The following is a 57180-nucleotide window of genomic DNA, read 5'->3' on the forward strand; positions in this document are numbered from 1 at the left end:
CCCAGTTCGACGTTGCGGGTCAGCACCGGCTGCAGCGCGCTCAGGCTGGCGACGCTGGTGCCGGGCGTATTGATCGAGCGCAGCACGCGGCCCACGTCGGGCATGCCGAAACCTTCGGAATAGCTGGCGAAGACATTGAAACGCTCGCTCGGCGCCAGCACCGCGCCGGCGTTGTACAGCGTCTCGGCGAAGGACAGGCTGCCACCCTGCACCTGCACCCGGTTGTAGCGCGCCAGGGTCTGGTAGCTGTCGATGGTCAGCTTCGCGTCTTCGTGGCGCACGCCGCCATGCACGGTCAGCTGCGGCAGCAGCCGGTATTCGCCCTGCACGAAGGCGGCCAGGTCGCGGAACTCCGACTCGGGCACATAGGTGCGGCCGGTGCCGTACAGATCCTGCTTGCCGCTGTCCCACAGGATATCGACGCCGCCGGTGAGCTTGAGCCGGCCATCGAGCAGGTCGTCCTTGCCGAGGCTGGTCTTGGAACCCCACTTGGACGCGACCGAGCGCGACTGGTCGTACAGCGTGCCGTTGGGCGCGATGCGCGGGTCCTGGAAGGTGGCCGAGTTGTCGGCGCCGAACAGGCCCTCGAACTCCTGGTTGAACACCATCGCCTTCAGTTCCATGCCCGCCAGATCGTGATGGGCATAGGACAGGCCGGTGGTCCACACGTCGTTCCAGGGCGGCGTGCCCTGCGGCCGGCCGCGCACCGAGGTGGTCGGGATGCCGAGATCGCGATCGCCGGCCACGCCGAGGTACTCGGCCTTGGACTTGATCCGGTAGCGGTTGGAACTGAACTGCAGCTCCTGCCGGTCGTCGATCCAGTAGCCCAGCTTGGCGTGCACGTCGTAGGCGCGCGTAGCCATCAGATCGCCCTGGGTCACGTCGGTGCCGATCGCGCGTCCGTCGCCGTCCAGGTACAGGCCCTGGTCCTCGTAGCCGACGGCGAGCAGATAGTCGAGCTTGTCGCGGCGCCCGTCGATGCGGTAGCTGGTCTTGTAGCTCGCGGTCTCGGCATCGACGTCGGTGGTCGGCACGCTGGCCTGCACCTCGACGTGCTGGTTGAGCACGCCCGGCTGCGGGCGGCGCGTGACCAGATTGATGGTGCCGCCGGTGGCGCCCAGGCCGTTCATCGCGTTGGCGCCCTGGATCACTTCGATGCGCTCGACCATCGCATAGTCGATCGTGTGCGCTTCGCGCCCGGTCGGACGCAGCGGATTGGACTGCGGAATGCCATCGACCAGGATCAGTGGCGTGCGTCCGCGCAAGGTCTCGCCGCTGCCGTTCATCTTGCCGCGGCTCGGCGTATACGACGGCAGCAGGCTGGACAGCAGATCCGACGAATTGCTGCTGATGCTGAGCTGCTGGGCGATCTCCTGCTGGTCGATCACCACCACGGTCTGTGGCGCCGTGTCCGCGGGTTGATCGGTCCGCGATGCGCTGACGACCACGGCGTCCAGCGTTTGCGTGGAGGGCGACTGCGCGCGGGCATCGGGAATGGCGGCCGTCGCCGGCAGCATCGCGGCGAACAGGGAAAGCGGCAAACGCATCAATGGGTCCTTGGGACGAGACGGCGCCACCCAGGCGCCGTCGACTAACGAGAATGATTATTATACGCACACGTGCGATTCGACCGCCGCTTCCCGCACCCGCGACTCCGCATTCGCGCTGGTCCGGCATGGCGCCAGCGGCACAACCGCGTCACCATGTTTTTCCGCCCAGGACCGATCTCCATGTCCAACCTTATTGATCTGCGCAGCGTCAGGGAACGCGAGCAACGCCTCTACGACGCCGCGTTGGACGCGGCCGAACAGTGCATCGCCGACAAGGGTGTCGGCGCGACCACCTTCGAACTGATCGCCCAGACCAGCGACGTCTCCTGCAGCACATTGCGCCGGCGCTTCGGCGACAGGCGCGGATTGGTGCGGGCGCTGATGGAACGCAGCTATGAGAGGTCGCTGCGCGCGATGTGGACGACCGAACGGCCGCCGCACCTGGACGCGACCGACTTCATCGCCGGCGCGCTGGAGGAATGGCTGCTGTCCGAGGTCGACGAGCGGCGGTTGAGGTTCAACCTGGAAATGGACCTGGCCGCCGCGCGCGACCCCGAGCTGACCGCGTATGCGCGGCGCCTGGCCGTCTCCCTGGTCGAACACCTCGGCGACATGCTCAAGCGCCTGTTGCGCGGACACGGCAGCTGGAACGGCAGCGACCAGGAATTCCAGGCGCGGGTCTACGCGGTCGCGGCGATGTGCGCCGGCCTGCAACTGATGATGATGGGCGTGGAACTCAAGCGCATGCACCTGCAATTGATCCTCAGCGAAAGCCTGGCCGGGATGCTCAGCAGCGCGCCCGCCTCCGCGTAGCGGCCACCGGGCCAGCGCTTCGCGTGCCGCTGGCCTACCGCGACCGGCCGCGTGCCGCTGCAGTACCTCGCATTGCCGCCGAGCGCGTCAGCCGAGCGGCCGCAACAGCAGCAACAGGCACAGCGCCAGCATGAACACCGCGATGCACGCATCCAGCACCCGCCATGCGTTGGGCTTGCGGAACACCGGCTGCAGCAATCGCGCGCCATAGCCCAGGCTGCAGAACCACGCCACGCTCGCCAGGCACGCGCCGAACGCGAACGCCCAGCGCAGCGTTCCCGGATAGCGGGTGGACAGGCTGCCGAGCAGCACCATCGTGTCGAGATACACGTGCGGATTGAGGAAGGTAAAGGCCAGGCAGGTCAGCAGCACGCGGCGCCAACTCGCCGGCTCCTCGCCCTGCGCCTTCAATGCGCCGGCACCACGCCATGCACGCTGCGCCGCCATCAGGCCATAGACGCCAAGGAAGGCCGCGCCTGCGTAGCGCAGCACCTGCAGCAGTGCCGGCCATTGCTGCACCAGCGCGCCGATGCCGGCGACCCCGAGCACGATCAGCGCGATATCCCCGAAGGCGCAGACCGCCACCACCACGCCCACATGCTGCCGCTGCAACCCCTGGCGCAGGACGAAGGCGTTCTGCGCGCCGATCGCGATGATCAAGCCGGCGCTGGCGACGAAGCCGGCAAGCGATGCTTCGAGCAACGTGCGGATGTCCAGGACTGCGGAAGGCGCATGCTGGCCCTGGCCATAGCATTAGCCAAGCTAAATATTCTGTAGCCTATGAAGAAATTCTAATCGGCCAGGCGCATGGACCTGCTGCATCCACAACTGTCGGCCTTCGCCGCCGTGCTCGACGAAGGCAGCTTCGAGGCGGCCGCGCGCCGGCTTTCGCTAACCCCTTCGGCGATCTCGCAACGGATCAAGGCGCTCGAGGACCGCCTGGGGCAGGTGCTGGTGGTGCGCCAGGCGCCGTGCCGGCCGACGCCTGCGGGAGAAGCGCTGCTGCGCCGGGTGCGGCCGATGCAGGCGCTGGAGGCCGAGGCGCTGGCCGACTTCGTGCCGAGCGCGGCCACCGCCGGACCCGCGCGCAGCATCGCGATCGCGGTCAACGACGACTCGCTGCAGACCTGGTTCCTCGCCGCACTGTCAGCCCTGCACGATACGCACGGTTTTCTGTTCGACGTGCACGTGGACGACCAAGACCACACCCTGGAACTGCTGCGCAACGGCACTGTGCTCGGCGCGGTCACCTCCGCGAGCAAGCCGCTGCAGGGCTGCAACGTCCATCCCCTGGGCGCCATGCGCTACTACGCGATCGCCTCGCCGGCATTCGTCGCCCGCCACTTCGCGGCAGGATTCGGCGCGGCGGCGCTGGCGCAGGCGCCGATGATGGTGTTCAACCGCAAGGACGCACTGCAGGCCCGCTTCGTGCGGCGCATCACCCGCACCCGCCTCGCCCCTCCCATCCACTACCTGCCGACCTCCACCGGCTTCGTCGAAGCCGCCGCACGCGGTCTCGGATGGTGCCTCGCCCCCGAGCAGATGCTCGCGTCCGGATTGCGCGAGAAGCAGATCGTGATCATCGATCCGCAGCGCTGGCTCGACGTCCCGCTCTACTGGCAGCACGCGGCGGTGCGCTCGAGCGTGCTGCAGCAGATCGGCCAGGCGCTGCGCACGGCGGCGTCGAGCATGCAGGGCGGCCGGCAACGCGCTTGAGCGGGGCGTGCTCAGTTGCTGCGCTTGTCGCGACGGAAGCCGCTCTCTTTGACTTGCGATCAGGTGCACGGCGGCAGAAGCTACAGTCCCGACAGCCGCGTGCAGGTTTGTTCGACGCGTAACCAGCGACGCAGTTCCCGCGGCAACCGCAACGATGCGTGCTCGCCCGCACCGCCAGATTTTCTGGCGTGATTTCAGCAAGCGGTGACGAGACCAGCGAAGGCGACGCTCGGATCGCTGATCGAAGTGGTGGGCCGTGATGGATTCGAACCATCGACCAAAAGATTAAAAGTCTTCTGCTCTACCGACTGAGCTAACGGCCCAAAACAATGCCCCGGCGTTGCGCCGGGGTGCGTATTCTACCCCAGCCCCGGGTCAACGCGAAATCAGGCGTAGCGGGTCGGGTCGGCCACGCCGGCGTCGGCGAAGCCGGCGGCGCGCAGGCGACAGGCGTCGCAGTGGCCGCAGGCGCGGCCGGCGGCATCGGCGCGGTAGCAGGACACGGTCAGGCCGAAGTCCACGCCCAGGCGCACGCCTTCGCGCACGATGTCGGCCTTGCTCATGCGCTGCAGCGGCGCGTGCACGCGCAGGCCCGCGCCTTCCACGCCGGCCTTGGTCGCCAGGTTGGCCAGGGTCTGAAAGGCGTCGATGAACTCGGGGCGGCAGTCCGGGTAGCCGGAATAGTCCACGGCGTTGACGCCGCAGAAGATGTCCGCCGCGCCCAGCACCTCGGCCCAGCCCAGCGCCACCGACAGCATGATGGTGTTGCGCGCCGGCACGTAGGTGACCGGGATGCCCTCGCCGCCCGCCTCCGGCACCTCGATGTCGTCGGTCAGCGCGGAGCCGCCGATGCTGCGCAGGTCAACGTTGACGGTCTTGTGCGCCACCGCGCCGAGCGCGTCGGCCACGCGCGTGGCCGCGTCCAGTTCGGAGGTATGCCGCTGCCCATAGCTCACGCTCAGCGCATGCACGGCATAGCCCTGCTCGCGGGCGATGGCGACGACGACGGCGGAATCCATGCCACCGGAGAGTAGGACGACGGCGTTTTTCATTGTGGGGCCGGGATTTGGGATTGGAGATTGGGGATTCGCAAAAGCTACAGCACGCGATCGGACATCGGAGGGGAGCTTCTACGAATCCCCAATCCCGAATGCCCAATTCCGGCTTCTCACCGGCCCGGCTCGTCGTTCCACAGCAGCTTATGCAGCTGCATCTGGAAGCGGACCGGCAGGCGGTCGGCGACGATCCAGTCGGCCAGGTCGCGCGGGGCCAGTTCGCTCTTGCTCGGCGAGAACCACACGGTGCAACGTTCGTGCAGGCGGTGTTCGGCGACGATCGCGCGCGCCCAGTCGTAATCGGCGCGGCCGCACAGCACGAACTTGATCTGGTCGCGCGCGGTCAGCAGCGGCAGGTTGTCCCAGCGGTTGCGATGCGCCTCCTGCGAGGCCGGGGTCTTGATGTCGAGCACCCGCGACACGCGCGGGTCCACCTCGGCGATGTCGAGCGCGCCCGAGGTTTCCAGCGACACGTCGTAACCGGCGTCGCACAGTTGCTGCAGCAGGCCCAGGCAGCGCTTCTGCGCCAGCGGCTCGCCGCCGGTCACGCAGACATGGCGCACGCCGTGCCGCGCCACTTCGGCCAGGATCGCGTCGATGTCCCACCATTGCCCGCCGTGGAAGGCGTAGGCGGTGTCGCAGTAGCTGCAGCGCAGCGGGCAACCGGTCAAACGCACGAACACGGTCGGCCAGCCGGCGCTGTCGGCCTCGCCCTGCAGCGACAGGAAGATCTCCGTCAGCTTCAGGCGCGGCAGCGGACTTTGTACGATATCGCTGGGAACGGCGGCCATGGCGGGAGAAGTATGCCCCCGCGACGATGGCGGCAGCGTTCGGGGCTCAGCGCAGCTGCTGGCCGATGCGGATCGACTGCAGGCGGTCCTGCGCGGTGCGCGCGGCATCCGATCCCGGATACTGGCTGATCACCTGCTGCAGGGTCTGCTCGGCTTCCTGCGCATGGCCTTCGCCATACTGCGACAGTCCCAGCTTGAGCAGGGCGCCGGACGCCTTGTCGTGGGTCGGATAGCGGCCGATCAAGTCGCGGAACTGCGCCTCGGCCAGCGGGAAATTCTTGGTGGCATAGTAGCTCTCGCCCAGCCAGTACAAGGCATTGGGGGCGTAGACGCCGTTCGGGTACAGCTCGAGAAAGCTCTGGAACAGGTTGGCCGAGTCGACGTACTTGCCGGCCTTCAGCGCGTCGAACGCGACGTTGTAGCTGGTGCGCTCGTCGCCGGTGGCGCTCAGCGTGCCGGCATCGCCATGCACCGACGGCGGCCGTTCGGAAACGGCGGCAGCCGGCCTGGCAGGCGGTGCGGAAGCGGCCGGTGCGGCACCGCCAGCCGGCGGCAACGGCGGCATGGCGCCACCCTCGAGCCGGTTCAGGCGGCCGTCCAGGTCCAGGTACTGGTCCTTGGCACGCTGCTTGAGTTGTTCGTTGTCGTGCTGCAATTGCTCGATCGTGGCTTGCAGCGACTGCATCTGCGTCCGCAGCTGGTTGAGCTGGTTCAGCATGTCGGTGTTGCCCTGGGTGTTCATCGCCTGCTGCTCGAGCACGGTCACCCGGTCGGCCAAGCTGGCGCGTTGCGCATGAGCCGGCGCGGCGGCCACCAGGGCCGCCGCGACGATCATCGATGTAAGGACACCGATACGCATCTATTACTGAGCCGTGTAGACGATCTCGACGCGGCGGTTCTGCGACCAGCAGGACTCGCCCGACTCGGTGCAGACCGGACGCTCTTCGCCGTAGCTGACCACGGTCAGCTGCGCAGCCGAACCGCCGGCAGCCTGCAGCGCCGAAGACACGGCGTTGCCACGACGCTCGCCCAGGCCCATGTTGTACTCGCGCGAACCGCGCTCGTCGGCATTGCCCTGCAGGGTGATGCGCGAGGACGGACGGTCACGCAGGTACTTGGCGTGGCAGGCCATGATCGCCTGGAACTCCGGCTTCAGCGAGTCCTGGTCCAGATCGAAGTAGACCACGCGCTGGCGCAGGCAGGCGTCGGTGTCCAGGTCGCCCGGGCCGTACAGGCCGGAGGTCGACGGACCGGTCGGGGTGGTGGAACCGGTGGTGCCGGTGGTGTCGGTCTGGGGAACTTCCTTGACCTTCTTGGAGCAGCCGGCCAGAGCTGCGACGGACAAAAGCGAAACAAGCAGAACGCGGGTGGTCTTGTTCATGGGGATACCTATATGGCTCCTGAGCCGAAAGGGGGTTCAACGCAGCGAAATATTAACATCAAACTTACGTTGTCAACGCGCCGTCCGATACGGAGACCACGACGGCTCGCGCACGTCGCCATCGGCCAGGACCAGGCGCTGGCGCACCCGGGCATCGGCCGAGACCGCATAAAGGACGCCTCGCCCGCCTTCGCGGGCGGCGTACAGGACCATGCTGGCGTTGGGCGCAAAGCTCGGCGACTCGTCCAGCGAACCCGTAGACAATGTGTTCCAGCGCGGCGAACCCAGGCTGCGATCCATCATCGCGATCTTGTAGGTGTTGCCGCTGCCCTGGGCGACGGCGATCTTGTTGCCGTCGAAGGACACGCTGGCGGTGGCGTTGTAGTTACCCTGGAAGGTCACCCGGCTGGCGCTGCCGCCGGTCGCGGCCACCTGGTAGATCTGCGGGCGGCCGCCGCGATCGGAGGTGAAGTAGATGGTGCTGCCGTCCGGTGCCCAGGTCGGCTCGGTGTCGATGCCGAAGTGGTTGGTCAACTGGGTCAGCTGCTTGCTGCCCAGGTCCATCACGTAGATCTCCGGGTTGCCGCTGCGCGACAGCGCCAGGGCCAGCTTGCGGCCGTCCGGCGAGAACGCGGGCGCGCCGTTGATGCCACGGAAGCTGGACACCAGCTGGCGGGCGCCGGTGGCGATGTCCTGGATGTAGATCGAGGAGTTGCCGCGCTCGAAGCTCACGTAGGCCAGCTTCTTGCCGTCCGGGCTCCAGTTCGGCGACAGCAGCGGTTCGGCCGAGCGCACGATGGTCTGCGGGTTGTAGCCATCCGAGTCGGCGACCATCAACGCATAGCGCATCGCGCCGCCCTTGCCGCTGGCGGTGACGTAGGCGATGCGGGTCCAGAACGCGCCGCGCACGCCGGTGATCTTCTCGTAGATCGCATCGGCCATCTGGTGCGCCACGTCGCGCATCGCGCTGGCACGCGCGGTCATCGCCAGGCCGAGCATGCGCTCGCCCTTGGCCACGTCGAACAGTTCGTACTCGACCCGGTAGGTGCCCTCGCCGGCGTCCATCACCCGGCCGGCGACCAGGTAGTCCTGCTTCAGCGCGCGCCAGGTGGCGTACTGGACTTCGCTGCCGCGGGTCGGACGCTCGACGATCTGCGCCTCGGGCAGGTTGCGGAACTGGCCGGACCGGTCCAGGTCGGCGCGGACCACCGCAGACACGTCGGTGGACGGCGCGGCCGCCGATCCCTGGTAGGGCATCGGCACGACGGTGATCGGGGTCGCCGACGCGTTGCCGCCGACGATGTCGATTTCCAGGCCCTTGTCCTGCGCGGACGCGGCCAAGGGGAGCAACAGGGCAGTCAGGACGGCAAGCCAGCGCGGCAGTTTCTTCATGGGTCGCTCAGCAGTACTCGGGAAGGCGCAAGAGATAGCAATGCGCGGGTGAACGTATTCGCAATCATGAACCATCGGCATGTGAAGCCGATGGCAGGAGCCACCGATTATCGCCTATCGCACCGCCGCCCGGGAGTTCCGAACCTCGCCAAGCCCGGAAGCGGGGGTTTTGGCCCGTGGGGACAGGTAACGAAACTTCGCATCCCCAATCCCGAATCCCCAATCCCGGCGTCTCAGCGATCCTGCGCGGTGAAGTTGAAGGTCAGCTCGCGCGCGAACACCGATTCGAAGCCGCGATACGGCAACGGCTGCGCGCGCAGCACCGCCGCCTCGATCGAGCGGCGCCCGGCCTCGTCGTAAGGGCAGTCGGGACTGACCCGGGCCTCCATCACCGTGCCGCCGGGGATCTGCTTGATCGAGATCTTGCACTTCTGCCCCAGCGGCACCGAATCCGGGCGCACCCACTGGCTCAGCACCGCCTGCTGGATCGCCGCGGCGTACTTGGCCGACAGGTCGGTGTTGGTGCCGTTCTGCCCGGGTGCGGCCTGCGGCGTGGACGCGGCGGTGGCCGAGGCCTGCTTGGCGCGCACGTCGGCCAACTGGCGCAGCTTCTGCTCGGCCAGCTTGGCCTCGCGCTCGGCCTGCTCGCGCTGCTTGCGGATGTCGGCGATCTTCTTCTGCCGCTCCTCTTCCTGCTGCGCGGCCAGGCGCTGCTTCTGCTCGGCCTCCTGCTGGCGCTTCTGCTCGGTCAGGTCGACCTGCTCCTGGCGGCGCTTGGCTTCCTGCTCCTGCTTCTCTTTTTCCTGCGAGATCGCGGTGCGGCTGGCGCGGTCCTGGTCGACCTTGTCCGGCACCGGGATGAAGTCCTGCGCCTTCTGCTGCTGCTCGGTCGGCGCCTGCTGCGGCTTGGGCACGGGGATCGGCTGCGGCGGCGGCACGGTGTCGTCCTCGGCGATGTCCTTGACCGGTTCGGGCAGCGGCTCGGGCAGCGGCTCGGGCGCGTCCTGCACCGCCTTCTGCGCCGAACGCACGTCGGCGGCGGACACCACCAGCGAGGCCTCGACCATCGGCGACCCGGCCGCCGGCTCCACCTCGCGCAGCGGCGACCACCACCAGGCGAGGAAGAACAGCAGCGCCAGCAGCACGTGCACGCCTACCGCCAGGGCGATGCCGTACATCAGGCCATCGTTGTCGCCCTGGGCCAGATGCGGTCGGGTATCGGCTTCAGCGTGCATTGGTACCGGGCTGGCTCATCAGGCCCACCTTGGGAACGCCCGCCTGCTGCAGCATGACCATGGTGTCCATGACCAGCTGGTAGTTGGAATTGCCGGGCGCGGCGACGAACACCGGCACGTCCTTGTTCTGGCCGACGAAGGCCTGGATCTTGGCCTTCAGCTCCGGCGCGCCGATCTTCTCCGGCTTGCCGTCCTGCAGGGTCAGCGTATAGCGGCCCTCGGCGTCGACGGTGACGATGACCGGGTCCTTCTTGCTCTCCACCGAACGCGCGGTGGAATCGGGCAGGTCCACGTCCACGCTCAGGCTGAGCAGCGGCGCGGTGACCATGAAGATGATCAGCAGCACCAGCATCACGTCGATGTACGGCACGACGTTGATCTCGGACTTGAGCTTGCGGCGCTTGCGGCGGGAAATGGCGGCAGTCATGCGGGAATCCTGGGATCTGGGGCGGAGCGCGCGGGCGCGCTCAGTCGCCGCTGGCCTGGCGCTGCAGGATGGAACTGAACTCTTCGGAGAAGGTCTCGAAGCGGACGGCCATGCGCTCGACCCGGGTGGTGAAGCGGTTGTACGCCCACACCGCCGGGATCGCCACGAACAGGCCGATGGCGGTCGCGAACAGCGCCTCGGAAATGCCCGGCGCGACCGCGGCGATGCCCGCCTGCTGGCCGCTGTTGATCATGTCGTGCATGGTCACCATGATGCCGAACACGGTGCCGACCAGGCCCACGTAGGGCGCGGTGGAGCCAATGTTGGCGAGCAGTTCCAGGTTGCGCTCCAGGCGGTCCACTTCGCGCGCATAGGTCGCCCGCATCGCGCGCTGCGCGCCTTCCAGCTGGATGCGCGCGTCGAGCTTGCGCTTGTCGCGCAGACGGGTGAACTCGCGGAAGCCGGCCTCGAAGATCGCTTCCAGTCCGCCGACGACGCGGTTGCGGTCGGCCGCGCCGGCGTAGAGCTTGGTCAGGTCAGTGCCGGACCAGAAGCGGTTCTCGAAGTCGTCGGCCTCGCGGTTGGCCTGCTTGAACACCCGCGCCTTGCGGAAAATGATCACCCAGCTGATCAGCGAGCCGAGCAGCAGCAGCAGCACGATCACCTTGACCGGCAGGCTGGCCTTGAGCAGCAGGTCCAAGTAGTTGATGCCGCCGTGGGCAGCCGTGTTGGCGACGGCCTGCGCGGCGGTCTGGGTCACGTCCTGCGGCAGCGCCTCCACCACCGTGTCCTGCAAGGCCAGGAGCAATGCGATCATCCGTCGTTCCTCAGTAATTCTGTTTCAGTGATTTCGAGAACTTTCAATGCGTCGTACAGCGCGTCGTCCATGCCGCGCGGGCGGAAGCTGCCGGCGCCGAGCACCGCCACCTTCACCTGCGCGCGCAACAGCAACTCGCCGTCGCGGTGGATCGACTGCGCGAACAGCAGGCTGGCGCGCTTGCACTGCGACAGCGCGGCGCCGACCTGCAGCGTATCGTCGAGGCGGGCCGGGCGCAGGAAGTCGAGCTGCATCGCGCGCACCGCAAACACCAGATCGTGCTGCAGGCGCAAGCGCTCCTGTCCGTAGCCCAGCGCGCGCAACCATTCCGTGCGCGCCCGCTCCAGAAAGGCGACGTAGCGCGCATGGTAGACCACCCCACCGGCGTCGGTATCTTCCCAGTAGATGCGTGTCGGCCAACTGAATAGCTGCCGGGATTGGGGATTGGAGATTGGGGATTCGCCGAGCAAAGGCGCGTCCTGGCGGCTAGCAGTCAAAACAGCCCTCCCGAATCCCCAATCCCCAATCCCGAATCCCGCTTGGGCGGCAAGCCCAAGTGCAGATACGCCTTGTTGGTCGCCATGCGCCCGCGGGCGCTGCGGATCAGGTAGCCCTGCTGAATCAGGTAGGGCTCGATCACGTCTTCCAGGGTGCCGCGCTCTTCGGACAGCGAGGCGGCCAGCGACTCGACCCCGACCGGGCCGCCGTCGAAGTAGTCGATGATGGTGCGCAGCAGGCGCCGGTCGAGCTCGTCGAAGCCTTCCGGATCGACCTTGAGCATCTGCATCGCCGCCTGCGCCACGGCCAGGTCGATGTGCCCGTCGGCGCGCACCTGGGCGAAGTCGCGGACCCGGCGCAGCAGCCGGTTGGCGATGCGCGGGGTGCCGCGCGCGCGCCGCGCGATCTCCGCGCAGCCGTCGGCGTCGCAGGCGATGCCGAGGATGCTGGAGGACCGGCGCACGATCTTGCCCAGCTCTTCCGGGGTATAGAACTCCAGACGCTGCACGATGCCGAAGCGGTCGCGCAGCGGCGCGGTCAGCAGGCCGGCGCGGGTGGTGGCGCCGATCAGGGTGAACGGCGGCAGGTCGATCTTGATCGAACGCGCGGCCGGGCCCTCGCCGATCATGATGTCGATCTGGAAGTCTTCCATCGCCGGATACAGCACTTCCTCGACCACCGGCGACAGGCGGTGGATCTCGTCGACGAACAGCACGTCGTGCGGCTGCAGGTTGGTCAGCAGCGCCGCCAGGTCGCCGGCCTTCTCGATCACCGGGCCGGAGGTCACCCGCAGGTTGACCCCCAGTTCGTTGGCGATGACGTGGCTGAGCGTGGTCTTGCCCAGCCCCGGCGGGCCGAAGATCAGCACATGGTCCATCGCCTCGCCGCGCGCCTTGGCCGCTTCGATATAGATCGACAGCTGCTCGCGCACCGGCTGCTGGCCGAGGTAGTCGGCCAGGCGCTTGGGACGGATGCTGGCCTCGACCGCATCGTCTTCGCGGGTGGCGCTGCTGGCGATGATGCGGTCCATCAACGGGACCGGGGACCGGGGACCGGGGACCGGGCAACAGCGACAGGCAGTCGACCGGTTGCGGCATGGCCAGCGGGGATGAGGAACATCGTCATCGGACAATTGTAGAAGAACGGAGCCCGCTTTTACCGGGTCCCTGGTCCCTGGTCCCTGGTCCCGGCCCCACTCAGATCTCCACCTGCGCCCCCAGCTCCACCAGCCGGTTGCCCGGGATGCGGAAGAAGCCGGTGGCCGGGGCGGCGTTGCGGTGCATGACCGCGAACAGCTTGTCGCGCCAGATCGGCATGCCGCGGTTGGCGCTGGCGACGATGGTCTCGCGGCTGGCGAAATAGGTGGTGTCCATCGGGTCGAAGTAGATGCCGCCCTGGTCGCAGGAGCGCATCAGCGCCAGCGGCACGTCGGGGGTTTCCATGAAGCCGAAGCGCACGATCACCCGGTAGAACTCGTCGCCGATGGCATCCATCTTCAGCCGCTGCCGCGCCGAGGCGTACGGCACCGGCAGGGTCTCCACGGTCAGGAACACGTTGCGCTCGTGCAGCACCTTGTTGTGCTTGAGGTTGTGCATCAGCGCATGCGGCACCACGGTCGCGTCGGCGGTCAGGAACACCGCGGTGCCCGGCACGCGCACCGGCGGCGCCAGCATCAGCCCGGGCAGGAAGCTGTCGATCTGGATGCCGTCCTTGCGGATCTCCTCGCGCAGCAGCTCGCGGCCGCGGCGCCAGGTGCGCATCATGGTGAACATCACGATGCCCAGCGCCACCGGGAACCAGGCGCCCTGCAGCAGCTTGGCGCCGTTGGCGATCAGGAACGCGGCGTCGATGACGAAGAACACCACGCACAGCGGCAGCACCCAGTTGCGCCAGCGCGGCCACAGCGCGCGCGCCACCAGCGCCAGCAGCAGGGTGTCGATCAGCATCGTCGCCGACACCGAGATGCCGTAGGCCACCGCCAGGTTGGTGGAGCTGCGGAAGATCAGCACCAGCGCGATCACCATCACCATCAGCAGCCAGTTGATGCCGGGGATGTAGATCTGGCCGATGGTGTCGTGCGAGGTGTGCTTGATCAGCATGCGCGGGATGTAGCCCAGCTGCATCGCCTGGCGCGCGATCGAGAACGCGCCGGTGATCACCGCCTGCGAGGCGATCACCGCCGCCAGCGTGGCCAGCACGATCATCGGGTACAGCGCCCAGCCGGGCACCGCCTCGAAGAACGGGTTCTTCAGCGCCGCCGGATGCTTGAGCACCAGCGCGCCCTGCCCCAGGTAGTTCAGCACCAGGCACGGCAGCACGAAGAAGTACCAGGCGTGGCGGATCGGACGCGCGCCGAAGTGGCCCATGTCCGCGTACAGCGCTTCGCCGCCGGTCACCGCGAGCACCACCGCGCCGAGGATCCACACCCCGTGCCAGCCGTGCTCGAGGAAGAAGCGGATCGCCCACCACGGGTTGAACGCCTTCAGCACTTCCGGCGCGTCGACGATGTTCCAGATGCCGATCGCCGCCAGCGACAGAAACCACAGGCAGGTGATCGGGCCGAACACCTTGCCGACCTTCTCGGTGCCGAAGCGCTGGCCCAGGAACAGGATCACCAGCACCACCACGGTGATCGGCACGATGAAGGCGTGCAGGCCCGGTGCGGCCACCTCCAGGCCCTCGACCGCGCCCAGCACCGAGATCGCCGGGGTGATCACGCCGTCGCCGAAGAACAGCGAGGCGCCGAAGATGCCGAGGATGCCGACCACGTAGGCCGAGCGCGAGCCCTTGCGCATGGTGCGCTGGGTCAGCGCCATCAGCGCCATGATGCCGCCCTCGCCCTCGTTGTCGGCGCGCATGATGATGGTGACGTACTTCAGCGTCACCACGATCATCAGCGACCAGAACGCCAGCGACAGCACCCCGAGCACGGTGTCGTGGTCGCTGCTCAGGCCGTAGTGCGGCGAGAACGCTTCCTTGAGCGTGTACAGCGGGCTGGTGCCGATGTCGCCGAACACCACGCCGATGGCGCCGATGACCAGCGCGAAGCCGGCCTTGCCATGCGCATCGGCCGAATGGCCTGAGCCGGGGGATGGAACGGGAGTGGAGGACATGAGGGGATCAGGTTAGCGCCGCAAGGCGTGAAGAAGAGGGGTACGGCGCCGGCTCAGCGCAACGCGGCCTGCAGGGCCTTGCGGATCACGGTGGCGACCTCGTCGCCGTCGGCGGCGGCATCGCGCGCCATCTTCGCCGCCTCGGCCGGCTTGTAGCCGAGCTGCTGCAGCGCCACGGTGGCCTCGGACACCGCGTCGGTGCCCAGCTGGCCGGTGATCGGCGCGCCGCCGCTGAAGTCCGCGGCGCGGTCGCGCAGTTCCACCACCATGCGCTCGGCGGTCTTCTTGCCGATGCCGGGGATGCGGGTCAGCGCGGTGACGTCGGCGGCGGTGACCATCCGCGCGAACTCGTCCACGCTGACCCCCGACAGCACCGCCAGCGCGATCTTGGCGCCGATGCCGGTGACCCGCTGCACGTCGCGGAACAGGCGCCGCTCGCCCTCGCGCAGGAAGCCGTACAGCGACACGCTGTCCTCCTTCTGCGCGTAGTGGGTGAACAGGATCACGTCGCGGCCGACGTCGGGCAGGTCGTAGAAGGTGCTCATCGGCGCCTCCAGCTCGTAGCCGACCCCGCCCACGTCGATCACCAGCCACGGCGGCTGCTTGTAGGCGAGGATCCCGCGCAGACGGCCGATCATTGGGCGCCTCGTGCGAGGCGCCGGGATTGGGGATTGGGGATTGGGGATTCGCAAAGACGTGGCGGCGTCCGCGCTTGCGCGCGGCCGTTTCCAATCCCCAATCCCCAATCCCGAATCCCGGCTCCACTCATTTCCTGCTCCAAGCCTGTTGCGTACTGATGCCCAGGCGCTGCGCGGTCGCGCGCACGTGGGCGTGGGTGATGGCCACCGCCAGCGCGTCGGCGGCGTCGGCCTGCAGCTTGCCGGTCAGGCTCAGCATCAGGCCGACCATATGTTGCACCTGCTGCTTCTCGGCCCCGCCCTTGCCGACGATGGCCAGCTTGATCTCCTTGGCCGCGTATTCGTGCACCGGCAGATCGCGCAGCACCACCGCGCAGATCGCCGCGCCGCGCGCGTGGCCGAGCTTGAGCGCCGCATCGGCGCTCTTGCCCATGAACACCCGCTCGATCGCCACTTCCTGCGGCTGGTATTCCTCCATCAGCGCGCCCAGCCCGTGCAGCAGGCGCTTGAGCCGCTGCGAGAAGTCGCCCTCGCCGAGCAGCAGCAACGGCGCGTGGTGCACATGGGTGGTGCGGCCGGCGGCGTCGACGTCGATGATGCCCACGCCGGTGCGTTGCGAGCCGGGATCGATGCCGAGGATGCGCACGGCGCCGGGACCGGGGACCGGGGACCGGGGACCGGAAGCGCTCACCGGGGCGCGCATTGGAACACCTCGACGCGCCGGGCAGTGACGTACCTGTGCCTTGCGCCGTTACGGGTCCCCGGTCCCCGGTCCCCGGTCCCGCGCCTCAGTTCACGCATAACCGCCCAGGTCGGCATTGGAATAGACCGCCTGCACATCGTCCAGGTCTTCCAGCATGTCCAGCAGCTTGCGCACCTGCAGCGCGGTGTCGCCTTCCACGGCGATGTCGTTGTCGGCGCGGAAGCTGATCTCGGCATGGTCGGCGGCCAGGCCAGCCGCCTGCATCGCGTCCTTGACCGCGTGGAACGCGTCCGGCGAGGTCAGCACGTCGATCGCGCCGTCCTCCGGATAGACCACGATGTCGTCGGCGCCGGCCTCGATCGCCGCTTCGGTGATCTTCTCCTCGTCGGCGCCGGCGGCAAAGCTGAGCACGCCCAGGCGCTTGAACATGAAGGCCACCGAGCCCTCGGTGCCCATGTTGCCGCCGCACTTGCTGAAGGCATGGCGCACGTCGGCCACGGTGCGCACGCGGTTGTCGGTCAGGCAGTCGACGATCACCGCCACGCCGCCCGGGGCATAGCCCTCGTAGCGGATTTCCTCGTACTCGACCCCTTCCAGCTCGCCGGTGGCCTTCTTGATCGCGCGCTCGATCACGTCCTTGGACATGTTCGAGGCCAGGCCCTTGTCCATCGCCACGCGCAGGCGCGGGTTGTTGGACGGGTCGCCGCCGCCGGCGCGCGCGGCGACGCCGATCTCGCGGATGATCTTGGTGAAAATCTTGCCGCGCTTCGCATCGGATGCGTTCTTGCGGGCTTCGATCGAGGGGCCTCTACCCATGGGGCGTTCCGGACATCAGAAGGACAAGCGGCGGATTTTACTCGATTGCGCCGCCGCGCCCCCATCCGCGGTGCCCGCGCTCAGGCGGCGAAGCGGCCATGGCGCAGGAACGCCGCGGTCTGGCGCGCGGCCGCCGGCGAGAACAACAGGCCGCTGTGGCTGGCGCGCACCAGGCAATGGTCGTGCAGGCCGGGCACGCGGGTCTCGGCCAGGGCCACGGTGCCGTCCGACTCCGGCCCCAGCGCGACGAAGCGGTTGCCCAGTCCCAACGCGACGCTGCCGGCGACCATGCCGACCGCGGCGCGCCCGTCCCAGAGTCCGAGACCCTGCTGCAGCAAGGCCGCGCTGCGGCCCAGGGCGGCGCCGAGGCCGCGTCGCAGCAGCGCCTGCGCCACCGCGCTGCCGGCCAGCGGGGCGCCCAGGCACACCACCCGGGTCACCGGCAGCTGCGGCGCCTGGCGCAGGGCCTGCAGCGCGATCAGCCCGCCCAGGCTGTGCCCGACCAGGGCCAGCGGCCCGTGCGCGGCCAGGCGCTCGATCCGCTGCTGCAACCGCGGCACCGCCGCCTCGGCGCCGCCGAACGCGGTCGAGTAGCCGAAACTGGCGACGCGGAAACCGTCGCGGCGCAACCGCCAGGCCAGCGGCCCCAGCCAGGCGCGGCCGTTCCAGATGCCGTGCAACAGCAGCACCTGCGGCGTTGCGGCGGCACCGGTGTCCGGCTCCGGCCGCGCTGCGCACGCGCCGGCCGGCTCAGCCGCAACCGAGCTTGGTGATGACATTGTCGGCGCCGACGAAGACGTTGAGCCGGTCCGGGCGCAGGTCGCGCGTGGTCGGCTGGCCCGGCGCGATCGGCCGCACCAAGCCGGCGCCGCTGTCCTTGCGCAGCCTGGCCATGGTCGCCTCGGTCGCGACCTGGCCGACCGCCCAGGTCACCGGCTCGGCCTGGCAGCGGCCGTCGCCCTGCCCGGCCGGGCCGCCGCTGGCCGGCTGCAGCGAGGCCGATGGCGCGCACGCGGCCAGCAGCGGCAGCACGGCGGCGGCGTATTTCAGTGATCGCGGCATGGCACTCTCCTGTCGGGTCGGGAGGAGTGGCCAGTCTACTGCGCCATGTCGCCGGCCCTGCCGATCGGCTGGCCGCGCCGGCATGGCGGTCATGCGTGCCGCGCGAGGCTATGCCGAGCGCGGCAGGCGCCGCAGGATGAATTCCAGGTCGCGGGTCTGCCCGACCGGGAACTCGTAGGTGCCGACCTTCTCGAAGCCGTAGCGCGCATAGAAGCGCTGCGCGCCGAAGTTCTCCGACCACACCCCGATCCACAGCGTGCGCGGGCCGGCGTGTTCCAGCCAGGCCAGCGCGGTCTCGAACAGGCGGCTGCCCCAGCCGCTGTTCTGGTGCGAACGCAGCAGGTACAGCCGCTTCAGTTCGCCGTCGCCGGGCTGCACCTCGGCATGCGGCAGGCCGCATGGGCCGGCCGCGGCGTGGCCCACCGCCACGCCGTCGTCCTCCAGCAGCCAGATCGCGTAGTCCGGGTGCTGCAGGATCGTGCGTTGCCGCTGCGCGGTGTAGTGCTCGTCGAGGAAGCCATGCAGGTCTTGCGGCGAATACAGGTGGCCGAAGGTCTCGGTGAAGGTGGCCGCGGCCATCGCCGCCAGCGTGGCGGCGTCGTCCGGCGTGGCCTGGCGGATCGCCAATGCCATCACTCAGCCCTGCACCGGCTTGGCGCGCACCTGCACGTGCACTTCGGCCAGCTGCTCTTCGCTGATCGGCGACGGCGAGCCGGTCATCAGGTCCTGCGCGCCGGTGGTCTTGGGGAACGGGATGACGTCGCGGATCGAGTCGGTGCCGGCCATCAGCGCGGCGATGCGGTCGATGCCGAAGGCGATGCCGCCGTGCGGCGGCGCGCCGTACTTCAACGCGTCGAGCAGGAAGCCGAACTTGATCCGCGCCTCTTCGGCGCCGATGCCGAGCAGTTCGAACACCGCCGCCTGCATGTCGGTGCGGTGGATACGGATCGAGCCGCCGCCGATCTCGTTGCCGTTGAGCACCATGTCGTAGCCGCGCGACACCGCGGTCCTGGCGTTAGCGCGCAGGTCGTCGATGTCCTCCACCGCCGGTGCGGTGAAGGGATGATGCAGGGCGACGTAGCGCTGCGCTTCCTCGTCGTACTCGAACATCGGGAAATCGGTGACCCACAGCGGCCGCCAACCGTCGGCGACCAGGGCGAAGTCCTTGCCGGCCTTCAACCGCAGCGCGCCCATGAAATCGGAGACCTTGCCGTAGGCGCCGGCGCCGAAGAACACGATGTCGCCGTTGCCGGCGCCGACGTGCGCGACGAGCGCGGCGAAGGCCGCGTCGCCGAAGAACTTGGCGATCGGCGATGCAATCTCGCCGTTGTCGCCGATCTTGATGTAGGCCAGGCCCTTGGCGCCGTACTTGGCGGCGTGCGCGGCGTACTCGTCGATCTGCTTGCGCGACAGGCTGGCGCCGCCGGGGATGCGCAGCGCGGCGACGCGGCCATCGGCGTCGTTGGCGGCGGCGCTGAACACCGCGAACTCGCTGTCCCTGACCAGCTCGGCCACGTCGACCAGTTCCAGCGCGATGCGCAGGTCCGGCTTGTCCGAGCCGTAGCGGCGCATCGCCTCGGCCCAGGTCATGCGCGGGAAGCTGGCGTCCAGTTCGACCTCGGCCACTTCCTTGAAGATGGCGCGGATCATCTCTTCGACGAAGTCCTGCACGTCGCGCTCGCGCACGAAGGCGAACTCCATGTCGAGTTGGGTGAACTCGAGCTGGCGGTCGGCGCGCAGCGCTTCGTCGCGGAAGCAGCGCGCGATCTGGTAGTAGCGGTCGAAGCCGGCCACCATCAGGATCTGCTTGAACAGCTGCGGCGACTGCGGCAGCGCGTAGAACTCGCCCGGGTGCATGCGCGCCGGCACCAGGAAGTCGCGCGCGCCTTCCGGAGTGACGTTGGCCAGGATCGGCGTCTCGATGTCCTGGAAGCCCTTGCTGTCCAGGTGCCGGCGCAGCGCCTGCACCAGCTTGATGCGGGTGCGCTGCATGCGCTGCATCTCCGGGCGGCGCAGGTCCAGGTAGCGGTACTTCAGGCGGGTTTCTTCGCCGGGGTTCTCGTGCGCATGGAACGGCAGCGGCGCGGCCTTGTTGAGGACGCTGATGCGGGTGGCGATGACCTCGACCTTGCCGCTGCGCAGCTTGTCGTTGACCGCATGCCGCGCGCGCACCACGCCTTCGACCTGCAGCACGTCCTCGTAGCCCAGCGAGGCGGCGACCGCGAACACCTCCGCGTTCTCCGGCTCCACCGTCACCTGCACGATGCCTTCGTGGTCGCGCAGGTCGATGAAGCAGACGCCGCCGAGATTGCGGGCGACATCGGTCCAGCCGGCCAGGGTGACGGTTTGGCCGATCAGGGTCTCGTCGACCAGGCCGCAGAAGTGGGTACGCATCGCAAACTCCAAGGAGGGACCGCCGCCGCAGAAGGCGCCGGCAAGCCGGATATTCTGCGGCGCGGCGCCGGCCCGGGCAAATCGCGCCGCAACTCACCTGGCCTTAAGTTTCCGTGAGGCTATAGTCCGCCCACATTCACGGGCATCGGAGGGGACCCATGTTGAAGCATCTCAGCGGTTGGCTATTGGTGGCCGGACTGGCCTTGGCCAGCGCGCCGGTGGCCGCGCAGAGCGCGCGCGCCTACGCGCCGGAGGACCTGCGGCAGCTGTCGGTGCCGAGCCGGGTGCGGGCGATCGAGCGCGAGTACGCCGACCAGTCGCGCGGCCGGCAGATCCCCGACGACCAGTTGGAGTTCTACCTGGACCAGATCGACCGCGGCTGGGGCTTCGGCCGCATCCAGCAGGACATCGCCACCTCGCTGCGCGGCAGCAGCGGCCAGTGGCGGCCGCAGCCCGGGTCCACCGCGCAGACCATCGCCTGCTCCAGCAGCGACCGCAAGCGCCGCCAGTGCGCGACCCCATTCCGCGGCCGCGCGCGGCTGGTCGGCACGCTGTCGGACTCGCCGTGCATCGAGGGCCAGACCTGGGGCGCCGGTCCCGGCGCGGTGTGGGTGGACCGCGGCTGTCGCGGCCGCTTCGCCGAGGGCCGGGGCGGCTGGAGCGACGGCGGCGGTGGCGGCAACTGGGGCGGCGGCAATGGCGGCGGCGCCGGTCCCGGCGGCACCATCCGCTGCGAGAGCCAGGACCAGCGGCAACGGGTGTGCAACACCGGCTGGCGCAACGCGGTGCTGGTGCGGCAGCTGTCCGACACCCGCTGCATCGAGGGCCGCAGCTGGGGCCAGCGCGACGGCACGGTGTGGGTCGACGATGGCTGCCGCGGCGAATTCGCCGAAGGCCGGGGCGGTGGCGGTGGCGGTGGCGGCGGTTGGGGCCCGGGCCGTCCGCCGTCCGGCGGCGGCGACTACTCGGTGACCTGCAGCAGCGACGACAAGCGCCTGCGCAGCTGCGCCTGGGACCGCCGCCAGGGCCGCCCGGCGGTGATCCAGCAGCTGTCCGGCACCACCTGCGTGGAAGGCCGCAACTGGGGCTACGAGGGCAACGCGGTGTGGGTCAAGGAAGGCTGCCGGGCGCGCTTCGGCGCCCGCTGATCTTCCCAGGCGGAAACGCGAACGGCCCGGAGGCGACTCCGGGCCGTTCGCATTTCGGGCGTTGGCTGCTACTGCGGGCATCGGGCCGCCGGTGGCAAAGGTGCCTGGCCGGGCGAGCCGCGCGACGCCGCCTACAGGCGCGCCCTCAGGTCGCGGCGGGCTTGGCCGCTGGCGCGGGCGCCGGCGTGCTGGCCGCGGCAGCGGCGGGCTTGGCGTCGGAGGCCGCGGGCGCCGCGGCGGGTTTGGCCTCGCCGGTGCCGCCGGTTGCGCTGCCGGACTCGGCCAGGTTGCGCTTCTTGTCGCCGTCCTTCTTGAAATCGGTCTCGTACCAGCCGCTGCCGGACAACCGGAACGACGGCGCGGTCAGCTGCCGCTTGATCGCGGGCGCACCGCACGACGGGCAGGCGTCCGGATCGGGATCGGAGAGTTTCTGCAGGCGGTCGAAGCTGTGACCGCACTCGGCACATTGGAAAGCATAGATCGGCATGGCGGCAAAAACGCGAGAGGAACAGAGGCCGCCAGTATGGGGCCCGGGCGCAGGCTTTCAAGCGATGCCGTCGGCGCGGCCGCCAAGGCGGTGCCTGCCGAGGCCATAGCGCCGCCAGCCGCCGAGCCCTTAGCCCCTCTCCCAAGGGAGAGGGGTTGGGGTGAGGGTACGGCGCGAAGCGACTCGCGGGGTTTGGGTGCACGAGGCTGCGCCCGTACCCTCATCCGCCCCTGCGGGGCACCTTCTCCCGAGGGGAGAAGGAAAAGCCGCGACCTGCCTTAAGCCCCTCTCCCGTCGGGAGAGGGGTTGGGGTGAGGGTCCGGCGCGAAGCGACCCGCTGGGCGCACGAGGCTGCGTCCGCCCCCCTCATCCGCCCCTTCGGGCACCTTCCACCAAAGGGGCCGTAGCCCCGATGGGAGAAGGAGCAGCCGAGCGCGCCGCCACCGCAGAGGCGTGCGCACAAGGGCCGCAAACCGACAGTCACATCCACGCAACCATGTGCCGACACCATCGCGGTCCCCCACATGCAAGCGTTCACCCTTGATGAATTTTCCGAAAAGTTTCCGTGTCCCGCGGCGGACCACGCTGGCCATGTTGCTGTCGGCCATGGTCGCCCACGCCCAGGCCGCCAGCGACACCGGCGCTCCCGCGGCCCCCGCCGATGCTGGCGAGCAGGTGTCCACCCTGGAGCAGGTCCAGGTCGTCGGCCAGGCCACCACCTACGCCAAGACCAGCGTCAGCAAGGAAATGCTCGACCGCCAGTTCGCCATGGGCAGCGTCAACGACGTGCTCAACGAACTTCCGGGCGTGATCGTGACCGAGGCCGACGCGTTCGGCTCCTCCGACTGGGGCACGCAGATCAGCATGCGCGGCTTCGTCAGCAACCGCGACACCCAGCAGATCGGCACCACCATCGACGGCCTGCCCAACGGCGGCTCGGCCTACGGCGGCGGCGCCAAGGCCAACCGCTTCATCGATCCGCTGGACCTGGAGACGGTGGAAGTCAGCCAGGGCACCGCCGACATCGCCTCGCGCTCCAACGAGGCGCTGGGCGGTACGCTCAACTACCTGACCGGCGAGCCGCTCGATGCGCAGCGCGTGCGTGTGGCGGTGGGCATCGGCGACAACGATGCGCGCAAGTACTACGCCCGCTACGACACCGGCCTGATCGGCAGCACCAAGGCCTGGCTCAGCGCCTCGCACAGCAGCAACGACGACTGGATCGACGGCAGCGGCCACACCACCCGCGACCACCTGGCCGGCAAGTTCGACAGCGAACTGGGCGCATGGAAACTGAGCGGCTACCTGTCCTACGACGACGCCGACGAGTCCGAATACACCAGCGTCACCCCCGAGCAGTTCGCGCGCGATCCCGAGCACGACCTGCTGACCGGCACGCTGACCGGCATTCCCTATCTGGACCAGAACTACCGTTCCGGCTCGCGCGCGCTGCGCAAGAACACCTTCGGCTACCTGCGCGGCGCGTTCGACGGCGGCAACGGCTTCAAGGCCACGCTGGCCGGCTACGCGCACCGCCTGGAAGGCCGCGGCGACTGGATCCCACCGTACCTGGTGGACGTGAGCGACGACGGCAGCGGCAGCCCGGAGTCGGAATACCGGGGCGGGCGCACCGTGTACGGCGGCAGCGACCTGGGCAAGATCTACTTCGTCACCCCCAGCGGCGCGGCGGCGACCATGCGCGCCGGCTGCAGCGGCAGCGCGACGCTGCCGGCCGAGTCCGACCCGGCCTGCTACCCGGCCGGTTCGCAAGCGGTGCAGTCCTACCGCCATAGCCACTACGACAACGACCGCGCCGGGTTCACCGCCGATGCCGAATGGCGCACCGCGCTGGGCGCGATCGACAACACCGTGCGCGCCGGCGTGTGGCTGGAGAAGTACCAGCGCAGCGTCACCCGCGACTGGCACCGGCTGCTCAACGTCGGCACCAACATCGCCTTCGACCACAGCCCGTACTGGGTGCAGTTCAAGGACCGCTACGACACCGACGAGCGCATGTACTACGTCGAGGACCTGATGCGCTACGGCGATTTCGCCTGGCGCGTGGGCGTCAAGCAGTTCTTCGTCGACCAGACCCGCGACCGCCGCATCGGCGACAGCCAGCACGCCGCGTCGGACGCGCATTCCGATCCGCTGTTCTCCGCCGGCCTGACCTGGACCACGCCGGTCAAGGGCCTGGAAGCCTTCGCCGGCTACTCGCAGAACTTCGCCGCGATCCCCTCCGGCGTGCTCGGCGAGACCGACCCGGTGGCGCTGAGCCGGGTCAAGCCGGAAACCGCCGACAACGTCGAATTGGGCCTGCGCATCAGCCGCTGGCCGCTGACCGGCAGCGTCACCGTGTACGACATCCGTTTCGACAACCGCATCGTCTACGTGCCGGCCAACTTCGTTGACGGCATCGACTACCTGGGCGAGACCGACGGCGTCTACGAGAACTTCGGCGGCGTGCACGCGCGCGGCGTGGAAGCGGCGCTGGGCTACGGCTGGGACAACGGTTGGCGGATCAACGGCGCCTACACCTTCAACAAGGCGACCTACCTGGGCAGCGGCGACGCGGCGCGCGACACGGCGCTGGAGATCACCCCCGGCTCGCAGGTGATCGGCCAGCCGCGCAACACCCTGGTCGCCTCGGCCGACTGGCAGGGCCAGGCCTGGGCGTTCGGCATCTCCGGGCGCTACCTGGGCAAGCGTTACCTGGATGCGTCCAACAGCGCCAGCCTGGACGGCGTCACCACCTTCGACGCGCACCTGGGCCTGAGCCTGTCGCAACTGTCGGCGCAGTTGCAGGGCGTGAAGCTGGACCTCAACGTCAGCAACCTCACCGACAAGCGCTACCTGGAAGGCGTGGACGGCAGCGACAGCGCCTTCATCGCCGCACCGCGCACGGTCGGCCTGACCCTGACGCTGGATCTGTAATCGCGCAGCCCGCATGCTGCGCCCTCGCCGGCGGCGCGATGCCGTCGGCGAGCCCTCTTCGTTCCGTCCTGCCGGTGCCCGTGCCATGACCGATCTTCCCCGCCGCCGCCTGCTGCAGGCCGGCGTCGCCGGTGCCGCCGCAGCGCTGCTGCCGCCCAGCATCGCCCGCGCCGCGGCGATCGCGCCGGACGTGCGCAGCGGCACCCTGCAGGACCTGCAGCACGTGGTGATCCTGATGCAGGAGAACCGCGCCTTCGACCACTACTTCGGCAGCTTTCCCGGCGCGCGCGGCTTCGGCGACCGCTTCCCGATCCCGGCGCCGCCGCTGCCCGAGGCGGCACGGCGCAGCGTCTGGCTGCAGCCCAGCGCGGACGGCAGCCGGCTGCTGGCGCCGTTCCCGCTGCACACCGCGCGCGACTTCGCCACCATGCGCGTGCAAGGCACGCCGCACACCTGGCCCAACGCGCAGCAGGCCTGGGACCACGGCCGCATGGGCCACTGGACCGCGGCCAAGCGCGACCATGCGCTGGCCCACTACGAACGCGACGACCTGCCGTTCCAGTTCGCGCTGGCCGAGGCCTTCACCCTGTGCGACGCCTACCACTGCGCGATCCAGGCCGGCACCAATCCCAACCGGGTGTTCCTGTGGACCGGGCACAACGATGCGCATGCGCGCGCCGGCGGGCCGGTGATTGCCAACTCGCACGACAACTTTCCCGAATTGGGCGGACATGCGGAAGACTACCGCTGGCCCAGCTATGTCGAAGCGCTGCAGCAGGCCGGCGTGTCCTGGCAGATCTACCAGGACATGGCCGACAACTTCACCGACAACCCGCTGGCCGGCTTCGCGCCGTTCCGCGCGGCCTGGCGCGGCGCGCCCGGCCACGATCCGCAACTGCGCGAACGCGGGGTCGGCACGCGCACGCTGGCGCAGTTGCGCGAGGACGTGCTCGCCGCGCGGCTGCCGGCGGTGAGCTTCATCATCGCCGACGCCGCCGGCAGCGAGCATCCCGATCCGTCCAGCCCCGCGCAGGGCGCGGCCTACACCGCGCGCGTGCTCGACGCGCTGACTGCCGATCCGCAGGTGTGGGCGCGCACCGCGCTGCTGCTGATGTTCGACGAGAACGACGGCTTCTTCGACCACGTGCCGCCGCCGGCGCCGCCCTCGCCCGATGCGGCCGCGGCCGGCGGCTGGGCCGGCGCCTCGACGGTCAGCACCGACGGCGAATACCACCTGCATCCGGCGCCGGGCGACGAGAAGGCCGACCTGCCGGAATTGCGCGGCCGGCCCTATGGCCTGGGCCCGCGGGTGCCGCTGTACGTGATCTCGCCGTGGAGCCGCGGCGGCTGGATCGACTCGCAGGTCTACGACCACACCTCGGTGCTGCGCCTGCTGGAACGCCGCTTCGGCGTCGCCGCGAGCGGACTGACGCCATGGCGCCGCGCGGTCTGCGGCGACCTGCTCGACGCCTTCGATTTCCGCCAGGCCGATACGCGCCCGTTCGTCGCCGCGCTGCCCGATGTGAGCGCCGCCGCGGCGCGCGCGGCCGCCCTGCGCGAGCATGCGCTGCCGCCGCTGCCGGCCACCGTGCAGGCGCCGCAACAGCCGTTCGGCGTGCGCCGCTCGCGCGCATTGCCGTATCGCCCCACGGTGCAGTTCGAACACGTGGACGCGCGCGGCGAAGTGCGGCTGCGGATGACCAATGCCGGCGCGGCCGCGGTGCTGCACGTCTACGACCGCTACGACCTGGCGGCGATTCCGCGGCGCTACACGGTCGGCGGCGGCGCGACGCTGGACGCCACCTGGACCACCTACGACGGCCGCTACGACCTGTGGCTGCTCGGCCCCAACGGCTTCCACCGCCACTACCGCGGCGACCTCGACGCACCGCTGCTGCAGGCCGAGATCGCCCAGGACGCGCACGATCCGCAGGCGCTGTGCCTGCTGCTGCGCAATCCCGGCGACAGCGCCCTGCACGTGCAACTGCAGCCGGGCGCCTACGCGCAGGCGCAACCGCACGACCGCCTGAGCGTGGCCCCGGGCGCGCAGCGGCGGCTCGCCTGGAACGCGGCGCCGACCGGCGGCTGGTACGACCTGTGGCTGGTGCAGGACCGCGCGCGCCAGCGCCTGGCCGGGCGCGTGGAAACCGGCAAGGCCAGCGTCAGCGATCCGGCCATGGGCGGGCCGGCGCAGCTGTACCAGAGCGAGGTGGCCGAGATCGCCGCGCCCGGTTGAGCGCCCCGCCTTCGCTCGGAGAGGCCGCGATGGCGAAGTCCGGACGGCCACCGCTTATCGCCGAAGCCCATCGCCGACTACATGCATTGCGCGGACCGGACACGCCAGGCGTTCAGTGCGCGAGCGTTTCCCGTACCGCGACCGCCACCGCCTTCAGCGCCGCGTCGCGTGCGGCGTCGTCGACCTTGGCGCCATTGAGATAGGCGGTCAGCAGCAACGGCGTGCGCCGGCCCGGCGGCCACACGATGGCGATGTCGTTGCGGGTGTCGACGCCGTTGCTGCCGGTCTTGTCGCCAATCTTCCAGGCAGGCGTCAGCCCGGCGCGCAGGCAGGCGTCGCCGGTGCGGTTGTCGATCATCCAATCGGTCAGCCGCTTGCGCGAGGCCGGCTGCAGCGCATCGCCGAGCAGCAGCGTGCGCAGGGTCGCGGCCATCGCCGCCGGGGTGGTGGTGTCGCGCGGGTCGCCGGCGGCGTACCGGTTCATCTCCGGCTCGTGGCGGTCGGAGCGGGTCTGCGTATCGCCGAGCCCGCGCAGGAAGCGGGTCAGCCCCGGCGGGTCGCCGACCAGCGGGAACAGCAGGTTGGCGGCCGGGTTGTCGCTGAAGATCATCGTCGCCTGGCACAGCTCGGCCACGCTGAGCGCGCCGCCGACATGGCGCTCGGTGACTGGTGCGTGCGACAGCATGTCCGACGCGCGGATCTGCACGCGCTGCTGCAGCGTCAGTTCGCCGCGATCCACCCGCTGCAGCACCGCCGCCGCCAATAGAAATTTGAAGGTGCTGCACATCGGGAAACGCTCGTCCTGGCGCTGCCCGCCGAGCGTCGCGCCGTTACCGTCGAGCAGCGTCACCCCGAGCCGGCCGCCGCTGCCGCGCTCGATCGCGGCCAGCCGCTGCGCCAGGGCCGGCGCCTTGATCCGCGGCGCTTTCGCGTCCACCACCCCGACCGCCAGGGCTGCCGCCGCCACCCCCATCCCCTGCAAAAATTGTCGTCTCGCCAGCATCGTCCACCTCCGTCGGAAGCGTCGATGATGCGCAGCTTGACCGCCGCCCACCAGCGAGGTTATTCAATCGCAGCCATGAGCAAAACTAATTCCTGACGATGATCCGCCCGCAGCTGCCATTGAATGCCCTGCGCGCCTTCGAGGCAGCCGCGCGGCACCAGAACCTGACCCGCGCCGCCGCCGAGCTGTGCGTGACCCAGGCCGCGCTGAGCCACCAGATCAAACGGCTGGAGGAGCGCCTGGGCGTGGTCCTGTTCCAGCGCCTGCCGCGCGGCGTGGCCCTGACCGACGAGGGCCAGCGCCTGCACCCGGTGCTGACCGAGACATTCGACCGCATCGCCGCCACCCTGCAGCGCTTCGCCGGCGGCCGCTACCGCGAGACGCTGAGCCTCGGCGTGGTCGGCACGTTCGCGGTCGGCTGGCTGCTGCCGCGGCTGGACGCCTTCCACGCCGCGCATGCGGACATCGAACTGCGCGTGCACACCCACAACAACCGCGTCGACCTGGCCGGCGAAGGCCTGGACCTGGCGATCCGCTTCGGCGACGGCGACTGGCAAGGCCAGTGCGCCACGCCGATCCTCGATGCGCCGTTCGCCCCGGTGTGCGCGCCGGCACTGGCGCGCGCGCTGCGCGCACCGGCCGACCTGGGCGGCGTGCCGTTGCTGCGCTCCTACCGGCTGGACGAATGGCCGCGCTGGCTGCGGGCGGCCGGCGCGCCCGAGTTGGTCGCCGGCGGGCCGATCTGCGACTCGTCGCTGACCCTGGCCAGCGCCGCGGCGGCGGGTGCCGGCGTGGCCTTGCTGCCGCTGCGCCTGTTCGCGCAGGACCTGGATGCCGGGCGCCTGGTCGCGCCGTTCCCGACCCGCCTGGACGCCGGACGCTACTGGCTCACCCGCCTGCGCTCGCGCGCGGAAAGCGACGCCGGACGCCGCTTGCGCGAGTGGCTGCAGGAGGAGGGGCAGCAAGCGGGGCACTGAGCGGCGCTTCGCCCCGCGCTTCGGTCCGGCGCTACCGCCTTCGCCGCACGAAACCGCAGGTCCGCGAGCGCCCCGAAGCCGTGCAGACCCCCACACCAAACCGCGTGAAAAATTTGTGCACTGCCACTTGGCGGCCGACCGAACGCCGAACTATGATCAGGGTCGCAGTTGCAATGTGCGCCAGGGGAAGGCGATCACGTTCCTGGGGGGAACACGCAATGAACCGTATCGTCATGGCCGCGCGTCCGGCCCTGGTCTCTCGCGACGTCGTCCTGGCCGCTGCGCTGGCCTGCCTATGCCTGTTGCACCTGGCCTATTTCCTGCGCAGCGGCGCGAGCGAATGGCACTGGGCGCTCAGCGCGACCGGACTGGCGCTGATGGCGATCAAGGCCAGCCTGCGACCGACGCCGACGGCGCGCCCGTCGCTGCGCAGCCTGCGCTCGCGCACGCCGCTGGACTGGGCCGCCATCGCCGGCGGCCTGCTGGTGGTGGCCAGCGCCGCCGCCTGAGCCACCCCTAAACGCCGGCGCCCGTCGGGGCGCACGAGCTGGCAACGGTCTGGCGCGACCCTGAACACGCCGCGGGCGCACGCTCCACTTCTGCCGCGACGCGTCACCCGTGTTCGCGCATGCCACATGCACCCATCTGCGGCCGCAGCTACACAGCGCGTGCGGCAGAGGCCCCCACGCGCGACGCCAGGCGCCGAAACGCCTCGTGCTGGGCGGCATCGGCGAACCAGGAGGTGGGCACCAGCTCGAACAGCATGTCGTTGTGGTACAGCAGCAGTACCTGCGCGTTCTCGCGATAGCGGACGTAGTCAGCCCAGGGATGGCGCGCCTGCCCGCCCGACCATGACACCTCTATTTCGGCCTCGTTCCAGGCATAGGTGACGACGTGCCGCAGCGTGGCCTGTTGCGTGTGCAGGCGCCGCACCTTGCGCGGCAGTATCCACGCGCGCGTGACGCCCAGGCCGATCAGCCCGCCGCCGGCGGCGCCGATCAGCAAGGCGCCGAATACCGTGGCCGCGGACGGCAGCGACAGCACCAGCACCAGCCCGACCAGCAATGCGACCACCAGCACCGCCAAGGCGCGCCGCAGCTGATGCCGGGTATGCAGACGTTGCGCGGCAAGATAGTCGTCCACGCTGATGATGCCGCTGATCATGGTTGGCTCCCTGCTTGCTGGCGTGGCGCCACAGCTTAGCGAACCGGCGTGCACGTGCGGCGCCAGGCAGCGCGCCGCAGGCAAGCGCCGCCGCTCACGCGCCCTCGATCAGCTCCATCCATGCCTGCTCGGCCTGCGCCAGCTGCTGCGCGGTGGCTTCGCGGTCGCGGCCCAGCACCGCCATCTTTTCGGCATCGGCGTAGTGCTTGGGATCGGCCAGCTGGCGATCGAGCTCGGCCAGCGCCGCCTCAAGCTCGCCGACGCGCTTCTCGGCGGCAGCGAGCTTGTGCGGGTTCGGCGGCTTCTTCGCCGGCAGCGGCTTGACCGGCGGCGGCGGGGTCGGCGCGACCTCGGCCATCTTCTGCTTGGTGCCCTGCGCGGCCGGGCGGCTGCGCAGCCACGCGGCGTACTCGTCCAGATCGCCGGCGAACGGCTCGACCACGCCGTCGGCCACGCGCCAGAAGGTGTCGCAGACCAGGCCGATCAGGTGGCGGTCGTGCGAGACCATCACGATCGCGCCCTCGAAGTCGCTCAGCGCTTCGGCCAGCGCCTCGCGCATCTCCAGGTCCAGATGGTTGGTCGGCTCGTCGAGCAGCAGCACGTTGGGCTGCTGCCAGGCGATCAGCGCCAGCGCCAGGCGCGCGCGCTCGCCGCCGGAGAAACCGTCCACCACTTCGAAGGCGCGGTCGCCGGGGAAATTCCACTTGCCGAGGAAGTCGCGGAACGCCTGGATCGACGCGTCCGGCGAGATGTCGCGGAAATGGTCGATCGGCGACTGCCCCTCGTGCAGCGATTCCACCGTGTGCTGGGCGAAGTAGCCGATGCGCAGGTCCGGGTGCGCGCTGCGCTCGCCGCTCAGCAGCGGGATCTCGCCGACCAGGCTCTTGACCAGGGTCGACTTGCCGGCGCCGTTGGGACCGAGCAGGCCGATGCGGTCGCCCGCTTCCAGGCCGAAGCCGGCCTGGTGCAGGATCACCTCGCTGCCGTAGCCGCAGTCGGCGTGGTTGAGCCGGATCAGCGAATGCGGCAGGCGGTTGGGCTGGGCGAACTCGATGCGGAACTCGCGCTCGGCGCGCACCGCCTCGGTGCCGGCCATCTTCGCCAGCCGCTTCATCCGGCTCTGCGCCTGGCTGGCCTTGCTGGCCTGCGCCTTGAAGCGGTCGATGAAGCTCTGCAGGTGCGCGCGCTCGGCCTGTTCCTTGTCGTGCGCGATCTGCTGCTGGCGCAGCTGCTCGGTGCGCTGGCGCTCGAAATCGGTGTAGCCGCCCACGTATAGCTTGGCGCCGCCGCCATGCAGGTGCAGGGTGTGGGTGGCGACGTTGTCGAGGAACTCGCGGTCGTGGCTGATCAGCAGCAGCGTGCCGGGGTACTTCAGCAGCCACTGTTCCAGCCACAGCACCGCGTCCATGTCCAGGTGGTTGGTCGGCTCGTCGAGCAGCAGCAGGTCCGAGGGCATCATCAGCGCCCGCGCCAGGTTCAGCCGCACCCGCCAGCCGCCGGAGAAATCCTTGACCGGGCGCGAATGCGTCGCCGCCGGAAAGCCCAGGCCATGCAGCAGCTTGCCGGCGCGCGCGGTGCCGTCGTAGCCGCCGACCTCTTCCAGGCGCACGTGCGCGGCCGCGACCGCCTCCCAGTCCTCGGCGGCCAGCGCGTCGGCCTCGGCCTGCAGCGCCGCGGCCACCTCGGTGTCGCCGCCGAGCACGAAGTCCAGCGCCGGATCGGGCAGCGACGGGGTCTCCTGGGCGACGCTGGCGGTGCGCAGCTTGCCGGGCAGCTCCACGTCGCCCTTGTCGGCCTCCAGCTCGCCGCGGATCGCCGCGAACAGGCTGGACTTGCCGGTGCCGTTGCGCCCGACCACGCCGACGCGGTAGCCGGCATGCAGGGTCAGATCGACATTGGACAACAGCAGCCGCTCGCCGCGGCGCATGGCGAAATTACGTAACGAAATCATCGGGGGAGAGCGTCCAAAGAACGGTTGGGAATATGCAGATGAGCATGCTTCCTGGGACACGATTCTACCGTTAACGAATAATTGACGCTCAGGGACCCGCGCGCCACCCTGCCACCCCGCTTGTGGCACCCCGCGCCGCCCGCTCCCCCACTTATTGGGCCCTCGCGGCCCACCCGTTGTCTGGAGAATCCATGAAGCACCCTGTTTCCCGGCTCGCGACCGCCGTCGTCGCGGTCCTCGTCGGCGTCCCCGCCTTCGCCCAGAACGCCGACGGCAGCGCCACGCCGAGCACCCTGGACACCGTCATCGTCACCGGCACCCGGGTCAGCGACCGCACCGTGGCCGAATCGCAGTCGCCGATCGACATCATCACCCCCGAAGCGCTGCAGTCCACCGGCACCTCGGAACTGGCCACCGCGCTGTCGCGCGCCCTGCCCTCGCTGAACTTCCCGCGCCCGGCGCTGACCGACGGCACCAGCGGCATCCGCCCGGCGCAGCTGCGCGGGCTGTCGCCGGACCAGGTGCTGGTGCTGGTCAACGGCAAGCGCCGCCACACCTCCGCGCAGATCAACGTCAACGGCAGCATCGGCCGCGGCGCCTCGGCGGTGGACATCAACGCGATTCCGATCGCGGCGATCGAACGCGTGGAAGTGCTGCGCGACGGCGCCTCGGCGCAGTACGGCTCCGACGCCATCGCCGGGGTCGTCAACATCGTGCTCAAGGGCGCCGGCCAGGGCGGCAGCCTGGCGGTCGACTATGGCCAGTACTCGGCCGGCGACGGCGAGAAGTACCAGCTCTCCGGCGACACCGGGGTCAGCTTCGGCGACGGCCGCGGCACGCTGCACGTGGCCGGCCAGATCAGCCAGCAGGACGAGACCAACCGCGCCGGCCCGTACCAGGGCGTCGCGCCGAATACCGGCAACTATCCCGGCATCGGCGAAACCACCTTCGTCTACGGCGATCCGCAGGTCGACGCCAGCGCGGTCTCGGCCAACGGCGAGTTCCGCTTCAGCGACAACGTCACCGGCTACGCCACCGCCATCGCCAGCAACCGCGACATCACCTCGTTCGCGTTCTACCGCTCGCGCAACCACAACGGGCAGAGCGCGCTGCTGGCGCAGACCTACCCCGACGGCTACGTGCCGGAAATCGACCAGTCCTCCAAGGACCGCTCGCTGGTTGCCGGGCTCAAGGGCAGCACCGCGGGCGGCTTCGGCTGGGACGTGAGCTACAACTACGGCTACAACAAGATCGGCTTCAACACCCGCAACAGCATCAACTACAGCCTGGGCACCGACAGCCCGAGCAGCTTCTACGACGGCGCGCTGGAGTACACCCAGAACATCGTCAACGCCGACTTCACCCAGCCGCTGGAATGGGGCCTGGCCTACCCGGTGACGCTGTCCTTCGGCGCCGAATACCGCCAGGAGAAATGGAACCAGTCGCCGGGCGAAGCGGCGTCCTACACCGGCACCACCGGCGGCGCGCAGGGCTTCGCCGGCTTCTCGCCGGCCAACGCGGTGCATTCGGACCGCCACAACTACGCCGTCTACGCCGGCCTGGAAGCCGACTTCACCGACAAGTTCTCCGCCGGCCTCACCGGCCGCTACGAGGACTACTCGGACTTCGGCAGCAAGAGCTCGGGCAAGCTGTCGGCGCGCTACGCCTTCACCGACAAGGTGGCGCTGCGCGGCACCGTGGCCAGCGGCTTCCGCGCCCCGTCGCTGGCGCAGCAGCAGTACCAGGCGGTGACCAGCAACTACATCAACGGCAGCTTCTTCGAATCGGGCACCTTCCCGGTGGACAGCGCCGTGGCCCAGGCGCTGGGCGCCGCGCCGCTGAAGGCCGAGACCTCGCTGTCCTACAGCCTGGGCCTGGTGCTGCAACCGGTCGAGCGCCTGTACGTGACCCTGGACGCGTACCAGATCAAGATCGACGACCGCATCCTGCTCTCCTCCAACCTCAACGACGCCGCCGTGCTCGCGCAGCTGCAGGGCCTGGGCTACGCCAACGTCACCAGCGTGCGCTACTTCGCCAACGCCGCCGACACCCGCACCCGCGGCGTCGACCTGGTCGGCACCTACACGATCCCGTTCGCGGCCAGCACCCTGGACCTCACCGCCAGCTACGGCTACAGCAAGACCGAGATCACCGATGCGGTCGAACAGCCGCAGGCGCTGGCGGCGATCGGCTCGACCCAGACCATCCTCGGCCGCGACGAGATCGGCCGCCTGGAGGACAGCTTCCCGAAGGACAAGCTCATCCTCAGCGGCACCTGGAAGCTGCAGCGCTGGGACTTCAACCTGGCCGCCACGCGCTACGGCGATTTCACCGTGCGCAACTCGGCCAGCGCCGCCCGCGACCAGACCTACGATGCGAGCTGGGTGGTGGACGCCTCGGCCAGCTTCAAGCCCGGCAGCAACTGGACCCTGACCCTGGGCGCGGACAACCTGCTGGACCAGTATCCGGACAAGACCACCAACCTGGTCAATTCCACCTACGGCATGCTGCCGTACAGCAACTATTCGCCGTACGGCTTCAATGGCGCCTATGTGTACGGGCGGATCAACTACCGCTGGTAGGCCCACGTACGTAGCGCACCACGAGCACGCCCCGGCCGGTCCGGGGCGTTCTCGTTCCTGCGCCGCACGCCGGTGTCTCGCATCCACACGACCTGAACAAACCGGGGCGGGAACGGTGGTATCACACGCGCCATCTTCCTTCGGCAGAGCATGCACATGGAAACCGAGCGACTGTACCGCGGGCGCCTGATCGACCACCTGCACCTGGTGGTGCGCGACCTGCAGGCGAGCCAGGCCTTCTACACCGCCGTGCTCGGCGAACTGGGCATCCCGCTCGGCGGCCAGGGCGAGGGCTATTTCTGGGCCGACGAACTGTTCGTGTCCGACCGCAGCACGCTCGCGCAGGGCGAGCTGACCGGACGCCACCACCTCGCGTTCCAGGCACGCGATCGCGCGATGGTCGACGCCTTCCACCGCACCGCGCTGGCGCATGGCGGACGCGACAACGGCGCGCCGGGGCTGCGCCCGTATCACCCCGCCTACTACGCGGCGTTCGTGCTCGATCCCGACGGCAACAACGTCGAAGCGGTCTTCCACGGGCCGGCACAACGCAGTGCCGACGCGGTGCAGATCAGCTTCTGAGCCGACTGCAGCTGCCGGGCTGATTCCACGATCCAGTTGCGGAGCGCAAGCGCATTGGTCGCCATTGCGCTGCAAGGGATGCCCGGACCTGCGCATGCGGGAGGCGCGGGGAGCACGTCGATGCGTGCGCCTACACGCCATCCTCGGCAATGACGTCGAGCGACTGCGGCACATGCGGAGCGAACTGTTGAAAGCGACGCAGCGTCGGCCTGATCGAGTTTCCTCATCCCTCACGCGAGCGCTTGCGGCGCGTCGCTACGCATATCCTCCAGTGTGATCGCCCGCCGCCGTGCGAGTGGCGCCGGCCTTTGCCGGCACGCGGCGCGACGCGCGAAGCGCAACGCACTTCTACCGCCCGGTCGGACGACACCGCCCGGTTTTGTCTACAAGCACGGCGAACCGCCGCATCGCCGCTGGCGCAGGTGTCGCGGCGGTCGTTGCACTTGCAACCACGCGACAAGGTTTAACGGAACATTGACACACCTGACATATCCCGGTAATCCACTGGGCAGCCGCCACGTTCGCCATGCGCGCGACACCCGGGAGGGGGTGATGGCGAATCTGGCGGCGACCTCCCCCGTTCTGGAGCCGCCCACCGATGAACCGCACGTCCCATCCTCTCGCTATCGCCGTCGCCCTCGCCCTGACCACCTCCGCAGCGCCCGCCATCGCCCAGAGCACGTCCAGCAGCGCACAGACGCTGGATACCGTGATCGTCACCGGCACCCGCGTGGCCGACCGCACCGTCGCCGAGTCGGCCTCGCCGATCGACATCATCTCGCCGGAAATGCTGCAGTCCACCGGCACCACCGAACTGGCCACCGCACTGTCGCGCGCGGTGCCGTCGCTGAACTTCCCGCGCCCGGCGATCACCGACGGCTCCGACGCGGTGCGCCCGGCGCAGTTGCGCGGGCTCTCGCCCGACCAGGTGCTGGTGCTGGTCAACGGCAAGCGCTACCACACCACCGCGCTGGTCAACCTCAACGGCGCGCAGGGGCGCGGCTCATCGCCGGCCGACCTCAACACCATTCCGATCGCCGCGGTCGAGCGCATCGAGGTGCTGCGCGACGGCGCCTCGGCGCAGTACGGCTCCGACGCCATCGCCGGGGTCATCAACATCGTGCTCAAGGGCAGCGGCGACGGCGGCAGCATCGCCGCGCGCTACGGCAAGTACAGCGCCGGCGACGGTGAGCAGTATCAGTTGTCCGGCGATGCCGGAGTCAAGTTCGGCGAGAACGGTGCGGTGCATTTCGCCGCGCAGGCCGGCCACCAGGACCAGACCGACCGCGCCAAGCCGTACCTGGGCGAAGTGCAGCAGCGTTACGGCGATCCGGACATCGACCAGGGCGCGTTCTCCTACAACGGCCAGTACAGCCCGGCCGAGTACATCACGTTCTATTCCTACGGCATGCTCAGCCGCCGCGAAGTGCTGTCCAACGGCTACTTCCGCTGGTCCGGCGACAACCGCAACCGTCCGGAGATCTACCCCGGCGGCTTCCTGCCGCAGATCTACAACGTCAGCAAGGACGTCTCCTGGGTCGGCGGCTTCAAGGCCAGCACCGAGGGCGGCCTGGGCATCGACATCAGCTACAACTACGGCCGCAACGACCTGAGCTTCGAGGTCAAGAACAGCCTCAACAACAGCATGGGCCTGAGCAGCCCCACCGACTTCTACGCCGGTTCGCTGGAAGTCACCCAGAACCTGCTCAACGCCGACTTCAGCAAGTCGCTGGAGATCGGCCTGGCCTATCCGGTGACGCTGGCCTTCGGCGGCGAGTGGCGCGGCGAGAAGTTCAACGAATCGCCCGGCGACGTGGCCTCCTACCTCAATGGCGGGGTACCCTCGGCCAACGGCACGCTGCTGCCGGGCGCGCAGGTGTACGCCGGCTTCAAGCCCAGCGATTCGGGCCACTACGACCGCAACAGCTATTCGGCCTACGTCGACCTGGAAGGCGACATCACCGACAAGTTCTCCGCCGGCCTGGCCGGGCGCTACGAGAACTACAGCGATTTCGGCGACACCAGCACCGGCAAGCTGTCGCTGCGCTACGCCTTCACCGACAAGGTCGCGCTGCGCGCCACCGCCTCCACCGGTTTCCGCGCGCCGTCGCTGCAGCAGCAGTATTTCCAGTCCATCGCCACCAACTTCATCAACGTCACCCAGCCCGACGGCAGCATCACCGCCACGCCGTTCGAGATCGGCACCTTCCGCACCGACAATCCGGCCGCGGTCGCGCTCGGCGCCGAGCCGCTGAAGGCGGAAAAGTCGAAGAACTACGGCCTGGGCCTGGTCCTGCAACCGGTCGATGCGCTGTACGTCACCGTCGACGCCTACCGCATCGACATCGACGACCGCATCGTGCTGTCGGAAAACCTGACCTCCACCGCAGTGCGCAACTACCTGCAGGCCAACGGCTACGCCGGTATCGGCGGCGGCCGCTACTTCACCAACGCCATCGACACCAAGACCCAGGGCGTGGACGCGGTCGGCACCTACAAGATCGCGCTGAGCAACAGCAACCTGGACCTGACCGCCGGCTACAACTACAACAAGACCGAGATCGAGAAGATCGCCGAGAACCCGGCGGTGCTGGAGGCGATCGACCCGACCGCGGTGCGCATCGGCCGCGCCGAGATCGGCCGCATCACCAAGGGCGCGCCGCGCGACAAGTTCTTCCTCAGCAGCGTGTGGGCGCCGGGCAACTGGGCATTCACCGCCACCGCCACGCGCTGGGGCGAGTTCACCGACTTCGGCACCACGCCGGCGGCCGACCAGACCTATACGGCGAAGTGGACGCTGGACCTGGCCGCCAGCTACAAGCTGGGCAACTGGGACTTCACCATCGGCGGCGACAACGTGCTCGACGAATACCCCGACCAGTCGCGCGCCGGCGCGGGCACCCGCACCTACCTGCCATACAGCACCTCCTCGCCGTTCGGCTTCAACGGTGCGTTCGCCTACGCCAACGTCAACTTCAAATGGTGAGCCGGGTCGGTACGGCCTAGCCGATGCGGCGCCGGCCGCTGAGCGGATAGAAAAGCCCCGGCTCGCCGGGGCTTTTTTGTCTGCCGCGCGCTGCGCAGGCGGCCATCGCGCATTAACGCCGGCCGCCGCCTGTCGATTAACTCACCCGGCTAACACAGATTAAGAACCGGAGGAAGTTACTTCGGTAGACATCCTCACAATATGCGGGATATCAATGGCATAGGCTAAAACTCCGTTTATCTAACCGATATTTGTCAACAGCTGCCCGCCGCGACTCGCGTAAGGTGGAATCGCCTGAACGGCAGGCGATAAAACCCTTAGCAGGGGAAGGACAAGCTATGGACTGGAATATCTCGAAAACCGCGGCGCTGGCCTCGGGAGTGTTGTTGTGCTCCGCATTCGCCACGGCCGCCCACGCGCAGACCTGCTGCCCCACCGGAGGCGGCAGCCATATCGCGACGCAAGGCCTGGGCGAAAGCATGCCGGCCGCAACCAATCTGTCGACCAACGCCACCGTGAGCATCTATCAATTCGAGCGCGGCGGGGTGACCTACCTGCAGATCAACGATGCCAACGGCCAGGTCCGCGGCGCCGTGGCGCGCATCGAAAACACCGCCTGGGTGACGCCGATGGGCCAGGACGTCGACCGGGTCAGCATCGTCGATACGCTTGACCAGAGCCGCGGCATGGTGCTCTACGATGCACGCTACTTCACCGTGCAGCGCTCCAGCACCGCCAGCGGCGACGCGTGGACCGTCACCATCAAGAAGTGAGGGGGCGCCGCTCCGAGGGTTCGGAGACGAGGAAGCTGATCTTCAGCTCATGGCGACGCCGACAGGTGCCGTCATGAGCTTTCAGCCGGCTCGCCAGTTCCCACTCGATCTCGTCCGTGCTCTTGCCTGCGCCGGTGTCGAGCAGCAGCGCCGGATCGGCGGCGATCGCCACCACCAGGCCGCGCCGGCCACGCCCGTTCCAGACGCGCGCCGTGATCCGATGCCGGCCGCCGCGCGGCAGGATCTCCATCGCATTGAGCACGCAGCGGTACGCCGCCAGTTGCAGGCCGATCGATAGCTGCCGGGATTCGCCGCGCAACCGCGTCTCCACCTCGGTATCGCAGGCATTGGCGAAGGCGACCGAGCTCAGTGCGCCGTAGAGCCCATGGGTCTCGATGTCCAGCGGATACAGCGCGGCGACGTAGTCGTCCAGCAGCTGCGCCTGGATCACCCCGGTGCGGTTCATTTCCATGGCCGCGGCGTAGTGCCCGCGCTCCTTCAGCGAGGAGGCGATGTCGCGGCGCAGCTTGTTGAGGTGGACATGGATATCGGTGTACTCGATCACCCGGTTGCGCAGCGTGCGTTCGGCGGACATGTAGCTGGCCTGCGCCACCTGCAGCGCCTGCTGCTCGGCATAGCCGAAATGCCGCGCCTGGCGGAAGGCGCTGGAAATCTTCGCGCCGAGCACGAACAGCAGGGTCGCGGCGACCGCGATCAGCATCTGCACGTCGAATCCCTGCTGGTCGTAGGCGCCCGAATAGTTCGAGCGCGGCAGCGACATGGCCACCGCCAGGTTGGCCAACACCACGCCTACCGCCGAGCCGCGCCAACCATGCGAAAGCGTCAGCCAGGCGCCGGGCACCAGCAGCATCAGCAAGATGACCTGGTGCAACAGGCCCGGCGTCCTCATCGCCAGCGCAAAGATCGCCGCCACCGCGAGCACCGCGATCGCGGAGTCGCGCAGCAGCTTGCTGGGCACGGCCTTGTCGGTCTTGCGATGCAGCCAGAGCAAGGCCGGCAGGAAGAACATCAGGATGCCCAGATAGCTACCGATCCAGTACCTGACGCTGTGCTCCAGGGTGATGAACGCGGCCGGCCCGTCCAACATCGCGTTGACCGCCTTGTTGACCAGCAGGCCCCACAGCGCGAGGCTCACGGTGAGGAGCGGCAACCAGCGCTGTACGGCCGTGGCGGCGGGAAAGCGGCTGCGGAAGGCCCAGGGCAGCAACGCGAACAAGGGCGCGACCAGGAACGGGCTCAGGTACGCCCACACTTCGCTCACGCCGTCGTGGTTGGCCATCGGCACGCGCATCGCCAGCAACGCGGCGGCGTCGCCGAGCAGCACATACGGCCACAGCCGGTAGGGCAGGAACAGAAACGCCGCCGCGCGCACGCCCGCCGGCAGGAACCATTGGTCCACCGACCAGCGCCACACGGTCATGTAGAGCGCGCAATACAGCGCACTCAGAAGGATGCCGCCAGCGAATTTTTTCAGTGTTGCCATGCCACCTTGATCCTTGGCAGGACGCCCAATTGGCGCAAACATACAGCACGCCGCGAACCCGCACAGTAGACATTTTGCAGCGCGCGCGATCGCGGCAACCCCTTGCCTGGCGGGGGTTTGCAGCGATCGCGAGGCGCCCTGGGACAGGCTTCTCATTCGACGTCTTCCCGGGCCGGCGCAATTTTGACGGTTTCGCGTATCACGCTTGTGTGAGAGTGCCGCCGATATTGGCGCGGCGGCGTCCGAGATGCTGTGTAACCCGGTATCCAGGCGGCGATGTCGGTGTTTTGTCGGAACGGAGCCGCTTTACTGCAATCGGGCGGAGCGGCCGACTCCGGCGCAGAACGGATAGCGCGCGCGGGAATGCGAACGCGACGCATGTTTGCCGAAGCGCGATGTGCCGCGCTGCCACGCCGCCGCGCTGCAGCGTCGATCGGGAGCACATGCCGGGGCGCGACGAGCGGCCGCCGGCGACGTCGCAGCGCTCGGCACGCCAGTGCCGTCGCAAGGTGTCCTGGCCCGCAAGCAGGCGGCGGCCGTGCGTCGTGCGACGCGCCGCGCGGGATCCGCGGCAGGCGTTCTAAGTGACTCGGCCGATTGGCCGGAATTTGCCGACAAAAGCCGTATCGGCCAAACTCCGGGCATCCCTGTTCTGCGAATCTGAATGCATCACGACACCAGCCTCATCGACATCATCGCGGTCGGGCTCGCCCTCGCCTTCGTCCTCGGCGCGCTCGCCCATCGCCTCAAGCTCTCGCCGCTGGTCGGCTATCTGGTGGCCGGCATCTGCGTCGGCCCGTTCACTCCCGGCTTCGTCGCCGACCAGGCGCTGGCCAACCAGCTGTCGGAACTGGGGGTGATGCTGCTGATGTTCGGCGTAGGCCTGCACTTCTCGCTCGAAGACCTGATGGAAGTGAAGTGGATCGCGATCCCCGGCGCGCTGGCGCAGATCGCGGTCGCCACCCTGCTCGGCTGGGGCCTGGCCTGGAGCATGGGCTGGCCGACGCTGCACGGGCTGGTGTTCGGCCTGGCGCTGTCGGTGGCCAGTACCGTGGTGCTGTTGCGCGCGATGGAAGAGCGGCGCCTGCTGGAAACCCAGCGCGGGCGCATCGCGGTCGGCTGGCTGATCGTCGAGGACCTGGTGATGGTGCTGGCGCTGGTGCTGCTGCCGGCGCTGGCCGACGCGCTCGGCGGCAAGGGCGCCGGCAGCGGTGCGATCCTCGGCGCGCTGGGCATCACCCTGCTGAAGATGGCCGCGTTCGTGGTGGTGATGCTGGTGGTCGGCCGCCGCGCGATCCCGTGGGTATTGGAGAAGGTCGCCGCGACCGGCTCGCGCGAGCTGTTCACGCTGTCGGTGCTGGCCATCGCGCTGGGCGTGGCGTTCGGCTCGGCCACCCTGTTCGGGGTGTCGTTCGCGCTGGGCGCGTTCTTCGCCGGCATGCTGCTCAAGGAGTCCGAACTCAGCCACAAGGCGGCGAGCGATTCGCTGCCGCTGCGCGATGCGTTCGCGGTGCTGTTCTTCGTCTCGGTCGGCATGCTGTTCGACCCGCACATCCTGCTCGAGCATCCGTGGCAGGTACTGGCCACGTTCCTGACCATCACCGTGGGCAAGTCGCTGGCCGCGTTCGTGATCGTGCGCGCGTTCGGCCATCCCACCGGCATCGCCCTGACCATCTCCACCAGCCTGGCGCAGATCGGCGAATTCTCCTTCATCCTGGCCGGGCTCGGGGTGAGCCTGGCGATCCTGCCCGAGACCGGCCGCGACCTGATCCTGGCCGGCGCGCTGCTGTCGATCATCGCCAACCCGCTGCTGTTCACCTGGCTGGACCGCTGGCAGGCCAGGCAGGCGGTGGACGCGCCGGTGACGGTGGAAGCGGAACTGCCGCCGGGGCCGTCGCTGGACCTGGTCGACCACGCCATCGTGATCGGCTATGGCCGGGTCGGCAGCACCCTGGCCGCGGTGCTGCGCGAGCGCGGCGTGCCGGTGCTGGTGATCGACGACAACCGCGAACACGTGGAACGCGCGCATGCCGACGGCATCCCCGGCATCCGCGGCAGCGCCGCCGCCGACCGGGTGCTGGCCGAGGCGCATCCGGAGAAGGCCAAGATCGCGATCCTGGCGATCCCGCAACCGCTGGAGGCCGGCGAGGCGCTGGCCAAGCTGCGCGCGCTCAATCCGGGACTGACCCTGCTGGCCCGCGCGCACAGCGATGCCGAGGTCAAGCACCTGCTCGACCACGGCGCCGACGGCACGGTGATGGCCGAGCGCGAGCTGGCCTATTCGCTGGCCGAAATGGTGATGGCGACGCCGCCGTACCGCGCACTGCGCAAGCAGACCGCGCCGACCTAGGGTCGGACCGTCCCCGTTACGCGGCGGCTGTCGCGGGAGAGGCAGGGACCGGGATTCCGACGACACCGCGCGGCGTCGCTGCGGTCATCCGGCGGCCTGCACCGGCACACAGATGTCCGCGCGCAGGATGGACGCCGGCACTTCTTCCGGATCGTCCAGGTAATGGAAGTGCAGCGGCTGATCGCGCAGCAGATGGCCGCTGCCCGGCAGCCAGCCGGCGATCAACCGGTCCACCTCGGCGTCCAGCTCGTGGTAGGGGCCGACGTGGCGCAGCACCGCGTACAGGCCGCCGCCGAGCACACGCCGCTGCAGCGGCGGCGGCGGATCGACCGCAGCGGCGAATCCCATCGCGCAGTCGAATTCCAGTTCGCGCGGCGGCAGGTCGCGGTGGTCGCCCAGCGGAATGCCCACCAGCCGCTCCAGCCGTTCGGCGATGCCGGCGCGCATCGCCCAGGCGAACAGCCGGCCGAAGCCGCGGTCGAGATCGTCGAAGGCGCCACGCTTGCGCAGCACCACCAGCTCGAACGGCGCCAGGGTCAGCACGCTGACCTGCAGCGGCGCCGCGGCGTCGACCGCCACCGCCGGCTGCGCCAGTTCGCGCTGCTTGGCCTGCAGCCGTTCCGGCGCGGCGCGCAGTTCGCTCGGGGTGGCGTCCAGCGCCTGCCGGAACGCGCGCGCCAGCGCCTGCGAGGTTTCGTAGCCCACCGCCAGCGCCACCTCGCTGACCGGCCGCGCGGTGCCGCCCAACAGCTGCAGCGCGCACAGCAGGCGCAAGCGGGCGACGGTCCGGCCGACCGTCTCGCCGGTCAGCGCGCGGTAGATGCGATGGAAATGGAACGGCGACAGGTGCGCCACCGCCGCCAGCTCGGCCAGGTCCGGCAACGGTGCGTTGTCCTGTACCACCTGCTGCAGGTGCGCGATGACGCGCTCGATGGCGCGTGCGTAGGCGTGGCGTACGGCGATGTTCATGGCGGGCTCCGATGGACGAGGATCACAGCCTCCCATGGCGGCGGCCGCGTGGCGGTCCCGATCTTGCGCGATCGCGGTTACAACCTGTCCGGCGGCGGCACGCGCCGCGCCGGCAGCAGCGCCGCCACGATGCCCAGCAGCGGCAGATACGACATCGCCTGGTACACGAACACGATGCCCTCGCGGTCGGCGAGCAGGCCGAGTACCGCCGCGCCCAGCCCGCCCATGCCGAAGGCGAAGCCGAAGAACAGCCCGGAGATGGTGCCGATGCGGCCGGGCATCATTTCCTGCGCGTACACCAGGATCGCCGAGAACGCCGAGGACAGCACGAAGCCGATCAACACGGTCAGCGCGGTCGCCGCATGCAGACCGACGTACGGCAGCGCCAGCGCGAACGGCGCCACGCCCAGGATCGACACCCAGATCACCGGCTTGCGCCCGATCCGGTCGCCGACCGGACCGCCGATCAGCGTGCCCAGCGCCGAGGCCAGCAGGAACGCGAACAGGTGCAGCTGCGCGCTCTGCACCGACACCCCGAAGCGCTGGATCAGATAGAACGTGTAGTAACTGCTCAGCCCGGCGATGTAGAAGTACTTGGAGAAGATCAGCAGCAGCAGGATCGCCACGATCCGCACCACGGTCTTGCGCGGCAACGCCGGCACCGCCACCGCCGGCCGCGGCGCGGCGCGCACCGCCTGCAGGTGCAACGCGTACCAGCGGCCGACGTAGGACAGCAAGGCGATGCCGAGCAGCGCCGCGGCGCCGAACCAAGCCACCGCATGGCGGCCGTTGGGCACGATCACCGCCGCGGCGATCAGCGGCCCCAACGCGGTGCCGGTGTTGCCGCCGACCTGGAACACCGACTGCGCCAGCCCGTGGCGCCCGCCCGAGGCCAGCCGCGCGATGCGCGAGGATTCCGGATGGAAGATCGCCGAGCCGATCCCGACCAGCGCCGCGGCCAGCAGCACCATCGCAAAGCTCGGCGCATACGCCAGCAGCAACAGGCCGCACAGGGTGGAGGTCATGCCCAGCGGCAGCGAATACGGCGCCGGGCGGCGGTCGGTGCGCAGCCCGATCAGCGGCTGGAACAGCGAAGCGGTCAGCTGGTAGGTCAACGTGATCAAGCCGACCTGGGCGAAGCTGAGCTGGAACTGGCCTTTCAGCACCGGATACAGCGCCAGGATCAGCGACTGCATCATGTCGTTGATCAGGTGCGAGGAAGTGATCGCGGCCAGCGCGCCGGCCACGATCGGGCGGGGCGCGGCAGCGGGAACGGTGGCGGCGGCGGCAGGACGCGGGCTCGACATGGTGGACCGGGCAATGAGGGGACGGCGCGCATGGTAGGCTGCGCCGTCGCGACCTTCCTGCGCAACATGCCCATCGCTCGTCGAGAAAAGGACAGCTTCAGCGCCGCAACGCCCCGGGCGTGGAGCGTGGACGACGCGCCGGCCGACGTGGTGTGCAAGGCGTCCGACTATCCCAGCGACACCGTCATCGCCCCGCACCGGCATGCGCGCCACCAGCTGGTCTACGCGCTGTACGGGTTGATGGTGGTGCGCTCCGGCCAGGGCCATTGGGTGGTGCCGAGCACCCGCGCGCTGTGGATGCCGGCCGGCACCGTGCACAGCGTGCGCTGCGTCGGCACGCTGGGGATGCGCAGCCTGTACATCCGCCCCGGCGCGATCGCCGGCATGCCTGCGCAGCCCACGGTGATGGCGGTGGAGCCGCTGCTGGAAGCACTGATCCGCAGCGCCGCCAGCGTGCCCTGGGACCACGCCGCCGAATCGCGCGACGGGCGCCTGATGCGGCTGATCCTGGACGAACTGCATGCCTTGCCCGCGCTGCCGCTGCACCTGCCGCAACCGCACGATGCGCGCCTGCTGCGTATCGGCGCCGCGCTCGATGCCGACCCGGCCGACGCCACCACCCTGCACGCCTGGGCCGCGCGGCTGGGGGTGGACGTCAAGACCATCCAGCGCCTGTGCCGGCGCGAGTTGCAGATGAGCTTCGGCCAATGGCGGCAGCAGCAGCGCCTGCTGCGCGGACTGGAACGGCTGGCTGCCGGTGACCGCGTCATCGACGTGGCGGTCGAACTCGGCTACGACAGCCCCAGCGCGTTCACCGCGATGTTCAAGCGCCAGTTCGGCCAGCCGCCCAGCCAGTTCTTCCGTTAGGCGTGTCCTTCAGCGCGGCAGGCTCGGATCCGGAGACGCGGGCATGCGGCGTCCGCTGATGCGTTCGACCGTGCGCATGTGTTCCGTGCCCCACTCGCACAGCCCGCCCAGCGCGGTCGCCAGGGACTGCCCGAAAGGCGTCAGCGAATATTCGACCTTGGGCGGGATTTCCTGGAAGTCGATGCGCGCAACGATCTCGTCACGCTCCAGCTCCTTGAGTTGCTGGATCAGCACCTTGTCGGTCACCCCGCCGATCGCACGCCGCAATTCGCCGTAGCGGTGGGCACGCTTGGCCAGATAGTAGAGAACCAGGGGTTTCCACTTGCCACCAACCACGGCCAGGGCCGCCGCGAGCCCGCAACTGAAGGTGCTGTTGTTCGCCATGGTATCGGTCGCTCCAAGGTACTTACCTAATGGTGCATACTATTCAAAATAATAGCCGAGATCTACAGTTGCGCCTCGACATTCTCGGAGTGCAGACATGAGCAGGCTCAACGGCAAGATTGCAGTGGTGACTGGCGGCAACAGCGGGATCGGCCTGGCAAGCGCCATCCGCTTTGCGGCCGAAGGCGCGCAGGTGGTGATCGTGGGGCGCCGGCAGGAAGAACTGGACAAGGCGCTGCGCCTGATCGGCCATGACGCCGTCGCGATCCAGGGCGACATTTCAAGGCTGGACGATCTGGACCGCGTGTTCGCTCAGGTCGAAGCCGCCAAGGGCCGGATCGACGTGCTGTTCGCCAATGCGGGACTGGGAGAGTTCCAGCCGCTCGGAGCGATCACGGAAGAATCGTTCGACCGCACCTTCGGCATCAACGTCAAAGGCACGCTGTTCACCGTGCAAAAGGCGCTGCCGCTGATGCGCGCCGGCGGCTCGGTGATCCTGACCGGCTCGACGACCGGCACGATGGGCACCCCGGCCTTCAGCGTGTACAGCGCCACCAAGGCCGCGCTGCGCAATTTCGCCAGGAGCTGGGCGTTGGACCTGAAAGGCACCGGCATCCGCGTCAACGTCCTGTCGCCCGGGCCGATCGCGACACCGGGCCTGGATCTGGCGCTTTCCGGCACCGGCCAGCAAGAGGCGATCATCGACGGCATGACGGCGCAGATCCCGCTGGAGCGCATCGGCCGCGCGGAAGAAGTGGCGGCGATGGCGCTGTTCCTGGCGTCGGACGAGAGCAGCTTCATGACCGGTAGCGAAGTGTTCGTGGACGGCGGGTTCGCCCAGGTCTGACTCCGGCGCGCGTTTGCGGGCGGCCGATGGCGGCGGCCATCGCGCGGGCAGCAACGGCTGGCCGCCGACGACTACGGCGTCGACGCATGGTCGAACCCGGCTGCGACGGCTTCAACATTCACCGCGATGTTCAAGCGCCAGCTCGGCCAGCGGCCGAGCTGGTTCTGTCGGTAGCGTTTCCGGCCTCTACCAGCGCCGGACTCAGGCCTGCGCCAGCGCCTGCCTCAGGTCGGCGAGCAGGTCGTCGATATGCTCGATGCCGACCGACAGCCGCACCGTGTCCTCGCTGACGCCGCTGCGTTCCAGTTCCTGCGGCGACAACTGGCGATGCGTGGTCGAGGCCGGATGGGTGGCGAGCGATTTCGCATCGCCGATGTTCACCAGGCGGGTGAACAGCTGCAGCGCGTCGAGGAAGCGCGCGCCGGCGGCGCGGCCGCCGCGCAGGCCGAAGGTGAGCACGCCCGAGCCATGTCCGCGCAGGTATTTCTGCGCCAGCGCATGCTCCGGATGGCCGGGCAAGCCGACGTAGTTCACCCACTCCACCTTGGCCTCGCTCTGCAGGTGCCTGGCCACCGCCAGTGTGTTCTGGTTGATCCGGTCCATCCGCAGCGGCAGCGTCTCGATGCCCTGCAGGAGTTGGAACGCGTTGAACGGCGACAGCGCCGCGCCGGTATTGCGCAACGGCACCACCCGCGCGCGGCCGATGTAGGCGGCCTCGCCCAGCGCCTCGGTATAGACCACGCCGTGGTAGCTCACGTCCGGCTCGTTGAGGCGGCGGAAGCGCTGCGCATGCGCCGCCCACGGGAACTTGCCCGAGTCCACGATCGCCCCGCCCAGGCTGGTGCCGTGCCCGCCCAGGTACTTGGTCAGCGAGTGCACCACGATGTCGGCGCCGAACTCGATCGGCCGCAGCAGGTACGGCGTGGGCACCGTGTTGTCGACGATCAGCGGCACGCCGTGCGCGTGCGCGACCTTGGCGACCGCCTCCAGATCGGTGACGTTGCCGCGCGGATTGCCGATCGACTCGACGAAGATCGCCTTGGTGCGTTCGTCGATCAACCCGGCGAACGCGTCGGGTTCGCGGTAGTCGGCGAAGCGGGTTTCGATGCCCGACAGCGGCAGCGTGTGCGCGAACAGGTTGTAGGTGCCGCCGTACAGCGCGCTGGAGGAGACGATGTTGTCGCCGGCCTCGGCGATGGTCTGGATCGCATAGGTCACCGCCGCCTGCCCGGACGCCACCGCCAGCGCGCCGATGCCGCCTTCCAGCGCGGCGATGCGCTGCTCCAGCACGTCGGTGGTGGGATTCATGATGCGGCTGTAGATGTTGCCCTGCACCTTCAGGTCGAACAGGTCGGCGCCGTGCTGGGTATCGTCGAAGGCATAGGCCACGGTCTGGTAGATCGGCACCGCCACCGCGCGCGTGGTCGGGTCGGGACGGTAGCCGCCGTGCACGGCGATGGTTTCCAGCTTCCAGTTCGGGTCGGACATGGGCGGGTCTCGGCAAGAGGAGCCGAGACGATAGCGCCATGCGCGGCGGCGAATGCAAAGCTGCGGTTATGAGCTCATGCCGGCGCCGTGGCGGCGACGCTAGGCGCAGCGCCGCCGCACGCCGACGGTGCCTCGGCCGTCGCCGAGCGCACCGTGGGCCAGGATCGGCAACGCGTCAGGCTTTCACGAACGCGAGGCGTCCGCCCTCGGCATCGACCCGGATCGTGTCGCCGCTGAGGAACTGCCCGGACAGGATCTGCTGCGCCAGCGGGTTCTCCAGCTGCGACTGGATCGCGCGCTTCAGCGGCCGCGCCCCGTACACCGGATCGAAGCCGACGTTGCCGAGCAGTTCCAGCGCGCGGTCGCTGAGTTCGATCTTCAGCCCGCGCTCGGCCAGGCGCTTGTCCAGGCCGTGCAGCTGGATGCGCGCGATCGACTTGATCTGCGCCTTGTCCAGCGGATGGAACACCACGATGTCGTCCAGCCGGTTGACGAACTCCGGGCGGAAATGCGCCTGCACCACGCCCATCACCGCCGCCTTCATCTGCGTGTACGCCTCCGCGCTGCCGTCGCCGCTCAGTTCCTGGATCTGGTGCGAGCCCAGGTTCGAGGTCATCACGATGACGGTGTTGCGGAAGTCCACGGTACGGCCCTGGCCATCGGTGAGGCGGCCGTCGTCGAGCACCTGCAGCAGGATGTTGAACACGTCGCTGTGCGCCTTCTCCACCTCGTCGAGCAGGATCAGCGAATACGGCCGGCGCCGCACCGCCTCGGTGAGATAGCCGCCCTCTTCGTAGCCGACGTAGCCCGGAGGCGCGCCGATCAGCCGCGCCACCGAATGCTTCTCCATGAACTCGCTCATGTCGATGCGGATCATCGCCTCGCTGCTGTCGAACAGGAATTCGGCCAGCGCCTTGCACAGCTCGGTCTTGCCGACGCCGGTCGGACCCAGGAACAGGAACGAGCCGCTGGGCCGGTTGGGATCGGACAGGCCGGCACGCGAGCGCCGCACCGCGTCGGACACCACCTTGATCGCCTCTTCCTGGCCGACCACGCGCCGGTGCAGTTCGTCTTCCATGCGCAACAGCTTGTCGCGCTCGCCTTCGAGCATCTTGCTGACCGGGATGCCGGTCCAGCGCGACACCACCTCGGCGATCTCCTCGGCGGTGACCCGGTCCTGCACCAGCGTGAAATCGTGATGCTCGGCATCGCCGGCCGCGGCCAGCTGCTTCTCCAGGTTCGGCAGCAGGCCGTACTGGATCTCGCTCATCTTGGCGTAGTCCTGGCGTCGATGCGCCGCTTCCAGTTCGACCCGCGCCTGCTCGATCTGCTCCTTGATCTTGGTCGCGCCCTGCAACGCGGCCTTCTCCGACTTCCACACCTCGTCGAGGTCGGAGAACTCGCGCTCGAGCTTGTCGATGTCGCTTTCCAGGTCGGCCAGGCGCTGCCGCGAGGCCTCGTCCTTTTCCTTCTTCAGCATTTCGCGCTGGATCTTCAGCTGGATCAGGCGCCGCTCCAGGCGGTCCAGTTCCTCCGGCTTGGAGTCGATCTCCATGCGGATGCGGCTGGCGGCCTCGTCCATCAGGTCGATGGCCTTGTCCGGCAGCTGGCGGTCGCTGATGTAGCGGTTGGACAGCGTGGCCGCGGCGACGATCGCCGGATCGGTGATCTCCACGCCGTGGTGCACCGCGTAGCGCTCCTTCAAGCCGCGCAGGATGGCGATGGTGTCCTCCACGGTCGGTTCGCCGACGAACACCTTCTGGAAGCGCCGCTCCAGCGCCGCGTCCTTCTCGATGTACTTGCGGTACTCGTCCAGTGTGGTGGCGCCGATGCAGTGCAGCTCGCCGCGCGCCAGCGCCGGCTTGAGCATGTTGCCCGCGTCCATCGCACCGTCGGCCTTGCCGGCGCCGACCATGGTGTGCAGTTCGTCGATGAACAGGATCACCTGGCCTTCGGTCTTGGACAGGTCGTTGAGCACGCCCTTGAGCCGCTCCTCGAACTCGCCGCGGAACTTGGCGCCGGCGATCAGCGCGCCCATGTCCAAAGACAGCACGCGGCGGCCGCGCAGGCCTTCGGGCACCTCGCCGTTGACGATGCGCTGGGCCAGGCCCTCGACGATCGCGGTCTTGCCGACACCGGGCTCGCCGATCAGCACCGGGTTGTTCTTGGTGCGCCGCTGCAGCACCTGGATGGTGCGGCGGATTTCCTCGTCACGGCCGATCACCGGATCCAGCTTGCCGCTCTCGGCGCGTGCGGTGAGGTCGATGGTGTATTTCTCCAGCGCCTGGCGCTGGTCCTCGGCGCTCTCCGACTGCACCGTCTCGCCGCCACGCAGCTTGTCGATGGCGGTTTCGAGCTTCTTCTTGTCGGCGCCGGCAGCACGCAGCGCCAGGCCCAGCGCGCCGGCGTCGTCGGCCGCGGCCAGCACGAACCATTCGCTGGCGATGAACTGGTCGTTGTGCTGCTGCGCCAGCTTGTCGGTCTGGTTGAGCAACCGGCTCAGGTCGTTGCCGATCGACAGGTTGCCGGGCTGGCCGCTGACCTTGGGCAGCTTGTCCAGCGCCTCGCCCAGGCGCTCGCGCAACACCGGCACGTTGACGCCTGCCTGCGCCAGCAGCGGCCGGGTGCTGCCGCCGGACTGGTCGAGCAGCGCGGTGAACACGTGCACCGGCTCGACGATGGTGTGGTCGCGGCCCACGGCCAGCGACTGGGCGTCGGCCAGCGCCTGCTGGAAACGCGAGGTGAGCTTGTCCATCCGCATCGGGAAGTTCCTCTGAATGAAGGGCCGGCCGTGCCGGCATGCTAGTCAGATGCGGTTGGCGCGGCATGTTTCAAGGCCGCCGGGACCGCCTGTATACACCCTTGCGACGCACGGGCCGCTCGCCGCAAGGATCGGCGGGAGTCGCGCCCGACACGCGCCACGGGCGACAACGCGAGCCTCGCCGCCTGTGCGCGATCGCCGCCGCGGCACGGCTCCGCCACCGCTGCGCATCCAGCGATGCCCGCATGACGCCGGATGCTCCTGCGCCGCGGGCACGGGCGCTGTCCGTCGCACCGCGGTCACACGCCGCTACCGGTAGTACCCCTACCCTGCGCGTTCCGAACGATCCGCACAGGAGCCGCAATGCACTACGAACTCTATTACTGGACCGGCATCCAGGGCCGCGGCGAGTTCGTGCGGCTGGCGCTGGAGGATGCCGGCGCGGCCTACCGCGACGTGGCCCGCGAAGAAGGCGACGCCGTGCTGCAGCCCTTTCTCGACGGCGAACAGCCGGGCGCGCGGCCATTCGCGCCGCCGTTCCTGAAGGCCGGGCGGCAGGTGATCGCGCAGGTGGCCAACATCCTGCATTACCTGGGTCCGCCGCTGGGGCTGGTGCCGGACAGCGAGTCGCGGCGCCTGCAGGCGCTGCAATTGCAGCTGACCATCGCCGACCTGGTGACCGAGATCCACGACAGCCACCATCCCATCGCCAGCGCGCTGTACTACGAAGACCAGAAGCCCGAAGCGCGGCGTCGTGCCGAAGACCTGCGCACGCAACGGCTGCCGAAGTTCCTGGGCTACTTCGAACAGGTGCTGGTCCAGGGCGGCGGGCGCCATGCGCTGCGCGAGCATTCCTACGTGGATCTGTCGCTGTTCCAGCTGATGAGCGGACTGGACTACGCGTTCCCCGGCGCGATGAAGAAACTCTCGCCGAAGCTGCCGCAGTTGCGCGCCTTGCAGCAACGCGTTTCCGAGCGCCCCGGCGTCGCCGCCTACCTGGCCTCGGCGCGGCGCCTGCCGTTCAACGACAACGGGATTTTCCGGCGTTATCCGGAGTTGGATGGGTGAGGTGTGGCGAATCGTGAGGTCTGCTTTCAAACCTGGGCTTTAGCATGACGTCTTCCTGTGGGAGCGACTTCAGTCGCGACGGGCATTGCCGGTGAAGCCCGTCGCGACTGAAGTCGCTCCCACATGATTCCTGCAGCAATGCGAAGGCGTTCCACAACGACGGTACCGAAGCCGGCCTGGTCCTCAGGTCCGGATCAACGCCGCACGGATCGCCCGCAGTTGCTTGCGCACCGCCTCGGCCTGCGCTGGCCCCAGGCGCAGCAGCGCCTTCTGCCCGACCGACAGCGACTCCAGCGCAGGATCGGCGAAGCGGTACTTGCCGGTGCGCGCATCGGCCACCACCGCCGGCGCAGCGGGTACCGCCGGGGTCTGCAGCAGGTGGTCGATCACCTGCACCAGGCGGTCGTTGAAATAACCCTGCGGATAGCCCAGCTCCACGTACGCCTGCTGGAACAGGGGATAGAAGCGCCGGTACGCGGTCACCATCGCGCCGGCATCGGCGTGGGTGAAGGCCTGCACGTAGGGCGCGTAGCGCTGCGCATTGGCCTCCGCGATGGTACTGGCGCCGGCCGCATCGGTGTCGACCTGCAGCTGTCCAGGCACCGGCTTCATTGCCAGGGTGCGCGCGGCAACGCGGCGCTGCGGCAGGTTGTCGATCATGGTCACCGCGCGCTGGACCAGATGGTCGCGGATCAGCAGCGCCAGCGGTGCGTCGCTGCCGGCCAGCGTCACCAGCTCGGCCCACGCCGCCGCGTCGCTGTCGGCCAACGCCGGGATCGCCGCGTCGGCGGCAGCGGGGTCGTCAGGCGCGATGGGATGCTGGATGGGCGGCGGCGGAGCGGCCGGTGCAGGTGCAGCCGCTGGCGCGGTGCCGGCCGCGGGTGCCGCGGCAGGAGGCGGCGGCGCGGCGGGCGTGCCGAGACCGCCCAGGTTGTCGCGGAACAGCCAGGCGGCCGCCGCGAGCATGGCGAGCGCCACCACGGCCCAGGGCCAGCGCGCGTGTCGGGTCTGCATGGAATCGCACCTCTTGCGGAACACAGGGGTGTGACCCGGTGCGGCGGTCCTGGTTCCGCGGCGAGTGTGGCGGCGTTAAGCCACACCGCACGGCGTGCGGCCGGCGCGTGCCTTGCCGCGCGCTACTGCTCCACCGTGTTTTCGTCGATGAAGTCCAGCCGCGACCCGACCCAGTCGGCGACGATCGCCGCGGCCACCGTGTCGGCCTGCGCGGCCGGCAACCGCTTGTGCTGCACCAGCCACGCCGCGGTCGCCGTGCGCGCCGCCGGCACTGCCGCCAGCGCGGCCTTGCGCGCGGCCGCAGGCCACGGCGTCTCGCCACGGATGGCGCGGATCGCCGGCAGCGGATCGGGCGCCCGCGGCACCTTCGCCGCCTGCAGGAAATCCAGCGGCGACACGGTCGCGCGCAGTTCCTGCACGCGCCACCCGGCGTAGCTGGCGAAACGGATCGTGCCCGCGTCGCCCGAGACGGTGGCGATCGCCGGCTCGAACGCCGCCCGCAGCTGGGTCCAGGCCGGCAGATCGAACAGGCCGCCCTGCGGTGCGCACAGCGGCGCGCTGCCGTCGCGCGAGGAGCCGTACAGCGGGCCCATCGCCGCATAGGCCAACTCGCCCTGCCGCGCGAACACGAAGCAGTGCACGTACGGACGCGTGCCATCGTCGTAGCCGCTGCGCTCGATCCAGTTGCGCAGCAGGGTCAATTCCACCTCGCCCGCCGGCGTCTTGGGATCCTTGCGCAGGTCGTCGAGCAGCGAGGCGGCGAACTCGTCCTGCGCGCGCAATGCCGTGGCGGCGCGGGCGAAACGCGTCTGCGCTTCCTTGGCGCCGACCCCGGCGTCGGGTTCGAAGCGCTGCAGGTACGCCAACCAGGCCGAGGCCAGTGCGCCGTCGTAGTCGCGCAGTTGCGCGGCGGCGGCGGCCGGCGCGCCCGGGATGCTGGCGACGATGCGGTCCAGGCGCGCCGCCTGCGCCGCGCTCTGCGTGTCGAACGCCCGCATCCGCGCCAGCTGGGCGCGCTGCACGCAGGCCACCGGCTGCGCCTGTTGCAGGCAGGCGTTGCGTTGCGTAAGCCAGGCGCGCTGCGCGCCGCGCAATGCGGCGACCTCGGCACGCGGCGTGCTGTCCAGCAGGGCGGCATAGCCGTTGGCGAGTTGCTCGTCCTGATGGCCCAGATTCGCGTCGCCGCACAGCAGCCGCTCGATCGGGCTGGCGGCCTTGGCGCAATCGAAGGAGGCGGCCGACGCGGCCGGCGCCAGCAGCAGCGCCGCCAGGGCCAGGCCGGCCAGCGGAACGAAGCGTGGGGTCATGTGCGACATCCCTGTTGCGGTTGGGCGGCCGAGCATGCCGGCCGCGGAACGTTCAGTCCACCACCACCGCGCGCGGTTTCTGCAGCGACAGCAGGCCGAGCAGCGCGGCCAGGGCGACATAGCCGCCGGCGAATTGCCAGGCGATCAACTTGGGCAGGCCGCTCAGCGTCCACGGCAGATAGATGCCGCCGCGCGGGTCCACCGAATGGATCAACCCGAACAGGGTCAACCCGGCCGCCACCAGCAGGAACACCGCGGCGCGGCGCAGGCGTCCGTCCACCATCGCCGCCACCGCCGCGGTCCACAGCATCGCGGTGATGATGAAGCCGTTGCCGAGGGTGAAGATCACCGCCAGCTCGGGCAACCCATGGCCGTCCAGCGTGGTGGTCAGCGCGGCCAGCTTGTCCGCCGGGATCCAGCCCGGCGCCTTGATCGCCAGCAGGTAGGCCACCGACGGCAGGAAGCCCAGCACCATCGCCCCGGCATGGCGCTTGGGCGTGGCCTGGAACGCCTGGGTGGTGATGTCGATGGCCACGTACACGATGATCGGCGCCAGCACCGCCAGCGGCAGCCACTGCACCAGTCCGGCGACCAGGCCGAGCATGCCGCCCAGGCCGATGAACAGCCCGGTCAGCAGCGTGTAGCCGCTGCGCGCGCCCATGTGCTTGTACGCCGGCTGGCCGATGTAGGGCGTGGTCTGGGCGACGCCGCCGCAGATGCCGGCGACCAGGGTCGAGCAGGCCTCGACCAGCAGGATGTCGCGGGTGCGGTAGTCGTCGCCGGCGGCGCGCGCGCTCTCGCTGACGTTGATGCCGCCGACCACCATCAGCAGGCCGAACGGCAGCAGCAGCGGCAGCAACGGCACGGTGTCGGGCAGGCCGGCGACGAAGCCCAGGCTCGGCCACGGCAGCACCAGCTGCGGCGCCACCCACTGCGGCGCCTGGTAGCCGGGGATGCCGAAACCGGCCGCGTTCGACCAGTAGTACAGGCCGGTGCCCAGCACCAGCGCCAGCGGCACGCCGGGCACGCCGTACGGCAGCCGGCCCTTGGCGATCAGCACGTACAGCAGCAGGCCCAGCACGACCAGCCCGACCAGCGGCGCGCGCAGCGTCTCCAGCAGCGGCAGGAAGCCCATCAGCACCAGCGCGATGCCGGCGATCGAACCGAGCAGCGCCGCGCGCGGCAAGGCGCGGGTGACCGCGTCGCCGAAGAACGACAGCACCGTCTTCAGCACGCCCATCACCACCAGCGAGGCCATGCCCAGGTGCCAGGTGGCGATCGCCGCGGCCTGCGGATCCAGACCCTGCTGCTTGTAGTGCACGAACGCCGGGCCCAGCACCAGCAGCGCCATGCCGATGCTGGTCGGCGCATCCAGGCCCAGCGGCATCGCGGTGACGTCGCTGCGCCCGCTGCGCGCGGCCAGCCTGCGCGCCATCCACGTGTACAGCAGATTGCCGATCAGCACGCCGAAGGCGGTGCCGGGAATCATCCGCGTGTAGATCACCTCGGCCGGGAACTGGAAGATCCCGACCAGCGCCATGGTGATGAAGCCGAGGATCGACAGGTTGTCGACCACCAGCCCGAAGAAACCGTTGAGGTCGCCGGCAACGAACCAGCGCGGGCGCGACGTAGGAGGAGCGATGCTGGGCATGCGGGCGATGGCTAGGTGAGGGATCGATGGATGGTAATGGAAGCGGCGCTTGCCGATTGGCGCGCGAACAGGGATGCAGCATCCCGGCCTGCGCCCGTGCGCCGCGGCTACAGCGCCAGATGCAGGAACTGGTTGAACGCGCTCGGCACGTAATCGGCGAACGCCGGTCCATTGCGAAAGCCGCGGCGCCGGTACAGGCCCAGTGCCGCGTCGAAGGCCGCGCCGCTGCCGGTCTCCAGGCTCAGCCGGCGCAGGCCGGCGCCGCGCGCGGCGGCCACGATGTGCTCCAGCAGCGCCGCGGCCGCGCCCTGGCGCAGGAACTCCGGATGGGTGCGCATCGACTTCAGTTCGCCGCCGCCGTCGTCCAGCACGCGCAACGCACCGACCGCGGCCAACGCATCGCCGCGCCAGACGCTCCACACGGTCACATCCGGACGCT

General features: G+C 69.3%; 48 protein-coding genes, 1 tRNA gene and 1 pseudogene (2 of these 50 only partly in view). 15 read left to right on the forward strand and 35 right to left on the reverse strand.

Annotation, left to right across the window (positions count from 1 at the left end; translation table 11 throughout):
- On the reverse strand, positions 1-1547 hold the 5' portion of the coding sequence (locus VDQ83_RS03630; protein WP_455433897.1) for a TonB-dependent receptor. Its footprint begins 562 nt before the window's first position; only the first 1547 of its 2109 coding nucleotides appear in the window; it begins with the start codon at positions 1545-1547; its stop codon lies beyond the left edge, outside the window.
- A 183-nt stretch (positions 1548-1730) separates the two neighbouring features.
- On the opposite strand from VDQ83_RS03630, the gene VDQ83_RS03635 reads away from it, so the two are divergent.
- Positions 1731-2363, forward strand: coding sequence for a TetR/AcrR family transcriptional regulator (locus tag VDQ83_RS03635; protein ID WP_455433898.1), 633 nt, complete (start codon positions 1731-1733; stop codon positions 2361-2363).
- Between the two features lie 87 nt (positions 2364-2450).
- Here the strand turns inward: VDQ83_RS03635 and VDQ83_RS03640 are convergent, their stop codons facing one another.
- Positions 2451-3065 (reverse strand): LysE/ArgO family amino acid transporter, encoded by a 615-nt coding sequence (locus VDQ83_RS03640; protein WP_455433899.1) that lies wholly within the window; start codon positions 3063-3065, stop codon positions 2451-2453.
- 105 nt (positions 3066-3170) lie between these two features.
- On the opposite strand from VDQ83_RS03640, the gene VDQ83_RS03645 reads away from it, so the two are divergent.
- Positions 3171-4079, forward strand: coding sequence for a LysR family transcriptional regulator ArgP (locus VDQ83_RS03645; protein WP_455433900.1), 909 nt, complete (start codon positions 3171-3173; stop codon positions 4077-4079).
- Positions 4080-4326: 247 nt separating this feature from the next.
- Here VDQ83_RS03645 and VDQ83_RS03650 read toward each other — a convergent pair.
- From VDQ83_RS03650 to aspS, 19 genes are all read right to left on the reverse strand, one after another.
- Positions 4327-4402: transfer RNA gene (locus VDQ83_RS03650), tRNA-Lys, on the reverse strand.
- Between the two features lie 63 nt (positions 4403-4465).
- On the reverse strand, positions 4466-5131 hold the full coding sequence (gene queC, locus VDQ83_RS03655) for a 7-cyano-7-deazaguanine synthase QueC (protein ID WP_455433901.1): 666 nt from the start codon (positions 5129-5131) through the stop codon (positions 4466-4468).
- A 116-nt stretch (positions 5132-5247) separates the two neighbouring features.
- Positions 5248-5925 carry a 7-carboxy-7-deazaguanine synthase QueE gene (queE, locus tag VDQ83_RS03660; RefSeq protein WP_455433902.1) on the reverse strand — a complete coding sequence of 226 codons (678 nt, stop codon included), beginning with the start codon at positions 5923-5925 and terminating at the stop codon, positions 5248-5250.
- Between the two features lie 46 nt (positions 5926-5971).
- Positions 5972-6784, reverse strand: a complete 813-nt coding sequence (gene ybgF / locus VDQ83_RS03665) for a tol-pal system protein YbgF (protein ID WP_455433903.1) — start codon at positions 6782-6784, stop codon at positions 5972-5974.
- Positions 6785-6787: 3 nt separating this feature from the next.
- A complete protein-coding gene (pal, locus tag VDQ83_RS03670; protein WP_185822497.1) occupies positions 6788-7306 on the reverse strand; it encodes a peptidoglycan-associated lipoprotein Pal in 519 nt (172 codons plus the stop codon).
- A gap of 72 nt (positions 7307-7378) precedes the next feature.
- On the reverse strand, positions 7379-8698 hold the full coding sequence (tolB, locus tag VDQ83_RS03675; RefSeq protein WP_455433904.1) for a Tol-Pal system beta propeller repeat protein TolB: 1320 nt from the start codon (positions 8696-8698) through the stop codon (positions 7379-7381).
- A gap of 233 nt (positions 8699-8931) precedes the next feature.
- Positions 8932-9933: a cell envelope integrity protein TolA gene (tolA, locus tag VDQ83_RS03680; RefSeq protein ID WP_455433905.1), complete on the reverse strand. Its 1002-nt coding sequence runs from the start codon at positions 9931-9933 to the stop codon at positions 8932-8934.
- The gene (gene tolR, locus VDQ83_RS03685) at positions 9923-10360 is read right to left on the reverse strand and encodes a protein TolR (RefSeq protein ID WP_263395393.1); all 438 of its coding nucleotides are present in this window, start codon (positions 10358-10360) and stop codon (positions 9923-9925) included. The genes tolA and tolR overlap by 11 nt, the downstream gene beginning before the upstream one ends.
- A 40-nt stretch (positions 10361-10400) precedes the next feature.
- Positions 10401-11177, reverse strand: a complete 777-nt coding sequence (gene tolQ, locus VDQ83_RS03690) for a protein TolQ (protein ID WP_309921396.1) — start codon at positions 11175-11177, stop codon at positions 10401-10403.
- Positions 11174-11647 carry a tol-pal system-associated acyl-CoA thioesterase gene (gene ybgC / locus VDQ83_RS03695; protein WP_309921393.1) on the reverse strand — a complete coding sequence of 158 codons (474 nt, stop codon included), beginning with the start codon at positions 11645-11647 and terminating at the stop codon, positions 11174-11176. Before ybgC ends, tolQ begins: the two co-directional genes overlap by 4 nt.
- Positions 11648-11670: 23 nt before the next feature.
- Complete coding sequence (gene ruvB, locus VDQ83_RS03700; RefSeq protein WP_309921390.1) at positions 11671-12705, reverse strand: Holliday junction branch migration DNA helicase RuvB; 1035 nt, start codon at positions 12703-12705, stop codon at positions 11671-11673.
- Positions 12706-12871: 166 nt separating this feature from the next.
- Positions 12872-14788, reverse strand: a complete 1917-nt coding sequence (locus VDQ83_RS03705; protein ID WP_263395397.1) for a potassium transporter Kup — start codon at positions 14786-14788, stop codon at positions 12872-12874.
- A 53-nt stretch (positions 14789-14841) separates the two neighbouring features.
- The gene (gene ruvA / locus VDQ83_RS03710; RefSeq protein ID WP_263395398.1) at positions 14842-15426 is read right to left on the reverse strand and encodes a Holliday junction branch migration protein RuvA; all 585 of its coding nucleotides are present in this window, start codon (positions 15424-15426) and stop codon (positions 14842-14844) included.
- Between the two features lie 127 nt (positions 15427-15553).
- Complete coding sequence (ruvC, locus tag VDQ83_RS03715; protein ID WP_286038015.1) at positions 15554-16129, reverse strand: crossover junction endodeoxyribonuclease RuvC; 576 nt, start codon at positions 16127-16129, stop codon at positions 15554-15556.
- A 90-nt stretch (positions 16130-16219) separates the two neighbouring features.
- On the reverse strand, positions 16220-16945 hold the full coding sequence (locus tag VDQ83_RS03720; protein ID WP_263395400.1) for a YebC/PmpR family DNA-binding transcriptional regulator: 726 nt from the start codon (positions 16943-16945) through the stop codon (positions 16220-16222).
- An 80-nt stretch (positions 16946-17025) separates the two neighbouring features.
- Entirely contained in the window at positions 17026-17724 is a 699-nt protein-coding gene (locus VDQ83_RS03725) for an esterase/lipase family protein (RefSeq protein ID WP_455433906.1), read from the reverse strand.
- Complete coding sequence (locus VDQ83_RS03730; protein ID WP_455433907.1) at positions 17696-18007, reverse strand: I78 family peptidase inhibitor; 312 nt, start codon at positions 18005-18007, stop codon at positions 17696-17698. The genes VDQ83_RS03725 and VDQ83_RS03730 overlap by 29 nt, the downstream gene beginning before the upstream one ends.
- Positions 18008-18115: 108 nt before the next feature.
- Complete coding sequence (locus VDQ83_RS03735; RefSeq protein ID WP_455433908.1) at positions 18116-18640, reverse strand: GNAT family N-acetyltransferase; 525 nt, start codon at positions 18638-18640, stop codon at positions 18116-18118.
- Positions 18641-18643: 3 nt separating this feature from the next.
- A complete protein-coding gene (gene aspS / locus VDQ83_RS03740; RefSeq protein WP_455433909.1) occupies positions 18644-20401 on the reverse strand; it encodes an aspartate--tRNA ligase in 1758 nt (585 codons plus the stop codon).
- Positions 20402-20559: 158 nt separating this feature from the next.
- Here aspS and VDQ83_RS03745 point away from each other — a divergent pair, with 158 nt between their 5' ends.
- Positions 20560-21549, forward strand: coding sequence for a DUF3011 domain-containing protein (locus VDQ83_RS03745; protein WP_455433910.1), 990 nt, complete (start codon positions 20560-20562; stop codon positions 21547-21549).
- 145 nt (positions 21550-21694) lie between these two features.
- Here VDQ83_RS03745 and VDQ83_RS03750 read toward each other — a convergent pair whose 3' ends face one another.
- Positions 21695-22036, reverse strand: a complete 342-nt coding sequence (locus VDQ83_RS03750; RefSeq protein ID WP_309921373.1) for an FmdB family zinc ribbon protein — start codon at positions 22034-22036, stop codon at positions 21695-21697.
- Positions 22037-22579: 543 nt separating this feature from the next.
- Here VDQ83_RS03750 and VDQ83_RS03755 point away from each other — a divergent pair.
- Positions 22580-24970 carry a TonB-dependent receptor gene (locus VDQ83_RS03755; protein WP_455433911.1) on the forward strand — a complete coding sequence of 797 codons (2391 nt, stop codon included), beginning with the start codon at positions 22580-22582 and terminating at the stop codon, positions 24968-24970.
- A gap of 85 nt (positions 24971-25055) precedes the next feature.
- The gene (locus tag VDQ83_RS03760) at positions 25056-27206 is read left to right on the forward strand and encodes a phosphocholine-specific phospholipase C (RefSeq protein WP_455433912.1); all 2151 of its coding nucleotides are present in this window, start codon (positions 25056-25058) and stop codon (positions 27204-27206) included.
- Between the two features lie 112 nt (positions 27207-27318).
- Here the strand turns inward: VDQ83_RS03760 and bla are convergent.
- A pseudogene (bla, locus tag VDQ83_RS03765) lies at positions 27319-28095 on the reverse strand (class A beta-lactamase); the annotation flags it as partial.
- Positions 28096-28307: 212 nt separating this feature from the next.
- Between bla and ampR the strand changes: the two are divergent.
- Both ampR and VDQ83_RS03775 read left to right on the forward strand, forming a co-directional pair.
- Complete coding sequence (gene ampR, locus VDQ83_RS03770) at positions 28308-29186, forward strand: LysR family transcriptional regulator AmpR (protein WP_455433913.1); 879 nt, start codon at positions 28308-28310, stop codon at positions 29184-29186.
- Positions 29187-29404: 218 nt separating this feature from the next.
- Positions 29405-29695 (forward strand): hypothetical protein, encoded by a 291-nt coding sequence (locus tag VDQ83_RS03775; protein WP_263395410.1) that lies wholly within the window; start codon positions 29405-29407, stop codon positions 29693-29695.
- 148 nt (positions 29696-29843) lie between these two features.
- Here the strand turns inward: VDQ83_RS03775 and VDQ83_RS03780 are convergent, their stop codons facing one another.
- Together VDQ83_RS03780 and VDQ83_RS03785 are read right to left on the reverse strand one after the other, a co-directional pair.
- Positions 29844-30350 carry a YcxB family protein gene (locus VDQ83_RS03780; RefSeq protein ID WP_455433914.1) on the reverse strand — a complete coding sequence of 169 codons (507 nt, stop codon included), beginning with the start codon at positions 30348-30350 and terminating at the stop codon, positions 29844-29846.
- A gap of 94 nt (positions 30351-30444) precedes the next feature.
- Entirely contained in the window at positions 30445-32301 is a 1857-nt protein-coding gene (locus VDQ83_RS03785) for an ABC-F family ATP-binding cassette domain-containing protein (protein ID WP_455433915.1), read from the reverse strand.
- A 191-nt stretch (positions 32302-32492) separates the two neighbouring features.
- Here VDQ83_RS03785 and VDQ83_RS03790 point away from each other — a divergent pair, with 191 nt between their 5' ends.
- The 4 genes from VDQ83_RS03790 to VDQ83_RS03805 all read left to right on the forward strand — a co-directional run bounded on the left by VDQ83_RS03790 (position 32493) and on the right by VDQ83_RS03805 (position 39224).
- On the forward strand, positions 32493-34883 hold the full coding sequence (locus VDQ83_RS03790; RefSeq protein WP_455433916.1) for a TonB-dependent receptor plug domain-containing protein: 2391 nt from the start codon (positions 32493-32495) through the stop codon (positions 34881-34883).
- A gap of 156 nt (positions 34884-35039) precedes the next feature.
- Positions 35040-35465: a VOC family protein gene (locus VDQ83_RS03795; RefSeq protein ID WP_455433917.1), complete on the forward strand. Its 426-nt coding sequence runs from the start codon at positions 35040-35042 to the stop codon at positions 35463-35465.
- A gap of 598 nt (positions 35466-36063) precedes the next feature.
- Entirely contained in the window at positions 36064-38451 is a 2388-nt protein-coding gene (locus VDQ83_RS03800; RefSeq protein WP_455433918.1) for a TonB-dependent receptor plug domain-containing protein, read from the forward strand.
- A gap of 479 nt (positions 38452-38930) precedes the next feature.
- Positions 38931-39224: a hypothetical protein gene (locus tag VDQ83_RS03805; RefSeq protein WP_263395416.1), complete on the forward strand. Its 294-nt coding sequence runs from the start codon at positions 38931-38933 to the stop codon at positions 39222-39224.
- Here VDQ83_RS03805 and VDQ83_RS03810 read toward each other — a convergent pair.
- Complete coding sequence (locus tag VDQ83_RS03810) at positions 39214-40728, reverse strand: MASE1 domain-containing protein (RefSeq protein WP_455433919.1); 1515 nt, start codon at positions 40726-40728, stop codon at positions 39214-39216. The genes VDQ83_RS03805 and VDQ83_RS03810 overlap by 11 nt on opposite strands.
- Before the next feature lie 664 nt (positions 40729-41392).
- On the opposite strand from VDQ83_RS03810, the gene ybaL reads away from it, so the two are divergent.
- Positions 41393-43078: a YbaL family putative K(+) efflux transporter gene (gene ybaL / locus VDQ83_RS03815; RefSeq protein ID WP_455433920.1), complete on the forward strand. Its 1686-nt coding sequence runs from the start codon at positions 41393-41395 to the stop codon at positions 43076-43078.
- A gap of 84 nt (positions 43079-43162) precedes the next feature.
- Here ybaL and VDQ83_RS03820 read toward each other — a convergent pair whose 3' ends face one another.
- Together VDQ83_RS03820 and VDQ83_RS03825 are read right to left on the reverse strand one after the other, a co-directional pair.
- On the reverse strand, positions 43163-44047 hold the full coding sequence (locus VDQ83_RS03820) for an AraC family transcriptional regulator (RefSeq protein ID WP_455433921.1): 885 nt from the start codon (positions 44045-44047) through the stop codon (positions 43163-43165).
- Positions 44048-44124: 77 nt separating this feature from the next.
- Positions 44125-45354 carry an MFS transporter gene (locus tag VDQ83_RS03825; protein WP_455433922.1) on the reverse strand — a complete coding sequence of 410 codons (1230 nt, stop codon included), beginning with the start codon at positions 45352-45354 and terminating at the stop codon, positions 44125-44127.
- Between the two features lie 30 nt (positions 45355-45384).
- Here VDQ83_RS03825 and VDQ83_RS03830 point away from each other — a divergent pair, with 30 nt between their 5' ends.
- Positions 45385-46221 carry an AraC family transcriptional regulator gene (locus tag VDQ83_RS03830; RefSeq protein WP_455433923.1) on the forward strand — a complete coding sequence of 279 codons (837 nt, stop codon included), beginning with the start codon at positions 45385-45387 and terminating at the stop codon, positions 46219-46221.
- 9 nt (positions 46222-46230) lie between these two features.
- Here the strand turns inward: VDQ83_RS03830 and VDQ83_RS03835 are convergent, their stop codons facing one another.
- Positions 46231-46605: a winged helix-turn-helix transcriptional regulator gene (locus VDQ83_RS03835; protein ID WP_263395421.1), complete on the reverse strand. Its 375-nt coding sequence runs from the start codon at positions 46603-46605 to the stop codon at positions 46231-46233.
- Between the two features lie 97 nt (positions 46606-46702).
- On the opposite strand from VDQ83_RS03835, the gene VDQ83_RS03840 reads away from it, so the two are divergent.
- Positions 46703-47452, forward strand: coding sequence for an SDR family NAD(P)-dependent oxidoreductase (locus tag VDQ83_RS03840; protein WP_455433924.1), 750 nt, complete (start codon positions 46703-46705; stop codon positions 47450-47452).
- A 201-nt stretch (positions 47453-47653) separates the two neighbouring features.
- Here the strand turns inward: VDQ83_RS03840 and VDQ83_RS03845 are convergent, their stop codons facing one another.
- Both VDQ83_RS03845 and clpB read right to left on the reverse strand, forming a co-directional pair.
- Entirely contained in the window at positions 47654-48940 is a 1287-nt protein-coding gene (locus VDQ83_RS03845; protein ID WP_455433925.1) for an O-acetylhomoserine aminocarboxypropyltransferase/cysteine synthase family protein, read from the reverse strand.
- A gap of 175 nt (positions 48941-49115) precedes the next feature.
- Positions 49116-51701 (reverse strand): ATP-dependent chaperone ClpB, encoded by a 2586-nt coding sequence (clpB, locus tag VDQ83_RS03850; RefSeq protein WP_455433926.1) that lies wholly within the window; start codon positions 51699-51701, stop codon positions 49116-49118.
- Between the two features lie 363 nt (positions 51702-52064).
- Here clpB and VDQ83_RS03855 point away from each other — a divergent pair, with 363 nt between their 5' ends.
- Positions 52065-52769 carry a glutathione S-transferase gene (locus VDQ83_RS03855; RefSeq protein WP_309921318.1) on the forward strand — a complete coding sequence of 235 codons (705 nt, stop codon included), beginning with the start codon at positions 52065-52067 and terminating at the stop codon, positions 52767-52769.
- Between the two features lie 183 nt (positions 52770-52952).
- On the opposite strand, the gene VDQ83_RS03860 is transcribed toward VDQ83_RS03855, so the two are convergent.
- From VDQ83_RS03860 to VDQ83_RS03875, 4 genes are all read right to left on the reverse strand, one after another.
- Positions 52953-53783: a DUF3014 domain-containing protein gene (locus VDQ83_RS03860; protein ID WP_455433927.1), complete on the reverse strand. Its 831-nt coding sequence runs from the start codon at positions 53781-53783 to the stop codon at positions 52953-52955.
- Between the two features lie 122 nt (positions 53784-53905).
- Positions 53906-55090 carry a lysozyme inhibitor LprI family protein gene (locus tag VDQ83_RS03865; RefSeq protein WP_455433928.1) on the reverse strand — a complete coding sequence of 395 codons (1185 nt, stop codon included), beginning with the start codon at positions 55088-55090 and terminating at the stop codon, positions 53906-53908.
- Positions 55091-55142: 52 nt separating this feature from the next.
- Positions 55143-56741 (reverse strand): hypothetical protein, encoded by a 1599-nt coding sequence (locus VDQ83_RS03870; protein ID WP_455433929.1) that lies wholly within the window; start codon positions 56739-56741, stop codon positions 55143-55145.
- Positions 56742-56848: 107 nt separating this feature from the next.
- Positions 56849-57180, reverse strand: partial view of a GNAT family N-acetyltransferase gene (locus VDQ83_RS03875; protein WP_455433930.1) — the 3' portion only. Its footprint extends 88 nt past the window's final position; 332 of the gene's 420 nt are visible here — the last part of the coding sequence; the start codon falls outside the window, past its right edge; it ends in the stop codon at positions 56849-56851.

This window comes from Xanthomonas sp. WHRI 7945, from assembly GCF_035026585.1.

Coding starts and splice junctions, on each gene's coding strand:
- VDQ83_RS03750 (WP_309921373.1), bottom strand. CDS start 22,036: ATGCCGATCTATGCTTTCCAATGTGCCGAGTGCGGTCACAGCTTCGAC.
- tolB (WP_455433904.1), bottom strand. CDS start 8,698: ATGAAGAAACTGCCGCGCTGGCTTGCCGTCCTGACTGCCCTGTTGCTC.
- VDQ83_RS03705 (WP_263395397.1), bottom strand. CDS start 14,788: ATGTCCTCCACTCCCGTTCCATCCCCCGGCTCAGGCCATTCGGCCGAT.
- ampR (WP_455433913.1), top strand. CDS start 28,308: ATGATCCGCCCGCAGCTGCCATTGAATGCCCTGCGCGCCTTCGAGGCA.
- VDQ83_RS03790 (WP_455433916.1), top strand. CDS start 32,493: ATGAAGCACCCTGTTTCCCGGCTCGCGACCGCCGTCGTCGCGGTCCTC.
- ybaL (WP_455433920.1), top strand. CDS start 41,393: ATGCATCACGACACCAGCCTCATCGACATCATCGCGGTCGGGCTCGCC.
- queE (WP_455433902.1), bottom strand. CDS start 5,925: ATGGCCGCCGTTCCCAGCGATATCGTACAAAGTCCGCTGCCGCGCCTG.
- VDQ83_RS03840 (WP_455433924.1), top strand. CDS start 46,703: ATGAGCAGGCTCAACGGCAAGATTGCAGTGGTGACTGGCGGCAACAGC.
- VDQ83_RS03725 (WP_455433906.1), bottom strand. CDS start 17,724: ATGTCATCACCAAGCTCGGTTGCGGCTGAGCCGGCCGGCGCGTGCGCA.
- queC (WP_455433901.1), bottom strand. CDS start 5,131: ATGAAAAACGCCGTCGTCCTACTCTCCGGTGGCATGGATTCCGCCGTC.
- ruvA (WP_263395398.1), bottom strand. CDS start 15,426: ATGATCGGCCGTCTGCGCGGGATCCTCGCCTACAAGCAGCCGCCGTGG.
- VDQ83_RS03835 (WP_263395421.1), bottom strand. CDS start 46,605: ATGGCGAACAACAGCACCTTCAGTTGCGGGCTCGCGGCGGCCCTGGCC.
- tolR (WP_263395393.1), bottom strand. CDS start 10,360: ATGACTGCCGCCATTTCCCGCCGCAAGCGCCGCAAGCTCAAGTCCGAG.
- VDQ83_RS03820 (WP_455433921.1), bottom strand. CDS start 44,047: ATGAACATCGCCGTACGCCACGCCTACGCACGCGCCATCGAGCGCGTC.
- VDQ83_RS03755 (WP_455433911.1), top strand. CDS start 22,580: ATGAATTTTCCGAAAAGTTTCCGTGTCCCGCGGCGGACCACGCTGGCC.
- VDQ83_RS03795 (WP_455433917.1), top strand. CDS start 35,040: ATGGAAACCGAGCGACTGTACCGCGGGCGCCTGATCGACCACCTGCAC.
- VDQ83_RS03775 (WP_263395410.1), top strand. CDS start 29,405: ATGAACCGTATCGTCATGGCCGCGCGTCCGGCCCTGGTCTCTCGCGAC.
- VDQ83_RS03810 (WP_455433919.1), bottom strand. CDS start 40,728: ATGGCAACACTGAAAAAATTCGCTGGCGGCATCCTTCTGAGTGCGCTG.
- pal (WP_185822497.1), bottom strand. CDS start 7,306: ATGAACAAGACCACCCGCGTTCTGCTTGTTTCGCTTTTGTCCGTCGCA.
- VDQ83_RS03800 (WP_455433918.1), top strand. CDS start 36,064: ATGAACCGCACGTCCCATCCTCTCGCTATCGCCGTCGCCCTCGCCCTG.
- VDQ83_RS03825 (WP_455433922.1), bottom strand. CDS start 45,354: ATGTCGAGCCCGCGTCCTGCCGCCGCCGCCACCGTTCCCGCTGCCGCG.
- tolA (WP_455433905.1), bottom strand. CDS start 9,933: ATGCACGCTGAAGCCGATACCCGACCGCATCTGGCCCAGGGCGACAAC.
- VDQ83_RS03830 (WP_455433923.1), top strand. CDS start 45,385: ATGGTAGGCTGCGCCGTCGCGACCTTCCTGCGCAACATGCCCATCGCT.
- tolQ (WP_309921396.1), bottom strand. CDS start 11,177: ATGATCGCATTGCTCCTGGCCTTGCAGGACACGGTGGTGGAGGCGCTG.
- ruvC (WP_286038015.1), bottom strand. CDS start 16,129: ATGCGCGCCCCGGTGAGCGCTTCCGGTCCCCGGTCCCCGGTCCCCGGT.
- VDQ83_RS03785 (WP_455433915.1), bottom strand. CDS start 32,301: ATGATTTCGTTACGTAATTTCGCCATGCGCCGCGGCGAGCGGCTGCTG.
- clpB (WP_455433926.1), bottom strand. CDS start 51,701: ATGCGGATGGACAAGCTCACCTCGCGTTTCCAGCAGGCGCTGGCCGAC.
- aspS (WP_455433909.1), bottom strand. CDS start 20,401: ATGCGTACCCACTTCTGCGGCCTGGTCGACGAGACCCTGATCGGCCAA.
- VDQ83_RS03865 (WP_455433928.1), bottom strand. CDS start 55,090: ATGACCCCACGCTTCGTTCCGCTGGCCGGCCTGGCCCTGGCGGCGCTG.
- VDQ83_RS03780 (WP_455433914.1), bottom strand. CDS start 30,350: ATGATCAGCGGCATCATCAGCGTGGACGACTATCTTGCCGCGCAACGT.
- VDQ83_RS03720 (WP_263395400.1), bottom strand. CDS start 16,945: ATGGGTAGAGGCCCCTCGATCGAAGCCCGCAAGAACGCATCCGATGCG.
- VDQ83_RS03870 (WP_455433929.1), bottom strand. CDS start 56,741: ATGCCCAGCATCGCTCCTCCTACGTCGCGCCCGCGCTGGTTCGTTGCC.
- VDQ83_RS03760 (WP_455433912.1), top strand. CDS start 25,056: ATGACCGATCTTCCCCGCCGCCGCCTGCTGCAGGCCGGCGTCGCCGGT.
- VDQ83_RS03745 (WP_455433910.1), top strand. CDS start 20,560: ATGTTGAAGCATCTCAGCGGTTGGCTATTGGTGGCCGGACTGGCCTTG.
- VDQ83_RS03735 (WP_455433908.1), bottom strand. CDS start 18,640: ATGGCATTGGCGATCCGCCAGGCCACGCCGGACGACGCCGCCACGCTG.
- ybgF (WP_455433903.1), bottom strand. CDS start 6,784: ATGCGTATCGGTGTCCTTACATCGATGATCGTCGCGGCGGCCCTGGTG.
- VDQ83_RS03635 (WP_455433898.1), top strand. CDS start 1,731: ATGTCCAACCTTATTGATCTGCGCAGCGTCAGGGAACGCGAGCAACGC.
- VDQ83_RS03805 (WP_263395416.1), top strand. CDS start 38,931: ATGCCGGCCGCAACCAATCTGTCGACCAACGCCACCGTGAGCATCTAT.
- VDQ83_RS03845 (WP_455433925.1), bottom strand. CDS start 48,940: ATGTCCGACCCGAACTGGAAGCTGGAAACCATCGCCGTGCACGGCGGC.
- VDQ83_RS03645 (WP_455433900.1), top strand. CDS start 3,171: ATGGACCTGCTGCATCCACAACTGTCGGCCTTCGCCGCCGTGCTCGAC.
- VDQ83_RS03855 (WP_309921318.1), top strand. CDS start 52,065: ATGCACTACGAACTCTATTACTGGACCGGCATCCAGGGCCGCGGCGAG.
- ruvB (WP_309921390.1), bottom strand. CDS start 12,705: ATGGACCGCATCATCGCCAGCAGCGCCACCCGCGAAGACGATGCGGTC.
- VDQ83_RS03730 (WP_455433907.1), bottom strand. CDS start 18,007: ATGCCGCGATCACTGAAATACGCCGCCGCCGTGCTGCCGCTGCTGGCC.
- VDQ83_RS03860 (WP_455433927.1), bottom strand. CDS start 53,783: ATGCAGACCCGACACGCGCGCTGGCCCTGGGCCGTGGTGGCGCTCGCC.